This window comes from Myceligenerans salitolerans (assembly GCF_017349295.1).
GTDB classification, from domain to species: Bacteria; Actinomycetota; Actinomycetes; order Actinomycetales; family Cellulomonadaceae; genus Myceligenerans; species Myceligenerans salitolerans.
In genome coordinates this window covers 57,672-114,432 of the sequence record NZ_JAFMPK010000044.1, presented here as the reverse complement: position 1 = coordinate 114,432, position 56,761 = coordinate 57,672, and the positions used below count along the sequence as shown (strand labels likewise).

General features: G+C 71.4%; 52 protein-coding genes, 4 tRNA genes and 1 riboswitch (2 of these 57 only partly in view). Of the genes, 31 read left to right on the top strand and 25 right to left on the bottom strand.

What is annotated here, in order from left to right:
- The 4 genes from J0911_RS11615 to purM all read left to right on the top strand — a co-directional run.
- Window positions 1-1,552 carry the 3' portion of an ExeM/NucH family extracellular endonuclease gene (locus tag J0911_RS11615; protein ID WP_307865047.1) on the top strand. It extends 2,486 nt beyond the left edge of the window, so the window shows 1,552 of its 4,038 coding nt (coding positions 2,487-4,038); its start codon lies off the left edge, out of view; it ends in the stop codon at window positions 1,550-1,552.
- A gap of 105 nt (window positions 1,553-1,657) precedes the next feature.
- Window positions 1,658-2,017 carry a hypothetical protein gene (locus tag J0911_RS11610; protein ID WP_207275601.1) on the top strand — a complete coding sequence of 120 codons (360 nt, stop codon included), beginning with the start codon at window positions 1,658-1,660 and terminating at the stop codon, window positions 2,015-2,017.
- 104 nt (window positions 2,018-2,121) lie between these two features.
- Window positions 2,122-3,669 (top strand): amidophosphoribosyltransferase, encoded by a 1,548-nt coding sequence (purF, locus tag J0911_RS11605; protein ID WP_207275600.1) that lies wholly within the window; start codon window positions 2,122-2,124, stop codon window positions 3,667-3,669.
- A gap of 81 nt (window positions 3,670-3,750) precedes the next feature.
- Complete coding sequence (gene purM / locus J0911_RS11600) at window positions 3,751-4,860, top strand: phosphoribosylformylglycinamidine cyclo-ligase (RefSeq protein ID WP_207275599.1); 1,110 nt, start codon at window positions 3,751-3,753, stop codon at window positions 4,858-4,860.
- 290 nt (window positions 4,861-5,150) lie between these two features.
- Here the strand turns inward: purM and J0911_RS11595 are convergent, their stop codons facing one another.
- Complete coding sequence (locus tag J0911_RS11595) at window positions 5,151-5,381, bottom strand: DUF3073 domain-containing protein (protein ID WP_207275598.1); 231 nt, start codon at window positions 5,379-5,381, stop codon at window positions 5,151-5,153.
- Window positions 5,382-5,915: 534 nt separating this feature from the next.
- On the opposite strand from J0911_RS11595, the gene J0911_RS11590 reads away from it, so the two are divergent.
- Window positions 5,916-6,125, top strand: a complete 210-nt coding sequence (locus J0911_RS11590; protein WP_123816003.1) for a BldC family transcriptional regulator — start codon at window positions 5,916-5,918, stop codon at window positions 6,123-6,125.
- A 50-nt stretch (window positions 6,126-6,175) separates the two neighbouring features.
- On the opposite strand, the gene J0911_RS11585 is transcribed toward J0911_RS11590, so the two are convergent.
- The 5 genes from J0911_RS11585 to J0911_RS11565 all read right to left on the bottom strand — a co-directional run bounded on the left by J0911_RS11585 (window position 6,176) and on the right by J0911_RS11565 (window position 7,851).
- Window positions 6,176-6,511, bottom strand: coding sequence for a DUF3618 domain-containing protein (locus tag J0911_RS11585; protein WP_207275597.1), 336 nt, complete (start codon window positions 6,509-6,511; stop codon window positions 6,176-6,178).
- Window positions 6,508-6,936 carry a phage holin family protein gene (locus tag J0911_RS11580; RefSeq protein ID WP_207275596.1) on the bottom strand — a complete coding sequence of 143 codons (429 nt, stop codon included), beginning with the start codon at window positions 6,934-6,936 and terminating at the stop codon, window positions 6,508-6,510. Before J0911_RS11580 ends, J0911_RS11585 begins: the two co-directional genes overlap by 4 nt.
- A 475-nt stretch (window positions 6,937-7,411) precedes the next feature.
- A tRNA-Phe gene (locus J0911_RS11575) sits at window positions 7,412-7,484 on the bottom strand.
- Between the two features lie 64 nt (window positions 7,485-7,548).
- A tRNA-Asp gene (locus J0911_RS11570) sits at window positions 7,549-7,622 on the bottom strand.
- A 156-nt stretch (window positions 7,623-7,778) separates the two neighbouring features.
- Window positions 7,779-7,851: transfer RNA gene (locus J0911_RS11565), tRNA-Glu, on the bottom strand.
- Between the two features lie 196 nt (window positions 7,852-8,047).
- Here J0911_RS11565 and J0911_RS11560 point away from each other — a divergent pair.
- Window positions 8,048-8,392: a metallopeptidase family protein gene (locus tag J0911_RS11560; RefSeq protein WP_207275770.1), complete on the top strand. Its 345-nt coding sequence runs from the start codon at window positions 8,048-8,050 to the stop codon at window positions 8,390-8,392.
- A 100-nt stretch (window positions 8,393-8,492) separates the two neighbouring features.
- Here the strand turns inward: J0911_RS11560 and J0911_RS20795 are convergent, their stop codons facing one another.
- Window positions 8,493-9,671: a M15 family metallopeptidase gene (locus tag J0911_RS20795; protein ID WP_307865046.1), complete on the bottom strand. Its 1,179-nt coding sequence runs from the start codon at window positions 9,669-9,671 to the stop codon at window positions 8,493-8,495.
- Window positions 9,672-10,205: 534 nt separating this feature from the next.
- Between J0911_RS20795 and J0911_RS11550 the strand changes: the two genes are divergently transcribed.
- Genes J0911_RS11550 through J0911_RS11540 form a run of 3 tightly spaced genes read left to right on the top strand, consistent with a single transcriptional unit; the run spans window position 10,206 to window position 13,393 of the window.
- A complete protein-coding gene (locus tag J0911_RS11550; protein WP_207275595.1) occupies window positions 10,206-10,772 on the top strand; it encodes an antibiotic biosynthesis monooxygenase in 567 nt (188 codons plus the stop codon).
- Between the two features lie 48 nt (window positions 10,773-10,820).
- On the top strand, window positions 10,821-11,942 hold the full coding sequence (locus J0911_RS11545) for a mechanosensitive ion channel family protein (RefSeq protein ID WP_207275594.1): 1,122 nt from the start codon (window positions 10,821-10,823) through the stop codon (window positions 11,940-11,942).
- Window positions 11,943-11,989: 47 nt separating this feature from the next.
- Window positions 11,990-13,393 carry a protealysin inhibitor emfourin gene (locus tag J0911_RS11540; protein WP_307865045.1) on the top strand — a complete coding sequence of 468 codons (1,404 nt, stop codon included), beginning with the start codon at window positions 11,990-11,992 and terminating at the stop codon, window positions 13,391-13,393.
- Between the two features lie 93 nt (window positions 13,394-13,486).
- Here J0911_RS11540 and J0911_RS11535 read toward each other — a convergent pair whose 3' ends face one another.
- Window positions 13,487-14,620 carry a glycerophosphodiester phosphodiesterase gene (locus tag J0911_RS11535; RefSeq protein WP_242636618.1) on the bottom strand — a complete coding sequence of 378 codons (1,134 nt, stop codon included), beginning with the start codon at window positions 14,618-14,620 and terminating at the stop codon, window positions 13,487-13,489.
- Window positions 14,621-14,857: 237 nt separating this feature from the next.
- Here J0911_RS11535 and J0911_RS11530 point away from each other — a divergent pair, with 237 nt between their 5' ends.
- Entirely contained in the window at window positions 14,858-15,427 is a 570-nt protein-coding gene (locus J0911_RS11530) for a hypothetical protein (RefSeq protein ID WP_242636617.1), read from the top strand.
- On the opposite strand, the gene J0911_RS11525 is transcribed toward J0911_RS11530, so the two are convergent.
- A complete protein-coding gene (locus tag J0911_RS11525; RefSeq protein WP_207275592.1) occupies window positions 15,428-16,600 on the bottom strand; it encodes a MarP family serine protease in 1,173 nt (390 codons plus the stop codon).
- A gap of 114 nt (window positions 16,601-16,714) precedes the next feature.
- Window positions 16,715-16,790 (bottom strand) — tRNA-Lys (locus J0911_RS11520).
- Window positions 16,791-17,077: 287 nt separating this feature from the next.
- On the opposite strand from J0911_RS11520, the gene J0911_RS11515 reads away from it, so the two are divergent.
- Complete coding sequence (locus J0911_RS11515) at window positions 17,078-17,359, top strand: iron-sulfur cluster biosynthesis family protein (protein WP_207275591.1); 282 nt, start codon at window positions 17,078-17,080, stop codon at window positions 17,357-17,359.
- Between the two features lie 111 nt (window positions 17,360-17,470).
- Here the strand turns inward: J0911_RS11515 and J0911_RS11510 are convergent, their stop codons facing one another.
- Window positions 17,471-18,217 (bottom strand): M50 family metallopeptidase, encoded by a 747-nt coding sequence (locus J0911_RS11510; protein ID WP_207275590.1) that lies wholly within the window; start codon window positions 18,215-18,217, stop codon window positions 17,471-17,473.
- A gap of 129 nt (window positions 18,218-18,346) precedes the next feature.
- Here J0911_RS11510 and J0911_RS11505 point away from each other — a divergent pair, with 129 nt between their 5' ends.
- Window positions 18,347-19,933 carry a DEAD/DEAH box helicase gene (locus tag J0911_RS11505; RefSeq protein WP_207275589.1) on the top strand — a complete coding sequence of 529 codons (1,587 nt, stop codon included), beginning with the start codon at window positions 18,347-18,349 and terminating at the stop codon, window positions 19,931-19,933.
- Window positions 19,934-19,989: 56 nt separating this feature from the next.
- A complete protein-coding gene (gene msrB / locus J0911_RS11500; protein WP_207275588.1) occupies window positions 19,990-20,394 on the top strand; it encodes a peptide-methionine (R)-S-oxide reductase MsrB in 405 nt (134 codons plus the stop codon).
- Between the two features lie 102 nt (window positions 20,395-20,496).
- Here the strand turns inward: msrB and J0911_RS11495 are convergent, their stop codons facing one another.
- The 3 genes from J0911_RS11495 to J0911_RS11485 form a co-directional block, all read right to left on the bottom strand.
- Entirely contained in the window at window positions 20,497-20,991 is a 495-nt protein-coding gene (locus J0911_RS11495) for a MarR family winged helix-turn-helix transcriptional regulator (RefSeq protein ID WP_207275587.1), read from the bottom strand.
- Window positions 20,992-21,054: 63 nt separating this feature from the next.
- A complete protein-coding gene (locus J0911_RS11490) occupies window positions 21,055-22,671 on the bottom strand; it encodes an MDR family MFS transporter (RefSeq protein WP_207275586.1) in 1,617 nt (538 codons plus the stop codon).
- Between the two features lie 4 nt (window positions 22,672-22,675).
- Complete coding sequence (locus J0911_RS11485; protein WP_207275585.1) at window positions 22,676-23,173, bottom strand: MarR family winged helix-turn-helix transcriptional regulator; 498 nt, start codon at window positions 23,171-23,173, stop codon at window positions 22,676-22,678.
- Between the two features lie 220 nt (window positions 23,174-23,393).
- Here J0911_RS11485 and J0911_RS11480 point away from each other — a divergent pair, with 220 nt between their 5' ends.
- Complete coding sequence (locus J0911_RS11480; protein WP_242636615.1) at window positions 23,394-24,026, top strand: hypothetical protein; 633 nt, start codon at window positions 23,394-23,396, stop codon at window positions 24,024-24,026.
- On the opposite strand, the gene J0911_RS11475 is transcribed toward J0911_RS11480, so the two are convergent.
- Entirely contained in the window at window positions 24,008-25,489 is a 1,482-nt protein-coding gene (locus J0911_RS11475; RefSeq protein ID WP_207275584.1) for a sugar porter family MFS transporter, read from the bottom strand. The genes J0911_RS11480 and J0911_RS11475 overlap by 19 nt on opposite strands.
- Window positions 25,490-25,890: 401 nt before the next feature.
- Here J0911_RS11475 and J0911_RS11470 point away from each other — a divergent pair, with 401 nt between their 5' ends.
- Together J0911_RS11470 and J0911_RS11465 are read left to right on the top strand one after the other, a co-directional pair.
- Complete coding sequence (locus J0911_RS11470) at window positions 25,891-26,511, top strand: DUF47 domain-containing protein (RefSeq protein ID WP_207275583.1); 621 nt, start codon at window positions 25,891-25,893, stop codon at window positions 26,509-26,511.
- Window positions 26,512-27,516, top strand: a complete 1,005-nt coding sequence (locus tag J0911_RS11465; RefSeq protein WP_207275582.1) for an inorganic phosphate transporter — start codon at window positions 26,512-26,514, stop codon at window positions 27,514-27,516.
- Window positions 27,517-27,525: 9 nt separating this feature from the next.
- On the opposite strand, the gene J0911_RS11460 is transcribed toward J0911_RS11465, so the two are convergent.
- The 6 genes from J0911_RS11460 to acs all read right to left on the bottom strand — a co-directional run bounded on the left by J0911_RS11460 (window position 27,526) and on the right by acs (window position 38,085).
- Window positions 27,526-28,485: an NUDIX domain-containing protein gene (locus J0911_RS11460; protein ID WP_307865043.1), complete on the bottom strand. Its 960-nt coding sequence runs from the start codon at window positions 28,483-28,485 to the stop codon at window positions 27,526-27,528.
- A gap of 35 nt (window positions 28,486-28,520) precedes the next feature.
- Window positions 28,521-30,968, bottom strand: a complete 2,448-nt coding sequence (locus J0911_RS11455) for an RNA degradosome polyphosphate kinase (protein WP_242636614.1) — start codon at window positions 30,966-30,968, stop codon at window positions 28,521-28,523.
- Between the two features lie 12 nt (window positions 30,969-30,980).
- A complete protein-coding gene (mshD, locus tag J0911_RS11450; protein ID WP_207275580.1) occupies window positions 30,981-31,991 on the bottom strand; it encodes a mycothiol synthase in 1,011 nt (336 codons plus the stop codon).
- A gap of 32 nt (window positions 31,992-32,023) precedes the next feature.
- The gene (locus J0911_RS11445; RefSeq protein ID WP_207275579.1) at window positions 32,024-33,751 is read right to left on the bottom strand and encodes a glycoside hydrolase family 27 protein; all 1,728 of its coding nucleotides are present in this window, start codon (window positions 33,749-33,751) and stop codon (window positions 32,024-32,026) included.
- Between the two features lie 89 nt (window positions 33,752-33,840).
- Complete coding sequence (locus tag J0911_RS11440) at window positions 33,841-35,334, bottom strand: non-reducing end alpha-L-arabinofuranosidase family hydrolase (RefSeq protein ID WP_207275578.1); 1,494 nt, start codon at window positions 35,332-35,334, stop codon at window positions 33,841-33,843.
- 717 nt (window positions 35,335-36,051) lie between these two features.
- Window positions 36,052-38,085, bottom strand: a complete 2,034-nt coding sequence (acs, locus tag J0911_RS11435; RefSeq protein ID WP_207275577.1) for an acetate--CoA ligase — start codon at window positions 38,083-38,085, stop codon at window positions 36,052-36,054.
- Between the two features lie 941 nt (window positions 38,086-39,026).
- On the opposite strand from acs, the gene J0911_RS11430 reads away from it, so the two are divergent.
- A complete protein-coding gene (locus J0911_RS11430) occupies window positions 39,027-39,701 on the top strand; it encodes a GntR family transcriptional regulator (RefSeq protein ID WP_307865042.1) in 675 nt (224 codons plus the stop codon).
- A 69-nt stretch (window positions 39,702-39,770) separates the two neighbouring features.
- On the top strand, window positions 39,771-41,408 hold the full coding sequence (locus tag J0911_RS11425) for a thiamine pyrophosphate-binding protein (protein ID WP_207275575.1): 1,638 nt from the start codon (window positions 39,771-39,773) through the stop codon (window positions 41,406-41,408).
- Between the two features lie 19 nt (window positions 41,409-41,427).
- Here J0911_RS11425 and J0911_RS11420 read toward each other — a convergent pair whose 3' ends face one another.
- Window positions 41,428-42,543: a DNA glycosylase AlkZ-like family protein gene (locus J0911_RS11420; RefSeq protein WP_207275574.1), complete on the bottom strand. Its 1,116-nt coding sequence runs from the start codon at window positions 42,541-42,543 to the stop codon at window positions 41,428-41,430.
- 130 nt (window positions 42,544-42,673) lie between these two features.
- Here J0911_RS11420 and J0911_RS11415 point away from each other — a divergent pair, with 130 nt between their 5' ends.
- Together J0911_RS11415 and paaZ are read left to right on the top strand one after the other, a co-directional pair.
- The gene (locus tag J0911_RS11415) at window positions 42,674-43,453 is read left to right on the top strand and encodes an enoyl-CoA hydratase/isomerase family protein (RefSeq protein ID WP_207275573.1); all 780 of its coding nucleotides are present in this window, start codon (window positions 42,674-42,676) and stop codon (window positions 43,451-43,453) included.
- Window positions 43,450-45,654 (top strand): phenylacetic acid degradation bifunctional protein PaaZ, encoded by a 2,205-nt coding sequence (gene paaZ, locus J0911_RS11410; RefSeq protein ID WP_207275572.1) that lies wholly within the window; start codon window positions 43,450-43,452, stop codon window positions 45,652-45,654. Before J0911_RS11415 ends, paaZ begins: the two co-directional genes overlap by 4 nt.
- Window positions 45,655-45,694: 40 nt before the next feature.
- Here paaZ and J0911_RS11405 read toward each other — a convergent pair whose 3' ends face one another.
- On the bottom strand, window positions 45,695-46,300 hold the full coding sequence (locus J0911_RS11405; RefSeq protein WP_207275571.1) for a TetR/AcrR family transcriptional regulator: 606 nt from the start codon (window positions 46,298-46,300) through the stop codon (window positions 45,695-45,697).
- A 75-nt stretch (window positions 46,301-46,375) separates the two neighbouring features.
- On the opposite strand from J0911_RS11405, the gene J0911_RS11400 reads away from it, so the two are divergent.
- Entirely contained in the window at window positions 46,376-47,146 is a 771-nt protein-coding gene (locus J0911_RS11400; protein WP_207275764.1) for an enoyl-CoA hydratase/isomerase family protein, read from the top strand.
- Window positions 47,147-47,192: 46 nt separating this feature from the next.
- Here the strand turns inward: J0911_RS11400 and J0911_RS11395 are convergent, their stop codons facing one another.
- Complete coding sequence (locus tag J0911_RS11395; protein ID WP_207275570.1) at window positions 47,193-48,020, bottom strand: HAD family hydrolase; 828 nt, start codon at window positions 48,018-48,020, stop codon at window positions 47,193-47,195.
- A 288-nt stretch (window positions 48,021-48,308) separates the two neighbouring features.
- Between J0911_RS11395 and J0911_RS11390 the strand changes: the two genes are divergently transcribed.
- The 9 genes from J0911_RS11390 (at window position 48,309) to J0911_RS11350 (ending at window position 55,136) form a co-directional block, all read left to right on the top strand.
- Window positions 48,309-49,019, top strand: a complete 711-nt coding sequence (locus J0911_RS11390; protein WP_207275569.1) for a CpaE-like family protein — start codon at window positions 48,309-48,311, stop codon at window positions 49,017-49,019.
- Between the two features lie 8 nt (window positions 49,020-49,027).
- The gene (locus J0911_RS11385; RefSeq protein ID WP_307865041.1) at window positions 49,028-50,176 is read left to right on the top strand and encodes a TadA family conjugal transfer-associated ATPase; all 1,149 of its coding nucleotides are present in this window, start codon (window positions 49,028-49,030) and stop codon (window positions 50,174-50,176) included.
- 5 nt (window positions 50,177-50,181) lie between these two features.
- A complete protein-coding gene (locus J0911_RS21115) occupies window positions 50,182-51,297 on the top strand; it encodes a type II secretion system F family protein (RefSeq protein ID WP_307865040.1) in 1,116 nt (371 codons plus the stop codon).
- 74 nt (window positions 51,298-51,371) lie between these two features.
- Window positions 51,372-51,704, top strand: a complete 333-nt coding sequence (locus J0911_RS11375; RefSeq protein ID WP_207275567.1) for a DUF4244 domain-containing protein — start codon at window positions 51,372-51,374, stop codon at window positions 51,702-51,704.
- A gap of 2 nt (window positions 51,705-51,706) precedes the next feature.
- Window positions 51,707-52,057: a TadE family type IV pilus minor pilin gene (locus tag J0911_RS11370; RefSeq protein ID WP_207275566.1), complete on the top strand. Its 351-nt coding sequence runs from the start codon at window positions 51,707-51,709 to the stop codon at window positions 52,055-52,057.
- Window positions 52,054-52,890 (top strand): Rv3654c family TadE-like protein, encoded by an 837-nt coding sequence (locus J0911_RS11365; RefSeq protein ID WP_207275565.1) that lies wholly within the window; start codon window positions 52,054-52,056, stop codon window positions 52,888-52,890. Before J0911_RS11370 ends, J0911_RS11365 begins: the two co-directional genes overlap by 4 nt.
- Window positions 52,891-52,965: 75 nt before the next feature.
- On the top strand, window positions 52,966-54,039 hold the full coding sequence (locus J0911_RS11360) for an ABC transporter ATP-binding protein (RefSeq protein ID WP_307865039.1): 1,074 nt from the start codon (window positions 52,966-52,968) through the stop codon (window positions 54,037-54,039).
- Window positions 54,036-54,899, top strand: coding sequence for an ABC transporter permease (locus J0911_RS11355; RefSeq protein ID WP_207275564.1), 864 nt, complete (start codon window positions 54,036-54,038; stop codon window positions 54,897-54,899). Before J0911_RS11360 ends, J0911_RS11355 begins: the two co-directional genes overlap by 4 nt.
- A 3-nt stretch (window positions 54,900-54,902) precedes the next feature.
- Window positions 54,903-55,136 (top strand): helix-turn-helix transcriptional regulator, encoded by a 234-nt coding sequence (locus J0911_RS11350; RefSeq protein ID WP_307865038.1) that lies wholly within the window; start codon window positions 54,903-54,905, stop codon window positions 55,134-55,136.
- A 74-nt stretch (window positions 55,137-55,210) separates the two neighbouring features.
- On the opposite strand, the gene J0911_RS11345 is transcribed toward J0911_RS11350, so the two are convergent.
- On the bottom strand, window positions 55,211-55,426 hold the full coding sequence (locus tag J0911_RS11345; RefSeq protein ID WP_207275563.1) for a hypothetical protein: 216 nt from the start codon (window positions 55,424-55,426) through the stop codon (window positions 55,211-55,213).
- Between the two features lie 110 nt (window positions 55,427-55,536).
- Window positions 55,537-55,641: riboswitch (TPP riboswitch) on the top strand.
- Between J0911_RS11345 and thiC the strand changes: the two genes are divergently transcribed.
- Window positions 55,636-56,761: the 5' portion of a phosphomethylpyrimidine synthase ThiC gene (gene thiC, locus J0911_RS11340; RefSeq protein WP_207275562.1), read on the top strand. The gene runs 698 nt beyond the window's last position; the window shows 1,126 of its 1,824 coding nt (coding positions 1-1,126); its start codon is at window positions 55,636-55,638; its stop codon lies off the right edge, out of view. (Overlaps the previous riboswitch by 6 nt.)

Below are 56,761 nucleotides of genomic sequence, written 5' to 3'. Positions count from 1 at the left end.
GGCCGACCTCGTCGTGGCGATGACCCACGACGGCGCGAGCATGGGCACGCCGGAAGGAGCCACGCTCGAGGAGGAGGTCGCCGCCGGCGGCCCGTTCGCGGACATGGTGCGGAACACGGACCCGCGTGTCGCCGCGATCTTCACCGGCCACACGCACAAGGAGTACGCGTGGGACGCCCCGGTGCCCGGCACCGACGGCGCCACGCGGCCCATCATCCAGACCGGCGACTACGGCGCCAACCTGGGCCACGTGACGCTCACGGTGGACACCGAGACCTTCGAGGTCACCGACTACGCCGTGGAGAACATCGCCCGTACGGAGACGCCCGACGCCGAGCTGATCGCGACGTACCCGCGCGTCGCGGAGGTTGACACGATCGTCCGGGCCGCGCTCGCGGAGGCCGAGGAGATCGGCGCGCAGCCGGTCGGTGAGGTCACTGCGGACATCACCACGGCGTACGCCGGCGGCCAGTACACGGACGGCGGCTGGACCGGTGGCGACCGTGACGACCGCGCGTCGGAGTCGGCGCTCGGCAACCTCGTCGCCAACGCCCTGCGGGACTCGCTCGCGAGCGAGGAGCGCGGCGGTGCCGACCTCGGGGTCGTGAACCCCGGCGGGTTGCGCAACGAGCTCTTCTACGCGGCCTCGGGCGCGGAGGGGGACGGCGTGGTCACGTACGCCGAGGCCAACGCCGTACTGCCGTTCGTCAACAACCTGCACACCATCACGCTGACCGGTGCGCAGCTCGAGACGCTGCTGGAGCAGCAGTGGCAGACGGACGCGAACGGCGACCGCCCGTCCCGCCCGTACCTGGCCCTCGGGCTCTCGGACAACGTCTCGTACACGGCGTCCACCGACGACCCGAACGCCACGCCGGGTGACAACGTCTCGTCCGTCACCATCGACGGCGTCCCGGTCGACCCGGCGGCGGAGTACCGCGTCGCCACGTTCTCGTTCCTGACGTCCGGCGGCGACAACTTCCGGGTCTTCACGGAAGGGACCGACCTGCGGGACTCGGGTCTGGTGGACCGGGACGCCTGGATCGAGTACATCGAGTCGAACTCGCCGCTGTCGCCGTCGTTCGCGCGGACGCACGCCGTCGTCGACGCCCTGCCGGACACCGTGGCTGCCGGGGGCGAGGTGGCCGTCGAGCTCTCAGGTCTCGACCTCACCTCCCTCGGCGCCCCGCGCAACACCGCCGCGGAGGCGGTGCTGACCCCGGTCGGTCAGGACGTCTCCGACGGCACGTCACTCGGGACGTTCCCGGTGTCCGGCGGCAGCACCTCGGTCACCGCGACCGTTCCCGCCGCCACCGCCGCAGGCGACTACCTCCTGCACGTCGTCACGGAGCCGTCCGGTACCGACGTCGCGGTGCCCGTCACCGTCGAGGACGCCGCCCCGTCCGCGCCGCAGTGGCAGCCGTGGCGGCTCTACTGGTGGGGCGACCAGGTGATGTACCGAGGCCAGCTCTACGAGGCCAAGCGTCCGAACATCCACTGGGCGCCAGGCCTGCGCTGGTGGGCCAACCCCTGGGTGCCCGTCACCGGCTGAGCCCGACGCCAGGCCGCCGGCCGGCCGTGCGATGCGCGGCCGGCCGGCGACGTCGTCACCGGCTTCTCGCACGCCGCCCGTTCCCGGACCTCTTAGGCTGTGACCGTGAGCGAGAAACCCCCGACCGCACCGCCCACCGGGCCGGAGTCCGACGACCAGGCCGGTGAGTCGTCGCACGCCGACGTGCCCCTGCATGACGTGGTCCATCCGTCGGAGGTGCGCCGCGCGCCACGCTACGGACGGTTCCTGCTGGCAGGGGCCGTCCTGGGGACCGTGATCGGCCTAGGGCTCGGTTACTACGTCGTCGGCACCCCGGAGGCGCAGGGAATGCTCAAGCCCGGCGTGTACATCGGGGTGACGATCGCCTTCACCGCCACGCTCACGACACTCGCGGCCGGTCTGATCGCCGTCCTGGCGGATCGCCGGAGCCTGCGCAAATACGAACGGGCCCGCACTCGTCGCTGAGCGGCGGCCCCGTACCGGTGGCCGTGACCGGGGTCGCGTATGTCACACGGCCGCGGGAGAAGGCCGACGGCCACTGCCCACCCCGGTCGTGGGATACTCGTGCCATGCCTCTGCGCCCGGACGGCCGACTGAACCACGATCTGATGCCCGGGGAGAAGGGTCCCCAGGACGCCTGTGGCGTCTTCGGAGTATGGGCCCCCGGCGAGGAAGTCGCCAAGCTCACGTACTTCGGCCTGTACGCCCTCCAGCACCGCGGCCAGGAGTCTGCCGGCATCGCGACCAGCAACGGGGACCAGATCCTCGTCTACAAGGACATGGGACTGGTGTCCCAGGTCTTCGACGAGACCGCGCTCAACGCGCTCAACGGCCACATCGCGCTCGGCCACTGCCGCTACTCCACGACCGGCGGAGTGACGTGGGAGAACGCGCAGCCCACCCTCGGTCCGACGGCGTCCGGCACCGTGGCTCTCGGCCACAACGGCAACTTGATCAACTCGGCGGAACTCGTCGATCTCGTCGCGGAGCGGTACGGCGCCCAGCGCCGGGGTGAACTGGCCCGCGGCAACACGACGGACACGGCACTCATCACGGCGCTGCTCGCCGGCGATGCCGACCACACGCTCGAGACGACCGCCCTGGAGGTGCTCCCCCGGCTGCGGGGCGCGTTCTCGCTGGTGTTCATGGACGAGTCGACGCTCTACGCCGCCCGGGACCCGCAGGGCGTGCGTCCGCTCGTGCTCGGCCGTCTGGAGCGGGGGTGGGTCGTCGCGTCCGAGACGCCCGCCCTGGACATCGTCGGAGCCTCCTACGTACGCGACGTCGAGCCCGGCGAACTCATCCGGATCGATGCCGAAGGACTCCGTTCGACCCGGTTCGCCTCGGCGGAACGCGCGAGCTGTGTCTTCGAGTACGTCTACCTGGCCCGCCCGGACCACACCCTGAACGGGCGGTCCGTGCACGCGGCCCGGGTCGAGATGGGGCGGGCCCTCGCGCGCGAACATCCGGTCGAGGCGGATCTGGTCATCGCCACGCCCGAGTCGGGCACACCGGCCGCCATCGGCTACGCGACCGAATCCGGCATCCCGTTCGGACAGGGGCTCACCAAGAACGCGTACGTCGGGCGGACTTTCATCCAGCCGTCCGACACGCTGCGGCAGCTCGGTATCCGGCTGAAGCTCAACCCGCTGCGCGACAACGTGCGCGGCAAGCGGCTCGTGGTGGTCGACGACTCGATCGTGCGCGGCAACACGCAGCGCGCGCTCATCCGCATGCTGCGCGAGGCCGGCGCCGCCGAGGTGCATGTACGCATCTCCTCGCCACCCGTGAAGTGGCCGTGCTTCTACGGCATCGACTTCGCATCCCGTGCCGAGCTGATCGCCAACGGACTCGGGGTGGAGGAGATCGGGCAGTCGCTCGGGGCCGACAGCCTCGGATACATCTCGACCGAGGGCATGATCGCCGCGACCGAGCAGCCCGCCTCCCAGCTGTGTGCCGCGTGTTTCACCGGCAAGTACCCGATCGAGCTGCCGTCGGACGAGCAGCTCGGCAAGCACCTGCTCGAACAGGCCGAGCTTCCGCTCGGAGCACCTGAGGACGGCCTGTCCAGCCTTGCCGTCTCGGCGGGCGGGGCGGGAGCCCTCGACCACCCCTGAGGCGACCGTGACGTGGCGCGGGGTCGTGCCACGACCCGCCGCCGTACCGGGACCACCGACCTGACCAGTGATGGAGTACCAGTGACATCCGAAGGGCTCACCTACGCGGCCGCAGGGGTCGACACCGAAGCCGGCGACAAGGCCGTCGAGCTGATGAAGGACGCCGTGCGTCGCACCCAGGGGCCGGCCGTGCTCGGTGGCGTGGGCGGGTTCGCCGGACTCTACGACGTGTCGGCGTTCCGGGACTACCGGAAGCCGCTGCTCGCCACGTCCACCGACGGCGTCGGCACGAAGGTGGCCATCGCACAGGCGCTCGACAAGCACGACACCATCGGGTTCGACCTGGTCGGGATGGTCGTGGACGACATCGTGGTCGTGGGGGCGAAGCCGCTGTTCATGACCGACTACATCGCCACGGGCAAGGTGGTCCCGGAACGTGTCGCGGACATCGTGCGCGGGATCGCCCAGGCGTGCGAGGTGGCCGGCACCGCTCTCGTCGGTGGCGAGACGGCCGAACACCCCGGCCTCCTGGCGCCCGACGAGTACGACGTCGCCGGTGCCGCCACCGGGATCGTGGAGGCCGACGAGGTCCTGGGGCCCGACCGGGTACGCGAGGGCGATGTCCTGATCGCGATGGGCTCCTCCGGTCTGCACTCGAACGGCTACTCCCTCGTCCGAGCCGTCATCCGGCACGCAGGGTGGGAACTGGACCGACACGTCGAGGAACTCGGGCGCACCCTCGGTGAGGAACTGCTGGAACCCACACGGGTGTACGCGAACGACGTCCTGGCGCTCGCGGGTGACGGCGAGGTGCGCGTGCACGCTTTCACGCATGTGACCGGCGGTGGCCTCGCGGCGAACTTGGCGCGCGTGCTGCCGGCCGGCACGGTGGCCACCGTGGACCGGGCGTCGTGGGAAGTACCGGCAGTCTTCCGGATGGTGCGGGAGCTGGGCGGCGTGCCCCGTCGCGATCTCGAGAACACGCTCAACCTCGGTGTCGGCATGGTCGCCGTGGTCGACGCGGCGGGGGCGGACGCCGCTCTGCGACGGCTCGAGGAGCTTGGTGTCCCGGCGTGGGAGCTCGGGCGGATCGAAGCCGCCGACGCCGCCGCGGAATCGGCAGGGGACCTGGTGGGCGGCACGAAGGGTGTGCGGGGCGGCGCGGTGCGCCTGGTGAACGACTACCGGTGAGCGGCGGTGCGTGCCCCGGGTGCGACACCGAGGGCCCGGTGGCCTGACCGGGGCCGCTCGGGTGCGCCTGCGCCGCGGCCTCGGGGCCCGGTTCGCAGGACACGACAAGGCGGGACGGTCCACGAGGACACATCCCGCCTGCTCCCGTCAGGGAGAGAACCCACTTGTGTACCCACTCGGGGCATCATGGGGGAGGAAGCCGCAACCAGGGCGGCGCTCCAGCCCGCTCACCGTTGTGGCTGGGCTGTCCGATACTGGGGTGGCCGACGATCAGGCGCGCGAACTCTGAGTCAGTGTTCTCGGCGCTCGTTCGAATCGTCGAAGTCAGCCCAGTCGGCGTAGCGATTGTCGTAGTCCTCGCCCTCGGCGGCGTCCCAGCGGGAGTCGTCCGTCACCACATCCGTGTGGGACTTCCCGCCTCGGAGCTCCTGCTCGAGGGCGTGGTAGTTGGTCTCAGGGCTGTAGTACTTCAGCGCTCGAGCAACCTTGGTCTGCTTTGCCTTCTGACGGCCGCGGCCCATGGCTCCGACCCCCTCAACGTAGGAGCGGGGCGGCTACGTGCAACAGACGTGCGGCCCCGGAGTGTGCTTGATCTGTCCAGGCTCTAACGGTACATGGTTGTACGCGGTTTCCTCCAGTCTGCACGTGTGATTCGTCCGATGCGCCGGTGATCTTCGGCACCATTCACAGCGGGACGGCGCGGAAGACGCCGGACGTGCCGACCTGACGCAGCGTCGTCGTGTGTCGTGACCGACATGACGCGGGGGTGTTCGCGCGTCGCGAACTGTGCCCCGTCGGCGCGTCGTGGGCAGGTGATGCTTGATGGTGGTGGAAGATGGCGACAAATGATGACGAATCGCTAACTCACCGGGTCCTCGCGCTATGGTTGCGTCGTTGGGCGCTCCGTTGCGGAGAGACGCGTCGGAGAATGTGAGCGAAATGAGTCCGCGCTCAAGTCGCCTAAATCCTGTTTGCTGCTAACAATGGTGAGAGAGCGGGAGCCGTCAAGAACCTGGTGCCGCCAGGGCCGGCGCCGTTCCGGAGGAGGTGCAGGGATGTCCATCCACGGAGAATCCGAGGTCCTGCTCACGCCTGCCGAGGTAGCGAGCTTGTTCCGTGTAGACCCCAAGACGGTTACGCGTTGGGCAAAGGCGGGAAAGCTTTCTTCGATCCGCACGCTCGGTGGACACCGCCGGTACAAGGAGTCCGAGGTTCGGGCGCTGCTGGGTGCAGCGGCCGAGAGTCCCGACGACTCCGACGCATAGCCGACGCGTTCGGCAGGCGGTGGTGACGGCGCGCCGGGTGCTGCCCCAGTTCAGCCCCGCGCGCGCCGCAGGACCACCACAGCGATCGTGACCGCACCCAGGGCCGCGAGGCCCAGCGTGGTGCCCACGAGAAGCTTGGTGTTTCGAGCCCGGTGTCCCTCAGACACCGGGCTCCTCTTGTCCCGGTGCAGGGCTCCTGCCGCTCGGTTCCCCGCCCCGGCAGCGGCCTGCCTCGCGCTTCGGGCCAGCCGCTGCGCCTGATGCGCGGGATTGATCCTGAGCGTCAGCTCGTCGATCGTCGCGGCGAGCTCGGCACGCGTGCGCAGCACCTCCGCCTCGAGCTCTTCCTTGGAAAGCGTGCGCTCAGTCCTGTCCTCGGTGCTCATCGCTGCAGCCCTTCCTGGATGCCCGTGCGGATCGTCGAGACGTCGTCCTTGATGCGCTGCACGCTGTCCGGCTTGCGCGTGCCCTTCTTCAGAAGGGCTTGGCCGACCAGAGCCAGGATCAGGGTGACGAGCACCAGGAAGCCGCCCACGGCGAGGGCCGCCAGCCAGAGCGGCCATACGGTGCCCAGGCCGTACACGGCCGCGAGAAGTAGTACGCCGATCCCGTACAGCAGCACCACGAGCGCGCCGACGAACAGTCCGATCCCGATCCCGGACTTCATGGCCTTGTCGGTGAGTTCGGCCTTCGCGAGCGCGATCTCGGCGCGCACGAGGCGCGACGCCTGCTCGCTGATGTGCTCGACAAGGCCGCCGAGCGACGTCGGCCGCTCGTGTGGTGGCGTGCCACCCATGGTGTCCTGGCTCATGTGCCCCTCCCCGGACGCGGTGCTGCCGCGGGTCTGCGGTCACCTGCCGCGCATCTGCTGAGGTCAACTCAACCCGCAGGGGAGGCGCAGGGCAATTCCAGAAGGCGGCGCGGCGCGGATTGCGTCGCCGGGACCACGTGTGACACGCGCAATGTGGAGGCAATGTGGCGGTATGGTCGTGAAGTTGTTGGACGACCGACCAACTCTTGAGGCAGCCTGATCGGGCCCGCTCGCCCTTGTTCTGACACTCTCAGGAAGTTTCGTCCGCATCGACGAGGTAATGGCCGGTGACGGAAGCGCGCCGTGCGTCCATGGTTGCCGAATCGCCAATGGACCACTCGAATGAGGTTCCCTGAGGTCGCCGGTCGCGCGGCTGCGAGGGTTTCACTTCCGCGCCATGCCTTCGGCCGCCCACGCGGCACGTCCGCAACGCGTCGCGGGCCAGGGACTGAGTCCCTGGCCCGCGAGGTGACGGTGGCTCCGACCGGCGTCGATCCGGTGACCTTTCGATTTTCAGTCGAACGCTCTACCAACTGAGCTACAGAGCCGTGGCGCTGGCGCCGTGCGCGAAAGCCCGGTGCGTCGTGACCGACGATACCGGGCGATCAAGCGCGACCCTGACGGGACTTGAACCCGCGACCTCCGCCGTGACAGGGCGGCGCGCTAACCAACTGCGCTACAGGGCCATGGTCGCGTACTGCGACCGAGGTGGTCCGCCGTGCGAACCGAGAGAAGCCTAACCCACGCGGTGTCCGATCCGGAAATTGAATCCCGACCCGGTGACGATGGCGTGGCTCACACCGAGCAAGACTCGGGCTGACCAGGAGTTTTGCCTCTCCTCGTACCCCCAACGGGATTCGAACCCGTGCTACCGCCGTGAAAGGGCGGGGTCCTAGGCCGCTAGACGATGGGGGCTGGACGCGGAAAGTCTACAGGCGTCACGGCGTGCGTCCACGTCATGTCCGTCACGTCACGGCCGACGGTCCGGAGCCCGACGTCGGATACTCACCGTCCGCGCGCGGCGGACCCGCGGGGCCTGGTCGACCGGCCCGGGCCTGCCGCGAGCGGCGCACCTGGTGCCCGCGTCGGTCATGATGGGCCCGTGGTGGAGATGACACGCGATGAGTTCGAGGACGCCGTCAGCGAGGGCCTCGACCTGGTTCCGCAGGACCTGGCGGCCCAGATGGACAACGTCGTCGTGCTCGTCGAGGACGACGCACCGGCCGAGGACCCCGGACTGCTGGGGCTCTACGAGGGCGTGCCGCTCACGGAGCGCGACCACCACTGGGCCGCGGGATCGTTGCCGGACCGCATCACGATCTTCCGGAATCCCACGCTGGCCGTCTGCGAGACGCGGGAAGAGGTGGCGGAGGAGGTGGCGGTGACCGTGGTGCACGAGATCGCGCATCACTTCGGGATCGACGACGAACGCCTCCACGAGCTCGGCTGGGCGTGAGACGCCGCGCGGCGCCCCGGACGGCCGGCAGGCGCCCCGGACGGCCGGCAGGAACCCCGCAGGACCGGCAGGAACGGGACGCCGGGCGCCGGCCCGGAGCTCAGGCCCCGGTGCCGTACTCCCAGTGCCAGGCCTCGGGCTTGGAGCCACCGGGCTCCGCCCACGCCGGATGGATCCAGCCGAACTTCCCGGCGTTCGCGGCCATCCACCGATACTCGGCCGATCCGAAGGTCGAGATGCCACCGCCCAGGTCGATCGCCTGCCCCAGCCCGTGGTTCGACGTTCCCGGCGGGGCTGCCAGTGCGCCCATCGTCGCCGCGACCGCCACCTGGTCGGCGTACGACCGGTAGGAGTCGTTGACCGTCAGGTTGCGCCCGAAGGCGGCCCGGAACGCGGCGTTGAGCTTCTCGATCGCCATCGCGGCATCGCACCGCAGCTCCTCACCGGGGGCGAATGACAGGTCGCAGAGCAGGTTCGACGGGATCCGGCCGTTCCCGTGCTTCGTCGCCCGGGCCGCGAGGGCCGCAGCCTGTTTCCGGTCGGCCTGCGCCCGCGCCCGGGCCTTCGCCTCGGCCTTCGCGGCAGCCTTCGCCGCCTTCGCGGCGGCTTTCGCCTCGGCCTTGGCGCGCGCTGCGGCCTTCTGTGCGGCGATCTCCTTCTTGCTCGGGCCGGGAACGACCTTGGAGACGGTGTGGCCGGCCGGCGCCCTCAGGAGACCTGACAGCGTCTCGGTCGCCTCGGTGAGGTGCGCCGCGGAGACCTCCGTGTTCGCCGGATCGGCGTCGTCAGCCCGTCGGGCGTCGCCGGGGACGGGCGAGCGCTCCTGGGTGCGCGAGGCCCGTTCGGTGCGGTCCGCGAGCGCGGCCGCCGCCGAGGCGGCGAGTGTGCCCTCGGCTGAGACCGCGGTGGCGGTGACCACGAGTTCACGCACCTCCGCGGCGGCGGTCTCGATGCGCCGGGCCCTCTTGGCTCCCATGTCGGTCGCCTCGGTGAGGTGCTGTGCCTGGACGAGCGCACTGGTGGCGTCGGCGAGGGCTCGTTCGGTTCTGGCGTCCAGGGCCCCGGGCCCGTCGGCGAGCGTCGCCGAAGGTATGTCCGTGGTCCCGGGACCGGTTCGTGTGGTCGGCGCGGCGACGCCGTCCGGCGTCGTCGCCACCGGGGAAGCGGCGGCCGGTGCGCTCATGCTCAGAGCGCCGATCGCGACGACCGCGGCGAACGCGGTGCACCGGGCGACGGGGTGTGTGACCGGGTGTGCGGTGGCGGAGTGGGGGTGCTTCACGCGGCATTCCGTTCGTGCGGCGGCGTGCTGCTGGGGAGCGGGTCCGTGAGGGGGAGTTCCCCGCGGGGGCGGACTCGTGCGCACGCCGATGCTCTTGTCTGGGTGCCCTGGCGTGCGCTCGTCGTCGGACAAGGCCCACGGCACGTCGCCCGGTGGACTCACGCGGCCCTGGGGGTCGGGCGGAGTCTCGTGTCCACACCGGTTCTCGTGCGGCCGGGGTGGCTCGCACGGCGGGTCTCGGGCCCGCGCCGGTATCGGCGACCCATCAATGGTGAGGGAAGGCCGGGCGCGGGCAACCACGTTCGGCCGCGATATTGGTCACAAAGTCAGTAGGCATCCGGTGGAACCGCCGTGAAGGTCGGGGCACAAGTGATGCCTCGGCCGGACGGGTGTGGCGTGCGTCCCAGGCGTGCCGCGCTGTCCGCGCCGAACGCGTGGTGACCCCCGCCACAGGCGTCCGCATGGCGAGACAGGGTTTCCCGGCGTGCCGCCGCCGACGGGCCGACGGCCCGCCGTCGTCGTTCACTGCTGGGCATGGACCACACCCCGACCGTCCCGGTGACCGTCTCGATCCACCGTGTCGTGAGCCCCGAGAACGTGCCCGAGGTGACGCGCTGGGTGCAGGACGGCGTCAACCTCGCCAACCGCTGGGACGGGTTCCTGGGCTCCGGATGGGTCCGGGCTGCGGAGGGGTCGAGCGACTGGTTCATGCTCTACCGGTTCGCGGACGAGGCGCGCCTGGACGCGTGGGAACGGTCCGAGGAACGTGGCAGGTGGCTGGCGCGCGGTGCCGGGATCGTGGAGGAGCGCCGCGTCGAGCGCCGGACCGGGATCGAAGGCTGGTTCGACGACCCGGTACGGGCCGACGACGCCGTCCCGGCGCCGCCGCGCTGGAAGCAGGCCACGAGCATCTGGCTCGGGTTCTTCCCGGTGAACCTGCTCTTCACCTGGCTGTCCTCGCAGTTCGTCCCCGGGTGGGCCGGCGTCCCGCTCGTGCTCCGTGTACTGGTCTCCACGCTTGTCCTGACGCCGGTCATGGCGTACTGGGTGCTTCCCTGGGTGACACGCCGTCTGCACGGCTGGCTGCACGCCCCTAGGTGACGCGGCAGAGCTTTGCGCGGAATGCGCATTGCGCGTCACAGTAGGGGCATGGCAGTGGACGAGGTCGTGGACGATGCGGCAGGGCTGCTCGAGACCGTTGCGTGGATGGCGGGGGCAGCCGTCGCCGCCTACCTGTTGACGGGTGTCTTCGCCTGGCTGGTGCGCCGCATCGGCAGGCGCAGCGAGATCGCGCGGGAGATCGCTCAGCGGCTTCGCAACCCCGTACGCGCCACCCTGCTCGTGGTGGCCGCGTGGATCGCGCTGAACATGTCGGGCTACGCCGGGGAGGAATGGTTCCCCGTCGTCCAGCACCTCGTGGTCCCGGCGGTCATCGTGACCGGTGCGTGGCTGATCGGGAACTGCGCGTTCGTCCTGGAGGAGCGTGCCTATGCGCGCATCCGCAAGGGCGTGCACGACTGGCGGGAGGTGCGCAAGCTTCGCACGCAGGTGATGATGCTGCGGCGCATCACGGTGGGTGTCATCAGCGTTCTCGCCGTCGCCGGCATCCTGATGACCTTCGACGGCGCGCGCACCGTGGGCGCGAGCCTGCTGGCGTCCGCCGGACTGGTGTCGATCGTGGCCGCCCTCGCCGCCCAGAGCGCGCTCGGGAACGTGTTCGCCGGTATCCAGGTGGCGTTCACCAACCGCATCCACGTCGGGGACGTGGTGGTGGTCGAGGGGGAGTGGGGCCGGATCGAGGACATCACCCTCGCCTACGTGGTGGTGCACGTCTGGGACGATCGACGGCTGATCCTGCCGTGCACCTACTTCACGGAGCAGCCGTACGAGAACTGGACGCGTACGTCGTCGGAACTGCTCGGCACGGTGGAGTTCGACCTCGACTTCCGCACGCCGCTCGAGCCTCTGCGGTCGGAACTGGGCAGGATCGTCTCCGCGACATCGTTGTGGGACGGCCGCGCGCAGAGCTTGCAGGTCACCGACGCGACGGGCGGGACGATCCGGGTCCGGGCATGTGTCAGCGCGCGCGACGGCGATGATCTGTGGAACCTGCGGTGCCTGGTGCGCGAGGAGATCGTGGCCTGGGTCCAGCGGGAGTCGCTCGGGTCGCTGCCCAGGACGCGTTTCGAGGCGGACGGCACCGGGGCTGCGCCTGCGCAGCTGGTGGCGGGTGTTACCTCTGGCGCGCCGGAGCCCGGCATGGTTGATTGAGACTTATGAGTCGTTCCGGATTTGTGCCGCCCTATCTCCTCCGGCAGGTGGCCGAAGCCGCCGCGTCCGGGACGCTGCCCGACGCCGGCCTCCCGGAAGTCTGTCGCCACACGCTGGACCTGGACGCCCGGTTCCGTGACGACCGCAGCGCGCACCGGGTGCGGACCCAGGCCGCCGAGCCCGAGCCCGCCACACCGGCCGAACCCGCCGGCCCCGCGGCGTGGACGATCCACAGCGCCGGCAACACCCAGAGCCTGCCCGGAGAACCCGTGCGGGACGAGACCGCGGGGTCGCCGTCGGGCGACGTGCCCGTCGACGAGGCATGGGACGGCGTCCGGGCCACGCTCGACCTGTTCCGGCAGGCGTTCGGCCGCGCGTCGTACGACGACGCCGGGGCCCGGGTCAGCGCGACCGTGCACTACGGGCGGAACTACCAGAACGCGTTCTGGGACGGTACCCAGCTCGTGTTCGGCGACGGGGACGGCCGGATCTTCAACCGCTTCACCGTCGCCGTGGACATCCTGGCGCACGAGTTCGGGCACGCCGTCACCGAGTACACCGCGGGTCTCGTCTACCGGGACCAGCCCGGCGCGCTGAACGAGTCGATGTCCGACGTCTTCGGTTCCTGCCTCAAGCAGCGGGTCCTCGGACAGGAGGCGGCGGAGGCGGACTGGCTCATCGGCGAGGGCCTCTTCACCGACCTCGTGCGGGGTGACGCGCTCCGGTCCATGGCCGCACCGGGTACGGCCTATGACGACCCGGTGCTGGGCAAGGACCCGCAGCCGGGCCACATGGACGACTACGTCGACACGAGGGACGACAACGGTGGCGTCCACATCAACTCCGGTATCCCGAACAGGGCGTTCTACCTCGCGGCAACGGCCATCGGCGGCCCGGCCGACGTCGGCGCCGGGAGGATCTGGTACGAGGCGCTGCTGACCGTGGGACCGACCACCGACTTCGCCGGGTTCGCGGCCGCGACGGTGGCCGTCGCCGGCGAACATGCGGACGCCGTCCGCGAGGCCTGGACCAGCGTCGGCGTCGTACGGGACGACGACGGCGACGGGGCGCGGGAGTCGTCGTCGGACCGCGCCGGCGACCAGGCGGACGCCGACGCTCCACAGGCCCCGGCGCCGCCGTCGGACCAGGGTGGGCCGATCGGCGTCGTCGAGATCCGCAGGAGCGGAGGCTTCGCGGGGATCACCGTGACCAGCTCCCTGGACCTGGACGGTGACGACCCGCGCGTCGGCGAGGCGCGGACGCTGGTGCACCGCGTGGACATCGCGCTGCTCGAGCACGAGGCCGCCGCCTGGTCCGGGGAGCAGCGCCGGCCGGACACCTTCACGTACGTGATCGTCTGCGGCGGCCACGAGATCGAGGTCCCGGAGGACCACGCCACACCCGACCTCCTTCGGCTCGCGGAGCTGATCCTCGCACCGCGGGACCGGTAGCGGACCGCCGGCCGGGCAGCGCGACGTCCGGCAGCGGGCACACGGCAGCCCGGTCCCCCGCCGCCGCGGCCACGGTCGGCGGGCAGCCGACGATCAGCGGGAGAACCAGCCCAGGAGGCGGTCCGGGCGATCGGTGATGATCGCGTCCACGCCGGCGCCGTCGTCGACGTCGCACAGGTGCGACCAGCCCGACGGGTCGTTCTCCGTCCACACCATGACCCGCAGGCCCGCACGGTGGAGCCGCGTGACGATCCCCGGGTCGCGGCGCACCATCTCGGCGGACGGGTTGCACGCCACCACGTCGAGGCCCGCGCACACGTCGAGCACGTCCGGCGGCTCGTACGCCAGCAGCAGCCCTCGCTCCAGATGCGCGGCGACATCACGGGCGGCGGCGACGGTGTCGGGCCAGAACGACTGGACGAGCACGCGCTCGCCGAGCCCGGCGTCGTCGATCGCCGCCGTGACGCCCCGGACCTCGGCCGGACCCCAGACGCCTTTCAGCTCGAGCAGCAGACGCGTGCTCGGGTAGCGCACCAGGATCTCGAGCACCTCGGCGAGCAGCGGTACCCGCTGCCCCGCATAGGCCGGTCCGAACCAGCGGCCGGCATCGAGTGCGCGGAGCTGGACCAGGCTGAGGTGGGCCACGGCACCGTGGCCGTCGGTCGTCGCGTCGACCACGTCGTCGTGGATGACGACGGCGGCGCCGTCGGCCGTGCGTTGCAGGTCGATCTCGACCGCGTCGGCCCCGGCCCGACACGCGGCCTCGATCGCGGCCAGCGTGTTCTGCGGTGCGACCGACGAGTTCCCTCGGTGCGCGACGACGGCGGGGCGGGTCATCCGGCCGAGCGGACCGGGACGCCCTGCCCGGTCGGTAGCGACACCGCTCGCACCGGGTCCGGCGTCGGCCCGGCCCTGGACCCCGTCCGGCGATCGCCCTGCCGGCGCGCCGGTCGCGACCGCCGAGCGGGCGGCGAGCCGTGCGTGCCGGCGGTGGTCGGCGAGCAGGGCGAGCCAGACCAGCGGTGTCCAGCGCGGCACGCGCTTCCGCGTCGCCGGACGAAGGACCGGGACGAGGGTCGTCGTACGACGAGCGAGCGCCCGGCCCGAGCTCACGACGTGCGTGGCCGGGGAACGCGACGTCGTACCGTGCGTCGTGCCGTGGGTCACGGAGGTGCTGCCGACGGCGAAGGGCCGCACCGGGGTGTCCGGGCGCTCCAGGAGGGCCATGTCGTGCTCCGATCTGCGGACGTCTTCTCACGATAGGTCGGCGCCGGCCCCGGCCGGCACGGTCCCCCGGGGAGTTCCGGGAAACTTCCGCGCGCGTTCAACTGCCCCGCCGGATCGTTCTCCGGCGGGCTACGCGGCGGCCACCGGAGAACGGGCCGGTGACGGCACCGGGGTGCCACCCACGTCACAACCCTGGGACGACGACAGGCCGCACACCCTCCCGGGATCGTGATCGGCATGGTCGACACACAGGCAGCGAAGAAACCGGTGCGGCACGGTCCCCTGCTCCCCCCGCGGGCGCGTCAGCTCGTCCTCACGGTGCACGTCATCGCGGCGGGGGCGTGGATCGGCGTCGACGTGATGGTGGCCGTGCTCGTCGTCGTGGGCATGACGGCCGCCGACCCCGCCGCGGCGGGACTCGCCTACCAGGCACTCGGCACGTACGTCCTCGGCCCGATGCTCGTCTCGGCGCTGCTGTGCCTCGCGACCGGCGTGGCGCTCGGGATGTTCACCCGCTGGGGACTGGTCCGGTACTGGTGGGTCGCGGTCAAGCTGGCCATGAACCTGGCCCTGTGTGCGGCGATCCTGTTCGCGCTGCGGCCCGGGATGCCGGAGGTCGCGGCGTACGGGCAGGCGCTCGCGGGTGGTGCGCCGCCCGCGCCCGAGGTCGTCGCCCAGCTGGTCTACCCGCCCGCCGTGTCGCTCACGGCGCTCGCGCTGGCGACGTGGATCGCGGTGGCGAAGCCGTGGGGAAGGCTCGGGAGGCGCCGCCGGCCGGACGCCGCCGGCCTCCGGAACCCCGGGTGATCAGGCCGTGCAGCGCCCGGAGGAGACCGCCGCGTCGAGCTCGGTGACCCGGGCCGCGACCGGCCGGAGCTCGGCGTTCGTCATGGCGTACCCGACGTCGGCGGCGGAGTCGCCACGGGCGAAGACGACACCCGCGACCTCTCCGTCGGTCGTGAGGAGCGGCCCGCCCGAGTTGCCCGGACGCACCGCGGCGGCCAAGGAGTACACCTCCCGGCCGGCCGCGCCGGAGCCGTACACGTCCGGCACCCGGGCGGTGTCCACGCCGAGGATCCCGGCGCTCGTCGAGGTGAACGGGCCGCCGTACGGATAGCCCTGGACGACGGCGCTGTCTCCCACCGACAGGGCCGGCGCGAGGTCGAGGGCGTCGACGGACAACCCGTCGACGGCGACGACGGCGAGATCGTCGGCCGGGTCGAAGTAGACCACGCGCCCCTCCCGGGCCGGGCTGTCGGGGAGTTCGACGACGGGCCGGTCCACGCCCGCCACCACGTGCGCGTTGGTGACGATCCGGTCAGGAGCGACGACGAACCCGGAACCGGTAGAGCTCTTGCCGCACGCGTACGCGATGCCCGAGATCCGCGCCACCGACCGTGCCGCGGCCTCCAGATCGGCGTCGTCCAGGTCGACGGCGGGTGCCACCGGTGCCTGTCGCGGCACGACCAGGAGGTTCAGCCGGGGCAGGCCGTCGTCGAGCACCAGGGCCCGCATCTCGGCGAGGGGGCGGCCGACCGCCGGCGGGGTCAGGTCGTCGACGGTGCGCAGGACGCTCGACGACGAGAGCGCGGCGGCGACCCCCGGCGTGCCGGTGGCGGTGATCGCGTTGCCGACGAACGAGAGCGCGAGGGCCGCGACCACGACGTTCGCCACGCCACCGAGGAGGCGTTCGAGCGGGCGCAGGGCGGTGCGATCCACGCCTCGCCGCAGGTCGTGGCCCAGCCCCGACCCGAGCGAGGCGCCGAGCACCGGGAGCGCGATCGCCACCGCGACCGCCACCGGGCCGCGCCACTGGGAGGTGGGTAGCAGGTCGTTGACGGCGGGGACGGCCCAGAAGGCCGCGAGGCCGCCGGCCACCAGTCCGAGGAGGCCGCCGAGCGTGGCGAGCAGGCCCCGGCTCAGCCCGGTGCTCAGGGCGACGAGCAGGATCAGCAGGAGCACGATGTCGACGGGTGTCACGGTGGCTCCTTCGAGGTGGCGGACGTGAGGTGGCGGCGGGTGTGAGGCGGCGGGCGCCGCAGGGGCACCGAGTCGCCCGACGACGAGAAGGCCGACCGGCACCGTGACCTCTGATGGTGGGCCCCCTGGGATTCGAACCCAGAACCTACGGATTAAAAGTCCGCAGCTCTGCCAGTTGAGCTAGAGGCCCGTGCGCCGGAGTGGCCGGCGTGCCGCGCACCGACCGGCACGCGACGCCCCAGCCTACCCAGATCAGCGGATCCGGCCGCACAATTCACCCTACGTGGCGCGGCGGCTCACCCTCCGTGGCGCGGCGACGTGGCTCGCAGGCCGGGTGAACGCGACCGAGGTGGCGACGTGAGGTGCGGGCCGCCGCCGGTCCGGCCGGATGTCATGCGATGGGCGTTTCGCGCTTGCGGTATGGCCCAGACCTTGATTCGGTGGAAGAGTCACGAGAACCGACGAGAGGAGCTCTCCGTGCTCACCGTGACCGACAACGCCCGTACAGCGGTCGAGGGCCTCGTTCAGGAGAACCAGGTACCGGCCGAGGGCGGCCTCCGCATCGCGGAGGCAGCGGGCCAGCCGGGCAACTTCGAGCTCGCGCTCGTCCAGGCTCCTGAGGCCGAGGACCAGGTGGTTGCCCAGTCCGACACCACGCATGTCTTCGTCGACAGGGCGGCCTCGGTCGCCCTCGACGAGCTCACGCTGGACATCCAGCCCGACGCCGAAGGCCCGGGCTTCGTGCTTGTCCAGGCGTAGGACCACGGAGACCGCACGGTAGGACCATCACCGGCCGTGCGGCCCTCCATCCGAAGAATGTCGCGGGCCGCGACCTCACCTCGCGTGAGGCCGCGGCCCGACTCTGCGTCGTCACGCGGCCGCGGCGAGGATCCACCCACCGCCCAGCACCACGGACCCTCCGGTCACGAGCAGGAAGACTCCGACCCACAGCAGGCCCGGGACACCGGTGAGCCCGGCGAGCTGGTCGGCGTCCGACGACGGCGCCCGGCCGCGGGCTCGCTGCATCTGCAGCTCGAACACCGGGCGCACCGCGCCGAACAGGAGGAACCAGGTCACCGCGTACGCAGTGCCCATCTGCGCCTCCGGCGGCAGCCACCACGAGACGAAGACGAGCACGGCCCCGCTGGCCAGGACCGACCACAGCCCGAACAGATTCCTGATCTGGACGAGCAGCAGTGCCAGCAGGAGCACGATCAGCCACAGCAGTCCGACGGCGTAACCCTCTCGCAGGAGCCAGGCGGCACCGAGCCCGATCACGCCGGGACCCACGTACCCGGCGAACGCGGTGATCACCATCCCGAAGCCCCGTGCCCTGCCCCGCGACACCGTCACGCCGGAGGTGTCCGAGTGCAGCCGGATGCCCTCGAGCTTCCGCCCGGTCAGCAGGGCGGCGAACCCGTGCGCCGCCTCGTGGGCGATGGTGATGACGTGCCGGGTCAGACGCCACGTCGGCCGGAACAGGACGACCGCCAGCGCGAGCCCGCACATGCTCAGGACCAGGACGGACGACGGTGCGTCCACCGGCGTGACCGCGGCGGTCCAGATGGTGCCGAACACGTCGCCCACCCGCGCGAGAAAGTCCGTCATGCGGGCCATAGAACCATAAGAACGTGAGACACTTTCCCATTGAGGGCGGCGCGAACCCGCGCGCCCGGCGTCGTGAGGTTCCCTCCGGGTTGCTGCGCGGCGGAAGCCCAGCAACGAGCCCTGAGAGGCCACGCCCCCGTGACTACCTTCGCCGAACTCGGCCTGCCCGACCCCGTGGTGCGCTCGCTCGCCGACCGCGGCATCACCGTTCCTTTTCCCATCCAGGCGGCCTCGGTGCCGGACGCTCTCGCGGGTCGCGACGTCCTCGGGCGTGGTCGTACCGGCTCCGGTAAGACGCTCGCGTTCGCACTGCCTGTCGTGACTCGCCTCGCCGGGCGCGCGGGAGGCGCCGACGACGCCCGGCGCCCGGCGGCGAGGACCGTCGCGAAGCGGCCCCGGGGACTGATCCTGTGCCCCACACGCGAGCTCGCGAACCAGATCGACGCGACCCTGGCGCCCGTGGCGCGGACGATGGGGCTGCGGACGACGACGATCTTCGGCGGCGTCTCGCAGAACAAGCAGGTTCAGGCACTGGCCGCCGGGGTGGACGTCGTCGTGGCCTGCCCCGGACGCCTCGAGGACCTGCTGGGGCAGGGCGTGCTGACGCTCGACGCCGTCGAGGTCACCGTGCTGGACGAGGCCGACCACATGGCCGACCTCGGCTTCCTGCCCGGTGTGAAGCGCATCCTCGACCGCACCCCGCAGGGCGGCCAGCGGCTGCTGTTCTCGGCGACGCTGGACAACGGCGTCGACGTCCTGGTGAAGCGCTACCTGAAGCAGCCGGTGACGCATTCGGTGGACGACGCTGCCGCACCGCCGCCGCAGATGACGCACCACATTCTCGCCGTCGCCGACCGCGACGCCAAGCGGCTGGTGGTGCACCAGCTCGCGCGAGGTACCGGCCGCCGCGTCCTGTTCACGCGGACCAAGCACCAGGCCAAGAAACTCGCGCGGCAGCTCACGACGGCGGGTGTGCCCGCCGTCGACCTGCACGGCAACCTCGGGCAGGGGGCGCGGGAGCGGAATCTGGCCGCGTTCACGTCAGGGGACGTGAAGGTGCTGGTCGCGACGGACATCGCGGCGCGCGGCATCCACGTGGACGACGTCGAGCTCGTGGTGCACGTCGATCCGCCCGCCGAGCACAAGGCGTATCTGCACCGTTCGGGCCGCACGGCGCGTGCCGGTTCGGTCGGGGACGTCGTGACCGTCATGCTCCCGGAGCAACGTGGGGACATGCGGGTGCTCACGCGGAAGGCCAAGATCACCGCGCAGCCACGGGACGTGGCACCCGGCGACGCGACGGTGACCGCGCTCGTCGGCGACATGGCGCCGCTCGTGGAGCGGGCAGCGACAGGCGAGGGCTCCTCGGTGACCGCGGCGGCGCGGTCGGGCGCCGCCCAGGGCAGCGCCGCCGGGACACGCGGTGACGGGCGGTCCCGCGGGCGTCGTCGTGCGCGTGGAGGCGGTGCCGGCGGGCCGGCCCGCGACCGGCAGGCGGAGCATGGCGCCTCGGGCGGCACGCGGACGAACGGCGCGGTCGTGGACGGCGGCGGCTCCGGGAACGGCCGGCGCGTCCACAGCGGATCCGGCGCCGGTGCGCGGACGAACGGCGCTCCGGCGGGCAGTGCGTCCGGCCAGGGCGCGGCGGGTACGCCGGGCGGCGGACGGCGCCGGCGGCGCGGTGGGCGTGGTGGCCGCGGACGGAACACACCCGTCGCCGAATAGGTTGGCCTGAGAGGCCGCACCGGGCGGACCCGCATGGAACCGAGCGGAGACGAGCGATGACGTACGAGGTGTCCAAGTCCGAGGAGCAGTGGCGCGACGAGCTGTCGCCCGAGGAGTACGCGGTGCTCCGGCGAGCGGGGACCGAGCGGGCGTGGACCGGCGAGCTGCTCGACGAGAAGCGCGTGGGTGTCTACCGGTGCCGGGCGTGCGGGAACGAGCTGTTCCGGTCCGAGACGAAGTTCGACTCGCACTGCGGCTGGCCGTCGTTCTACAGCCCGCTCGCAGGGGACCGCGTCGAGCTGCTGGAGGACCGTTCGCTCGGGATGGTCCGCACCGAGGTGCGGTGCGCCCGCTGCGGCTCCCATCTCGGCCACGTGTTCGACGACGCGCCGCAGACCCCGACGGGCGACCGCTTCTGCATGAACTCGATCAGCCTCACCTTCGAGGCCGGTGACGCCTGACCCGGTCAGCAGGGCCGCCGTGCTCCGTGACGGGCGCGCCGGCCGGTCGTTCGGGCACGGAGCCGGCCGGTCGGCGGCCGGCCACGCCGCGACCGGACGGGTTCAGCGGTGTTGCGCCTGCCAGGAAACGAGATCCTGCGAATAGCGGTGCAGGAGGTCTGCCAGGAGCTGGACGTCCTGACGGTCCCAGTGAGCCAGCGCGCCGGCGAACATCTCGATCCGGTTGGACCGCGCCTGCTCGAACCTGGCGGCGCCGTCCGTGGTGAGGGTGATCCGCTGCCCGCGGCTGTCCTCGGGGTCGGTGTCGCGCTCCACGAGGCCCAGGTCGGCGAGGCGGCTGAGCTGACGTGACACCGTCGCCCGTCCGACGCCGAAGTGGGCGGCGAGGTCCGAACCGCGTGTCCCCGGGTTCTGCGCGATGTGTGCGAGGAGCGGATAGGCGCTCGCCTCCAGTTCGGGATGCACCCGCCGTGCGATCTTCGCGCCCGCGGACTGGGCGCGGCGGATGATCAGCCGGAGCTCGTGCTCCAGTGCGGTGAACGGCGCGCGGTCGTCCGTGGCGGCGTCGTCGCCGGGAGTGGTCGATGTCTCGGACATGCGCCTATCATCCCGTCTCCCGCATCCCGGGCACAGCGGCGACCGGATATCGGTGCCGAGGGCCTATCCGACACGGTCCAGCTCGTCCAGCTGCTCCAGTCCCGACTTGTTCCCCAGCGGGATCTCCTTCATCAGGAGCACGCAGACCAGCGCGATGGCGGCCAGTGGCGTGGCGAACAGGAAGATCTCCGCGATGCCGTCGCCGTAGGCACGCTCGACGACCTCGCGCACCGCGGGCGGCATGGCCGCGAGGTCGGGCAGGCTGCCGTCCGATCCACCGATCCGGGACACGTCGACACCGGCGGCGGCGAGCTGGCCGGCGATCGCGTGCAGTCCGTCGGCGATCCCGTCCTCGACGCGCGCCGCGAAGGCGGCGCCGAGCGCAGAGACTCCCATCGCGCCACCCAGCGAGCGGAAGAACGCGACCGTCGACGTCCCGGAGCCGGAGTCCTTGATGTGCAGGGTGTTCTGGGTGGCCAGCACCATGTTCTGCATCAGCATGCCGACGCCGGCCCCGAGGAGGAACAGGTAGACGCTCACCAGGACGAGACTCGTGCGGTAGTCGATGGTGGACAACAGGGCCAGGCCGCCCGTGAGCAGCACGCCGCCGGTCACCATGAACGGCTTGTAGCGGCCGGTGCGTGTGATGATCTGCCCGACGACCGTCGAGGTGAGGAACATCCCCGCCACCATCGGGATGGTCAGCAGGCCCGACTCGGTCGGTGTCTTGCCGCGCGCGAGCTGCATGTACTGACTCAGGAACACCGAGGTCCCGAACATCGCCACGCCCACGGCGACGGAGCCGACCACGGCGAGCACCAGGGTGCGATTGCGAAACAGGTGCATCGGGATGAGCGGTTCGTCCACCCGCAGCTCGACGACGACGGCGACGGCGAGGGCGACGAGCGCGCCGCCGGTCATGGCGACGGTCTGCCAGGACGCCCAGTCGAACTTGTCGCCCGCGAAGGTGACCCACAACAGCAGCGAGGCGATACCGGCCGAGATCAGCGTGGCACCGGCGACGTCGATCCTCGCCCTGCGGCGCGGCCGCTTCGGCAGCTTGAGGGTGGCCTGCAGGGTGATGATCGACGCGATCGCGAACGGCAGGCCGACGAAGAAGTTCCAGCGCCAGCTGAACGTGTCGGTGAGCCAGCCACCGAGGATCGGGCCGCCGACCATGCCGACACCCATGAACGCACCCACGAGGCCCATGTACTTCCCGCGTTCGCGCGGGCTGACGATGTCCGCGATGAGAACGACGGACAGAGCCTGCAGGCCACCTGCGCCGATGCCCTGGAAGGCGCGTGCCGTGATGAGCTGCCCGACGTCCTGCGAGAAACCGGCGAAGGCGGCCGAGAGGACCGAGATCGCCAGCGCCACCTGCACCAGCGTCTTGCGGTTGTGCAGGTCGGCGAGCTTGCCCCAGATGGGGACGGTGATCGTCGAGGTCAGCAGGGTTGCGACGACCACCCACGTGTACGACGACTGTGAACCCGACAGGTCGGTCACGATCTTCGGCAGCGAGCTCGAGACCACCGACATGGCGATGACCGAGACGAACATGCCGAGCAGGATCCCGGAGAGCGACTCCAGGATCTGCCGGCGGGACATCGGGGGCCGCTCGCCGGTAACGGTCGACGGCGGCGTCTCCGCCGCTCGCGTGTCGGTGCTGCTGCTCATGTGCTCAATTCCTCGTGACGTGCTGGTGCGTGGTGGTGTCGACCGCGGAGCCGATGGCCTCACCGAGGCGTCTCAGCTGTGTGACGGCGGACGCGAGGTCGTCGTCGGACCACGTGCTGAAGGCCCGGGCTGCGGTCCGCGCGAACTGTTCCTTCGCGCGGACGGCGAGTGCGCGGCCGGAGTCGGTGATCTCGATGGTGCGGATCCGGCGATCGGTGGCATCGACGCTGCGTGCGACGTAGCCCGCGTCGGCGAGGGCACCGACCTGGCGACTCGCGACGGAGGCGTCTACCTCGAGCGCCGCGGCGACGTCGGACAGCGACGCTGGGCCGGAGCTGAGGACCCTCAGGACCCCGAGCCCGGCGCGGGGCCAGCCGAGTTCGCGTGCCACACGCTCGGAGACGACGCGCTGCTTACGGCTGAGCTGGGTCAGCGCATCGATCAGTTGATCGGTGCCGGTGTCTGTCGTGAGATCTCCGGGGGATCGCAGGGCGTGCCTCATCCGAACTCCTTGGTTGCTGCAAGCAACAATACTCGGATTGGTTGCATGAGGCAACCTTCTCGGTGGCGTGCCCTTCTGGGTGGTGGACGGCGCGCCACGAGGCCGGACTTTCCCGGTCACAACGTCGTCACGCTCGGTCACCGTGTGACGACCTTCGGTTGCGCTCCACGCGAACAGCAGGGGTCTCGCCGTCCGCCCGGTCAAAAGAGACACTGAGGGCATGGACGACCATCGTGTTCCGCGCCGCCCCGCCATGCTCGACCCTCGTGATGCCGAAGCGCTCACCGGCGAGCTGGACCCCGCGATGCGTGACGAGGTCGCCCACGTCACCGCGCGGATCCTCGTCGACCGCGCCCGGACCACCGAGGACCCGGCGGTGGTGGACCGCCTCGTGCGCCTGGTGGAGCACGAGGGGCTCGACACCGTCGCGGAACTCTGGGCCGACGCCGCCCCGTCGTCACTGCCGGGGGCGCTCTGGCGGATCTACGTCCTGCGCGAATGGGTGCGTCGCGACCTGCAGACGATCGCGCTGCGGTACCGCCTCGGCGTCGCGGCCGCGCCCGTGAGCGAGGCCGTCGCCGGGGTGCCGAGTCCCCCCGAGCCGGCCGACCTGCGGCAGCTGGCCGACGCGGTGCTCTCGGGCGTCTTCACCGGCGATCTCGCCGTCGCACTCGAGCGGGCGGGAGCGTTCTGCCGCATCCTCTCCACCGGTGCGGCGTTCGACGCCGACGCACGGGAGAGTGCCGATCCCCGCGGGGCGTCCCACATGACGCACGGCGCGAGCTCCCTGCTCCGGACCGCCGAGGAACTGGAGCACGCGGCCGACCTCTGGCGTCAGGGGCTGCTGGAGTAACCAGGTCGCGCGTCGGGCCGGGCGGGCCGGCGCCCGGCGGCCTCGGGCATGTCCTCCAGTTCGACCCCCTTCGTCTCCCGCACGCGGGTGAGCACGAAGACGAACGAGCACGCGGCGAAGAACGCGTACATCAGGTAAGGGATCGACGCACCGAAGGCCGAGAGCAGCGGCGGGAACGTCAGCGTGATGGCGAAGTTCGCGAGCCACTGGGCGGCGGCCGCGACGCCGAGCGCGGCGGCGCGGATGCGGTTGGGGAACATCTCTCCGAGCAGGACCCAGACCACCGGGCCCCAGGTGGCGCCGAAGAAGACCACGTAGAGGTTCGCCGCGGCCAGCGCCAGGGTGCCCCACAGGCCGTCCAGGTGGATGTCCTGACCGGACCCGGACGCCTGGGTGAACGCCAGGGCCATGACGGCCAGCATCACCGTCATGCCCGCCGAACCGGTCAGGAGCAGCGCCTTGCGGCCGACGCGGTCGACGAGTGCGATCGCGATGAACGTCACGGCCACGTTCGTCACCGCCGTGATCGTGGAGACGGCGAACGCCTGGGACTCCTCGAACCCGACCGCCTGCCACAACGTGGTCGAGTAGTAGAAGATCACGTTGATCCCCACGAACTGCTGGAAGACCGAGAGCAGGATGCCGACCCAGACGATCGGCTTCAGCCCGAGCGCGGTTCCCCGTAGCGTCCCGTGCCGGGCGTTCGCCTCGTCCGCCTCGATGGAACTGCGGATCCGGGCGAGCCGGTCGTCCACGTCCTCGTCCGGACCCAGCACGCTCGCGAGGACGGCGCGTGCCTCACCGAGTTTTCCCTGGGAGACCAGGTAGCGCGGTGACTCGGGGATGCGGAGTGCCAGCCCGGTGTAGACGGCCGCGGGGACGACGGCGACCAGGAACATCCAGCGCCACGCCTCCCAGCCGAGCCAGAGGTCTTCCGCCGCGCCCCCGGCGCCCGTCGCGAGCAGTTGGTCGGACAGCAGCGCCGCGAAGATGCCCACGGTGATCGCGAGCTGTTGCAGCGAGCCGAGCCTGCCGCGCATCGCCGCCGGTGCGATCTCGGCGATGTAGGCCGGCGCGATGACCGAGGCGATGCCGATCCCCACACCGGCCATGAAGCGCCACAGGGCCAGGTCGGCCGCCGACCAGGCGACCGCGGAGAGGATCGACGAGACGAAGAAGAGCACGCCGCCCAGCAGCATCACCCGGGTGCGGCCCCAGCGGTCGGCCAGACGTCCGCCTGCCCAGGCGCCGAGCGCGCAGCCCAGCAGGGCGACCGCGACGACGAGCCCGGTGACCGTCGAACTGAGTGCGAACTGCCCCTCGATCGCGTCGACGGCTCCGTTGATCACCGACGAGTCGAAGCCGAAGAGGAAGCCGCCGACGGCCGCGGCGACCGCCAGGACGAGTGCTCGCCGGTGCGCGGACCGGCGGGAGCTGGGAGCGGACTGCGGGATGGTGGACATATCGCCTCCTTTGCCCTAGGGGGCGGATGTCCGACGTCGCCCCCGGCTTTCGATGCTAGGTCCGGCCGGACGGTTCGGCCCGGCGGGTACCGGCAAGGCGAGATTCCTCACGTTCGCAGGCCCTTGGAATTCCGCGCCAGGCCGTTAGGATGGTCTGCGGCGACGCCGGGCTGCGGTAGCCCCGGGCTCCATCTTCAGCCGCTACGAGCGGCCACGCGCCGAGAGGCGCTCCCGGTCCGGTGTCGCCGATCTCTTTTCCCGCGTCTTCCCTGCTCCGTGCGCCGTCGGCCCGTCGTGCCGCCGTGTCACGAACACGTCAAGAAGCGCTATCTGGTTGGCGATCGTCGCCTCAGCGGATCTACGCTGCACCCGTAATACTCGCCTCTTGTCGGGAGCCCTCTGTGCGTCTGCGCCTCACTCCGCGGGACACCACGTTCTTCGATCTGCTGGGTGCCCTGGCACGACACCTGGTCACAGGGGCGTCGCTCCTGGCAGAGCTGCTGGGAGCGGACAGGGAGGGCCGGGAGACGTTGGCGGGCCGGCTCCGTGAGGAGGAACACCTCGCCGACGAGCTGGCGCACGAGATCATGCGGCGCCTCAACCAGACCTTCGTCACGCCTTTCGACCGGGACGACATCTACGCCCTGACCTCCGCCCTCGACGACTGCATGGACTCCATGGAGGAGGCCGCCGACCTCATCGTCCTGTACCGGGTGGACGAGCTTCCGCGGCGGGTCTCGGACCAGGTCCAGGTACTGCAGCGCTGTGCCGAGCTGACGGCCGACGCGATGCCCCGGCTGCGCGGCATGGGGAAGCTCGTGGAGTACTGGGTGGAGGTGAACCGGCTCGAGAACGAGGCCGACAAGCTGCACCGCAAGCTCATCGCGTTCCTCTTCGACGATGTCACCGACCCGATCCTGCTCATGAAGCTCAAGGAGATCGTGGACGTCCTCGAGGACGCCGCCGACCACTTCGAGAAGGTGGCGAACCTGGTCGAGACGATCGCGCTCAAGGAGTCCTGAGTGGAGGCCGCCCTCGTCGTCGTGGTCGTGGCGCTCGCCCTCGCGTTCGACTACACCAACGGCTTTCACGATGCCGCCAACGCCATCGCCACCTCGGTCTCGACCCGCGCACTGACCCCTGGCGTCGCGCTGGTCCTGGCGGCCGGGATGAACTTCGCCGGCGCGCTGCTCGGCACGGAGGTCGCCGAGACGATCGCGACGGCGATCGTGAACCTGGAGGGCGCCTCGACCCGCTCCGAGCTCTCCGTCGTGCTGGCCGCGCTCGTGGGCGCGATCGCGTGGAACCTCATCACGTGGTGGTTCGGCCTGCCGTCGTCGTCCACGCATGCCCTCATCGGCGGTCTCGTGGGTGCGGGCCTGGCCGGCGGGATGGCGGTGTACTGGTCCGCCATCATGGACAAGGTCGTGCTGCCCATGGTGCTGTCGCCGCTCGTGGGCTTCATGGCCGCGTTCGCGGTGATGATCGGCGTGCTGTGGATCTTCCGCAACGCCTCACCCGGGCGGACGTCGCGCCGGTTCCGCCTCGCGCAGACGGTGTCGGCCGCCGCGATGGCCCTGGGCCACGGGCTGCAGGACGCGCAGAAGACCATGGGCGTGATCTTCCTGGCCCTGCTCGCCGCCGGCTGGGCCGATCCGGACGCGGGCATCCCGCTCTGGGTCAAGCTGTCCGCCGCGGCGGCGATCTCCGCCGGGACGTACGCCGGTGGCTGGCGGATCATGCGCACGCTCGGCCGCCGGATCATCGAGCTGGACCCGGCGCGCGGGTTCGTCGCCGAGTCCGTCTCCGCGATCGTGCTGTACGCCAACGCGTTCGTGCTGCACGCACCCGTGTCGACGACGCACACGATCACCAGCGCGATCATGGGTGTCGGCGCGACGCGCCGGCTGTCCGCGGTGCGCTGGGGCGTGGCGGGCAACATCGCGATCGCCTGGATCCTGACGATCCCGGCCGCGGCCCTGATCGCGGCCCTCATCACCTGGCTCCTTCACCCGCTGCTCGGGTGATCGCCCGGCTCAGTGCAGCGGGGGCGTGACGTGCTCCACCGCGACGACCCGAGGCTCGTCGTCGATCGAGGCGACATGTGCCACGAGGATCTCGCCCGGCTCCAGGAACGGGTCGCGTGCGGGGAGCGCGTCCGCGACCTCGCGCGGTGCGCACCTGGCGATCGCGTCCAGGACGGTCGGCATGACGGGCCGGTGCGTGCACAGCACGGCGGACTCGCCGGGCTCCGCGAGCAGGTCGTGCATCGTGGCGGCGACGCGTGAAGGCGATCGCTCGTGCTGCGCCTCGGTGAGGTACTCGCTGAACGACGGACGGAGGCCCGCCGCCCGCACGTACGGGTCGATCGTCGTCGCGCAGCGCTCCCAGCGGGAGCTCACCGCCTGCTCGACGCCGTAGGCGGCGAGGACCGGCACGAGTGCTGCGGCATGCGCGTGACCGACGGGTGTGAGCGGCCGGTCGCGCTCGGACCCGTGCCACACCGTGCGCGGGTAGGCCAGGCCGTGCCGGGCGATGACCACGGCCCGTGTGTCCAGCAGCCCCTGCTCGTGCAGGGCGACCAGGGCGTCCAGCGGCCCGCGGTCGGCGCTGCGGGTCAGCCGGTCCGTGGCCTCGTCCGGCGTGAGCCACTCGGTGCGGTCGACCTCCCGGCGGTTCACGGGCGCCACGGGAGCCCGCGCGGCGAGAGCGTACGAGTCCTTCCCCTTGCGGGCCCTGCGGGCCGCCCAGTAGCGCACCCGCTTCACCCGGCCTTCCGGCGTGAGGTACTGCAGGCCGGGTAGCGGAGGCCCGAGCACGATCGGCTTGCCGGTCTCCTCGGCGACCTCCCGGATCGCGGCCGTCTGGGAGGCCTCGCCGTCGTCCAGCCTGCCCTTGGGCCAGGACCAGTCGTCGTACTTGGGCCGGTGGACGAGCTGTACCTGGAGCGTGCCGCCACGCCTGCGCCACACCAGCCCGCCTGCGGTGTCGATCACGGGAGCGTGCGTGTCGCCCGGCCGGAGCGCCGTCGTCACCGGACCGGCTCGAGGCGGCGGCGCTGGCGCTGGATCAGGACCGACTGCATGTCGCGCAGCGGCCGGCCGTCCGGACCGGTCGAGTGGCGTTCCCACGTGGCGTCGGGCTGCAGGTGCCACGACGCCGTGGAGTCCGACATCGACGTGTCCAACAGCTCGGTGAGCTCGATGACGTGCAGCGGATCCGTGACCCGGATCATGGTTTCCACGCGCCGGTCCAGGTTGCGGTGCATGAGGTCGGCGGAGCCGATGAACACCTCGGGGCCGGCTTCCGGTCCCTCCCCGATCTGCGGTCCGGCCGAGTTGGCGAACGCGAAGATCCGGGAATGCTCCAGGAAGCGGCCCAGGATGGAGCGCACGCGGATGTTCTCGCTCAACCCGGGCACGCCGGGCCGCAGCGCGCAGATGCCGCGCACCAGCAGGTCCACCTTCACCCCTGCCTGCGAGGCGCGGTACAGGGCGTCGATCACCGTTTCGTCCACGCACGAGTTGACCTTGATCTTCACCCACGCCTCGTGCCCGTCGCGGGCTGCGGCGGTCTCTCGCTCGATACGTTCCACCAGGCCCGCCCGCACCGCGCGCGGAGCGACCAGCAGCCGGTGGAACTTCGACAGCGGGGCGTACCCGGAGAGCTGGTTGAACAGACGTGAGAGGTCCTGGGCGACGTCCTGCGCACAGGTCAGCAGCCCGTGGTCCGTGTAGAGCCGCGCCGTCTTCGGGTGGTAGTTCCCCGTGCCGACGTGGCAGTACCGCAACAGCGAGCCGTCCGGTTCCTGGCGCACCACGAGGGACAGCTTGCAGTGCGTCTTCAGGCCCACGATCCCGTACACCACGTGCACGCCCGACTCCTCGAGCTTGCGCGCCCAGGAGATGTTCGCCTCCTCGTCGAACCGTGCCTTGATCTCGACGAGCGCGAGCACCTGCTTGCCGGCCTCTGCGGCGTCGATCAGGGCGTCGACGATCGGCGAGTCGCCCGACGTGCGGTAAAGGGTCTGCTTGATCGCGAGCACGTTCGGGTCGGCCGCGGCCTGCTCCAGGAAGGTCTGGACCGACGTGGAGAAGGAGTCGTACGGGTGGTGCAGCAGGATGTCCCGCCGCCGGATCGCCGCGAACACGTCGGTCGGCTTGGCGCTCTCCACCTCGGCCAGGTGCCGGTGGGTCCCGCCCACGAACGGGGGATAGTGGAGCGCCGGCAGGTCGAGGTCCGCGAGCAGGTTGAGGCCGGTCAGGTCGAGCGGTGCGGGAAGCTCGTACACCTCGGACTCCCGGACGCCCAGTTCGCGCACGATGAGGTCACGGATCCGCGGGCTGATGCCCTCGGCGATCTCGAGGCGAACCGGCGGGCCGAACCGACGGCGCAGCAGTTCCTTCTCCATCGCCTGCAGGAGGTTCTCGGCATCGTCCTCCTCGACGTCGACGTCCTCGTTGCGCGTGACGCGGAACGTGTGGCTCTCCCGGACCTCCATGCCCGGGAAGAGCTGGTCGAGGTGCTGGGCGATGATCTCCTCGAGCGGCACGAAGGAGATCGGGCCGCGGTGCGGGTCGGCCTTCTTCGTGCCGGGCCTTCGTGGCTTGCCCTGCTTGTCGACGGTGATGAAGCGGGGCAGCAGCGGCGGGACCTTGACGCGGGCGAAATGCTCCTTGCCGGTCGCGGGATTGGTGACCACGACGGCCAGGTTCAGCGACAGGCCGCTGATGTACGGGAAGGGGTGCGCCGGGTCGACGGCGAGCGGCGTCAGGACCGGGAAGATCTGCTTGCGGAAGAACTTGTGCAGGCGTTCCTGCTCCTTGTCGTCGAGATCCTCCCAGTGCGACAGCGTGATGCCCTCGGCCGCGAGGGCGGGCTGGACCTTCTCGGAGAACACCCGCGCGTGCCGTGCGGTGAGCTCGTGCGCGCGCTCCGAGATCGCGGTGAGCACTTCACGGGGGCTGAGGCCGGACGCGCTGGTCACCGCGAGGCCGGCGGCGATGCGGCGCTTCAGCCCGGCCACCCGGACCATGAAGAACTCGTCCAGGTTGGACGCGAAGATCGCCAGGAAGCGGACACGTTCCAGGAGGGGGAGGCGTGAGTCCTCGGCGAGCTCCAGCACCCGCTCGTTGAACGCCAGCCACGACGTCTCGCGCTCCAGGAAGCGGTCCTCGGGAAGAGCGGCCACGTCGTTGGCGGCCGCGGTCAGGGCGACCGCCGCCTGCTCGTCGGGCTCCTCGGCGATGTGCTCGGCGATGTGCGCGGCGAGCTCCGGTGCGAGCGGCCGCGAGGAGGTGGAGGCCGGCGTGGCCTCGGTCGGGGACTCGTTCGCGGCCGCGGGATCGTGGTGGACGACGTCGTTCGGGCGTGCGGTCTGTGCCGTCACCGCAGATGTCGCTGACGCGGCCGGGACGGTCGACCCTCCGGCCCGTTTGGCGAACCTGCCTCGCTCGTCACGGGAACGCGTGGAACTCATGACGCCATGGTGTCACGCCCGGAAGTACTGAACATGAAGGGCGTCTTGCCGGAACCCTGCGCGCTTGTAGGTGGCGAGTGCCGGCGCGTTGTCGCCCTCGACGTACAGCACGGCCCGATCGACTCCCGCGCGGGCCAGGTGCGCCAGGCCGACGTCGGTCATCAGCCGGCCGAGGCCCATCCCCTGCGCCTCGGGTGCCACGCCGACGACGTAGATCTCGCCGTCGCGCGAGCCCGTCGGCTGCCCGGCCTCGATCTTGGTCCAGATGAAGGCGACCGGCGCCGCGCCGGGTGCCGGTCCGAACCCGGAGTCGTGCGGCCCTGGCTCCGTACCTGCACCGGCTGCGGGGAACAGGAGGAAGAATCCTTCCGGGTCGAACCAGGGTTCCGCCTGGCGTGCGCGGAGGTCCTCGTGCGTGAGGCGGCCTTGTTCGGGGTGCGACGCGAAGGCTCGGGCGTTGAGGTCGAGCCAGGTGCCGTCGTCGGTGCCGGGACGGAACGTCCGGAGTGCGTAGCCCTCGGGGACGGCGATGTCGTCGGGGGCGGGCACGTGCGGACCGTCGTTGATGGGCCGTGCCAGGAACCGCAGTTCGCGGACTGGGCTGTAACCGAGGGCCGCCGCGAGCCCCCGGGCGGGCGGCAGGTCGCCGTGCGCCCAGACCCGTAGCTGTTGGCCGCCGGGCTCCCCGGACCGCATGGGGAAGGTGACGTCCAGCTCCGCGGTACGCAGCAGGCGTCGCGCGACTCCCCGGCGGCGGTGGTGCGGGTGGACGACGACTTCGGCCGACGCGACCGGACCGGAGCGGTCGACCTGCAGATAGCCCGCGACGCCGAGGGAGCCGTTGCCGTCCTCGGCGTCGCGGGCGACCACATGGGTGAGCCACGGCTCGTCCCGTGAGAGACCCAGCAACGGCTGCTCGGAGAGAGGCACGACGCCGTCCGCTCCGGCTGCCGCTGCCGCGATGTTCCGCACCTCATGCCGCGTCTCGGAACTCAGTGGTCCGATCTCGATATGGAGAGACACGCCCCTATCATCCCTGATGCCCTCCGACCTCCCTACACGCGTGTCCAGAGCTGGTTCGCCGCGCCCGTGCACGTCCAGAGCAGCACCGCGGTGTTGTTCTCGGTGCGATTGCGGTCGACGTCCAGGCACAGGCCGGACCGCACGCCGCGGATCGTGCCGTCGCCCTGGAACGTCCACCGCTGGTTGTCGCCGCCGTGGCAGTCCCAGAGCTGGACCCGGGTACCCGGGGTGGCCTCGGGTGGCGCGTCGAGGCACTTGCCCAGCGACCGCAGCGTGCCGTCCGCCTGGGCGGTCCACGTCTGGTTCGGCGCCGAGTGGCAGTCCCAGATCACCAGGCCGGTGCCGTTCTCCGTGGAGCTCTCGGGCACGTCGAGGCAGCGGTCCGACGCGGAGCTGACGAGCGCCACGTCCGTCGGCGGTTCGGACGTGTCGCCCGGACTCACCTTGAACAGCGCGACGCCGTGCCCGGCCACCTGTGCGGTGAGCTGCCCGGTGGTCGTGCCCGTGGCGCCGGTCCACAGCTCGCGGTAGGTGTGCGTGCCGGAGCCGAGTCCGACCTCGCCGAGCGTGGTCGAGATCTGCCGGCTGCCGGAGCCGCGGTTGAGCAGGGCGACCGCCACGGAACCGTCGGCGAGCGGTTTGGCCCAGACCTCGGCGTCACCGTCGTCGCGCACCCGGTCGGCCTGGCGCACCAGCGGGTCCTGGTCGATCGCGAGGACGTCGCGGTTGGTGAGGACCGCACGCACGTCGGCGCTCATGTTCCTCAGGTCGTTGCCGGCGATGAGCGGAGCGCTGAGCATCGCCCACATGCTCATGTGCGCCCGGTTCTCCGTGGGCGTCAGCGAGTTCCGCACGCCGACCATGAGCATGTCGGGGTCGTTGTACCGCCCCGGCTGGGTCCACTCGCGCATCGGCTCGATGATGTCGAGGGCCTCCGTGATCCCGACGAAGCAGTCGGCCGAGGGCGAGCAGCCCGTGGACCAGGCGTCGTCCAGGTCCTCGGAGGTGCGCCACATGTCCGCGAACTCGCCCCAGCCGGAGTAGGTCGGGGCGCTGTTCCAATGCGCGCTGTTCGGGTTGATCGAGTAGACGATGGGGCGGCCGGTGGCCTTGAGCGCGTCGCCGAACTTCTCGAACAGCGCGGCCTGCTCCTGGGCGGTGCCGCGCGGGTCGCACCAGTCGTGCTTGACGTAGTCGACTCCCCACGAGGCGAACAGGTTCGCGTCCTGGGTCTCGTACCCGTACGACGACGTCCCGGGGCGGCCCTCGAAGTACTGGTTGCAGGTCTTCTCCCGCGGCGCGTGGTAGATCCCGAACTTGAGCCCACGGGCGTGGATGTAGTCGCCCAGCGCCTTCATCCCCGAGGGGAACCGGTCCGTCCGGGCCTGCAGGTTGCCGTTGCCGTCGCGGTGGTCCTGCATCCAGCAGTCGTCGACGACGACGTACTCGTACCCGGCGTCGGCCATACCGGAGTTCACCATGGCATCCGCGGTCTCCCGCACCATCTGTTCGTTGATGTTGCAGTAGAACGTGTTCCAGCTGTTCCAGCCGAGAGGTGGCAGCGGTGCCGGCTCCTCGACGGTGGGCTCGGCCGTGGCCGCGGTGGGGGCCGTCGCCGCGACGGAGGCCGCGGGCAGGACGCCGGCCGGCGCGGTGTCGGACGGGACGGCAACAGCGGTCGGTCCGACAGCGAGAGCAGATGTGGTCAGTACGGTCGCGGCCAGCAGCGAGAGCTGGCGGCGACCTCGCAGGTCTCTCATGAACACTCCTGGTGTCGATGGCTCAGGCGGGATGGCGCGCGGCCGGCGTGCCCGGCTGTGCCGGGCCCACCGGCCGCGGCCGCTGTGCGTCAGTTCTGCAAGGTGAGCAGGCCCGGGCGGTACGGGAGGGAGTTGTAGTCGCCGCCGGAGTTCGGGTCACGGCCCTGGTACAGCAACTGCAGGTTGCATGCGTCGACCGTCATCGTCTGGTCGGCGCTGGTACGCAGCAGTTCACCGTGGGAGATGTCGTTCGTCCAGGTTGCGCCGCTGTTCGCCCGGCCCGCGAACGGGTTGGACTCGGAGGCGGCCTGCGGGGTCCACTGACCGTCCAGCCGGTCAGCCGTGAAGGACCGGAAGTACCGGCCGTTCGCGCCGATCGCCTCGACGATCATCAGGTACTTCTGCCGGCCCTCGAGCTTGTACACCTGGACGGCCTCGAACAGGTTGGCCTGCGTGTCCTGCATGATGATCTCGTACTGCGTGCCGAAGCTGCTCGGGAAGTTCCCGATCGGCATGCTGGACCGGTAGATCCGGCCGTTGTCCCCGGCGAAGAACAGGTACATGTTCTGGTCGTCACCGATGAGGGCCTGGTCGATCGGGCCGGTGCCCGAATCGGAGATGCTGCCCTCGAACAGCGGCTGCGGGCTCGACCAGCCGTTCGGGTTGGTCGGGTCGTTCGACGTACGGTAGAGGAACGGCCACTGTCCCCACTGGTACGCCAGCACCCAGGTGTTGCGCGGCGCGAAGTAGAACAGCGACGGCGCCACCGTTCCGGAGTTCATCCGGTTCTGCGACACCGAACCCATCTGCGACCAGTCCGAGAACAGGCCGAAGTTCATCGAGCCGTAGTTCTGCCCGTCGAAGATCGTCGCGTACACGAGGTGTTGCCCGTTGTACGGCGCCGTCGTGAAGTCCTTGAGGTTGCGCCAGCCGTTGGCCGGCTGCGCGAGCGGCCCGGTCGAGCTCCACCGGTACGACGACGGCAGGTCGCACGTCCCGCCCGGCGGGTCGGTGGGCGTCGTCCCGCCGTCGACCTTGATGAGCTGCCACTGCTGGTTGGAGCCGTTCCAGTCGGAGTACTGGACGACGTTGGCGCCGTCGGCGCCGGAGCCGCCCTGGACCTCGACGGCCTTGCCGCTGTGGCGGGCGATGAGCTGGATGTAGCCGCCCGAGTCCTGGATGCTGAACTGCTGGTTGGTGGAGTTGTTGTCGGTCCACTGCATGACGTCGGCGCCGTCGGCGGTGGAGCGTCCTTCGATGTCCAGCACCTTGCCGGACAGGCGGGACTTGAGGCGGTAGTGGCCGTCGCCGGAGTCGACGAACTGCCACTGCTGCTGGTCGCCGTCGTTGCGCGACCACTGGACGATCGTGGCGCCGTTGCTGGTGTTGAGGTTGTACACGTCCAGGGCCTTGCCGCTGTTGCGGTTGACCAGGACGTACCACGCCGTCGTGTCGATGGTTGCCGCGGCCGCCCGCGGTGCTGTCGCCACGAGTCCTGCGACGGCTACCAAGCAGGTCGCCAGTGTGGCCACCAGAGTGGCCACCAGTCCCGGCCGCAGCCGGGTGGCTGGTGTCGAGTTCACGTCTCGCTCCTTTCGAGGGTCATGGATCAGTGGCCGGTGACCCGGCCGTGAGTCGCCGTGTCCGGACGCTTCGGTGCGAACGGAACCGGCCGGCGCCGCGGGGGAGGGCGGGTCCGCGGCGCCGAGACTGGTGTGTCACGGGGTGGTCAGGTCGAAGTTCCGCACCGTGACCGCGCCGCCCAGGGAGTTCGTCGCGTAGTTGAAGGTCCCGAAGCGGTAGCCCATGACGTACTGCCACGAGTTGCCGAGCGTGAAGCCAGGGCCGAGCCGGTGAAGGTCACGCCGTGGGTGCTGTAGGAGAAGGTGGCCTGCCGGCCGATGCCGGGCCGGATGTCGGCGGTGGCGCGCAGCGAGATCCGGCCGCCGCCGACGGCCGCGACGAGTGCGACGGGGCGACGGCCGAGCCGGGCTGCACTTCGGGAAGGCATCGTTGGCTCCCTCTCATCGGTGGACAGACGCTTGTGCAGGGCGCTGGACACGGGACTCGGGGAGTCAGTGCCGGGCGCGAAGCCGCGTCAGGTCCGATCCGGGAGAGCCGTGTGAGCGCTAACATCGATCGATGCTGGCAGGCGCTTTCCCTGGGTGCAACGATCCGGCCGGAGGTTTAACGATTAACCTCTGGGTGCTTCAAGCAAGCCGGCGCTCGGACGGCAAGAGGCGGGCGGGACAACCGGCACCAGCCGGTTGTCCCGCCCCTTGTCGAGCGACACCTACACGTCAGTCCTCCTGGGCGGCCGGCGCCTTGAGTCCTGCCGCGATCTTGTCCATGACCGTCGAGTCCGCGAGCGTCGTCGCGTCGCCGACCTGGCGGTCCTCGGCGATGTCGCGCAGCAGACGGCGCATGATCTTGCCGGAGCGCGTCTTGGGCAGCTCCGGGACCACGAGGATGCGCTTCGGCTTCGCGATGGGGCCGATCTCCTTCGCCACGTGGTTGCGCAGCTCGGTCTGGACCTCGGCGGCGCCGTCGTCGGTCGCCGCCCGGTCGGCGTGCTCGCCGCGCAGGATGACGAACGCGACGACGGCCTGGCCCGTGGTCTCGTCGGCGGCGCCCACGACGGCGGCCTCCGCCACGATGTCGTTCGACACCAGGGCGGACTCGATCTCCGTGGTGGACAGGCGGTGGCCGGACACGTTCATGACGTCGTCCACGCGCCCGAGCAGCCAGATGTCGCCGTCGTCGTCCTTCTTCGCCCCGTCACCCGCGAAGTACAGGCCCTCGTAGCGGGACCAGTACGTCTCCTTGTAGCGCTCGAGGTCGCCCCAGATCCCGCGGAGCATCGACGGCCACGGCTCGGAGAGCACGAGGTAGCCGCCGGAGCCGTTCGGCACGACGTTGGCCTCGTCGTCGACGACGTCCGCGGCGATGCCGGGCAGCGGCACCTGCGCCGAGCCCGGCTTGGTCGCGGTGACGCCGGGCAGCGGGCTGATCATGATGGCGCCGGTCTCGGTCTGCCACCAGGTGTCCACGATCGGTGCCTGCCCGCCGCCGATGTGCTCGCGGTACCACATCCACGCCTCGGGGTTGATGGGCTCGCCCACGGAGCCGAGCAGACGCAGCGACGACAGGTCGAACCCGGCGGGGATGTCGTCGCCCCACTTCATGCAGGCGCGGATCGCGGTCGGTGCCGTGTAGAAGATCGACACCTTGTACTTCTCGACGAGCTCCCACCAGCGGCCCTTGTGCGGGGTGTCCGGCGTGCCCTCGTACAGCACCTGCGTGGCGCCGTTGGTGAGCGGGCCGTAGACGATGTAGGAGTGCCCGGTGACCCAGCCGATGTCGGCGGAGCACCAGTACACGTCCGACTCGGGCTTGAGGTCGAACACGTTCTTGTGCGTGTACGCCGTCTGCGTGAGGTAGCCGCCGGTGGTGTGCAGGATGCCCTTCGGCTTCCCGGTGGTGCCCGACGTGTACAGGATGAACAGCGGGTGCTCCGCCTCGACCCAGACGGGCTCGTGCTGGTCGGAGGCGCCGTCGACCGCGTCGTGCCACCACACGTCACGGCCGTCGGTCCAGTCGACGTCCTGCTCGGTGCGCCGGACGACGAGCACCTTCTCCACGGTCCCGGCGCCCTCACCCGCGAGGGCCGCGTCGACCGCAGGCTTGAGTGCGGACGGGGCCCCCTTGCGGTAGCCGCCGTCGGCGGTGATGACCAGCTTGGCCTCGGCGTCGGCGATGCGGCTGCGCAGCGCGTCGGCGGAGAAGCCGCCGAAGACGACGGAGTGCGGCGCGCCGATCCGCGCGCACGCGAGCATCGCGACGACCGACTCGATGAGCATCGGCATGTAGACGACGACCCGATCGCCGGTCCGCACACCCAGCTCCGTGAGGGCGTTGGCCGCCTTGCTCACCTCGCGCTGCAGGTCTGCGTAGGTGACGGTGCGGGTGTCCCCCGGTTCGCCCTCGAAGTGGAAGGCGACACGGTCCCCGTGGCCCGCCTCGACGTGCCGGTCGACGGCGTTGTAGGCGGCGTTCAAGGTGCCGTCCGCGAACCAGCGGGCGACGGGTGCGCCGGACCAGTCGAGCGTCTCGGTGAACGGCGTCTTCCACGTGAGCAGGGTGTTCGCCTGCTCGGCCCAGAAGCCCAGGCGGTCCTCGCGTGCCGCGGTGTAGAGATCGGCCGTGGCGTTCGCCTGCGCCGCGAACTCCTCGCTCGGCGGGAAGGCGCGGGTCTCGTGCAGCAGATTCTCGAGGCTCGGGCTGGGGCCGCCTCCCGACTGGGACGCCGGGCTTGCGGGGTGGGTGTCTGTCACGGTCGGGACCTCCGGTGCGCGTCGTTGCGGGCGTGCTCAGTCATGAAGGGCTCGGAGGTCGCGCGACCTCCAATTTGTTCAGACTCCTGACAGGAGTCTAGTCCCACAGGTGATAGGTATCACAGACGGGGCGCCAGGTGTGAGGCGTCGTTCGCATTCGGGAGCGCGAGGACCCCGAGCGGTCAGAATCGGGCGGTGAACGGCTGACGCGCGGGCCGTGGCGGGTGCCGAGGGCAGGCGGCGCTCGCGGTGCGGAGCGGGAATGTGTCGCGAGTGCGACGGTGTGCGGCACGCGTTCGCCTGCTGCGGGCTCGCGGTCCGTCGTGTCGGTCCGCCGTGCGGGTCTGTCGTGCGGGTCCGTTCGTGCCGGTCCGCCGTGCGGGTCTGTCGTGTTGGTCCGCCGTGTCGGTCAGCCGGCATGGTGCCGGTCCGCAGGCACGGTGTCGGTCCGCAGGCACGGTGTCGATCAGCTGGGTTCCCGTCGCCGTATCGATTCGGCCGGATGGTCGGGCGCGTCGCGAAGCGGTTCGCGATCCCGGCCCTGCGACGGGCCCGACCAGCGCGGTGGCGAGTTCTCGTCCCCCACGAGCACGACATCTGGGAGGTTCCTCAGGCCGGATGTCGCTCTCGCCACGGAGCGGGGGTGATCGAGCGCTACGTACTCCGCCTGACCGTTGACACGGCCGGTGTGCCCTGGATGCGGACCTCCGACGCGTGTTCTCCCCGCCGCCCCTGTGGTAGTGCTGTGTGGTCCATGACACACCGTTAGGGGAGTGAGTGCAAGCGGGACGTGCCGATCTTCACCATTGAATTTTCTCGCCAACCGATAGCGTTTGCCGAAAATGCTTTGCCCTGCTTGACGCTGCCCCTTCCGGGGCGCGATCCTGGGCCGGAGATCATATAGGAGATCGAACACGATGGTTGCGAAGGAGGAACCGATCGTGACGCAAGCTCCGACCAGCGTCTCCAAGTCCGAACGCGTCTACCGCACGCTCCGCGAACGCATCCTCCAGGGGCAGTACACGAGCGGTTACCGGCTGGTGCTGGACCAGATCGCCCGGGAGCTCACCGTCAGCCCGGTGCCGGTGCGGGAGGCGGTACGGCGCCTGGAGGCGGAGGGTCTGGTGACCTTCACGCGCAACGTGGGTGCCGAGGTGCGCGGGGTCGACGTCACGCGGTACGCGGACGCCATGCAGACCTTGGCGTGGCTGGAAGGGGCGGCAACCGGGCTGGCCGCACCGCATCTGCGGGCGGAACGGCTGGAACTCGCCCGCTCGCTCAACGAGGACATGCGGGACCTCGTGGGCGACGAGTTCGACCCGGTGCGTTTCACCGATCTCAACGAGCAGTTCCACCGGGTGCTCTGCGACGCCTGCCCCAACGAGCATCTGCTGGGACTGCTGCGGCGCGAGTGGCTCCACATGTCCTTGGTGCGGCGCTCGAGCTTTGCCGCCATGCCCGGCCGGCCGGCGGTGTCGGTCCGGGAGCACGACCGGATCCTGGCGCTCGTGTCCGCGGGCGCACCGCTCCCCGACGTCGAACGGGCGGTCCGGGATCACAAGCTGCGCACGATGAACGAATACCTCGCGGCCCGGGGGAGAACCCCTCGGACGTGAGCCGTACAGCCAGTCTCGGTGCCGGCGGTGATCCCGCCTGCCCGCGGAGCGAGAGGAACGACGACGTTCATGACCACAGTCTCCGAAGCTGTCGCCCACGCCGTCGCGGCTTGCGCCGACGACGTCTTCGCCCTGACGGGCAACGGAAACGCCCACTTGCTGGACGCCCTCAGCCGGACCGGGGCCCGGGTCACCGCGGTGCGCCACGAAGCCGCCACCGTGGCGTCGGCGGACGCCTACCACCGGATCACCGGGCGCCTCGCGGTCGCCACCACCACCTACGGCCCCGGTTTCACCAACACGGTGACGCCGCTCGCCGAGGCGGCGCTCGCGCGGACGCCGATGCTTCTGGTCACGGGCGACGCCCCCGCCGGTGGCTTGCGCCACACGGACGTCGACCAGGCGGCGATCGCACGTGCGACGGGAGCCCTGGTGCGGCACGTGAACCCGGCTGCTCCCGGAAGGCAGACCGTCGCGGCGGTCCAGGAGTCGTTGGTCCGTCGCCGGCCGGTCGTGCTCGCCATGCCGTGCGACGAGGCGACCGCGGAGGCGCGTGACGACGTCGTACCGGTCCTCGAGCCGCGGCGGGAGCTGCCGGAGCCGCGCGAGGAACAGGTCGAGGCGGTCGCCGCGCTGGTGGCGGACGCCAAACGCCCCCTCGTGCTGGCCGGGCGCGGCGCGGTCGACGCCGCGGCCGAGGTACGCCTGCTGGCGGACCGGATCGGCGCACTCACCACGACCTCCGCGCCCGCTCGTGGCCTGTTCGGCGGGCGCCGGTACGACGTCGGGGTGTGTGGTGGTTTCGCCTCCCCGCCGGCGGCCGAACTGATCCGTCAGGCCGACGTCGTGCTGGTGCTGGGTGCGGGTCTCGACGACTTCCAGACGGCGTTCGGCACGGCCTTCGCGCCGGGTGCGAAGGTGGTGCAGGTCGACGTCTCCGCTCGGCCGACGCACGCGAGCGTCGGCCTCCACCTGCGCGCCGACGTCGGCCGGACGGTCGTCGCGTTGCTGGGCGTCCTCGAGGCCGGCGAGACCCCGCCCGAGCCGTGGTGCGGGGTGGCCCACGAAGCCGGGGAACGCGACCTCCATCAGGTCCGGGACAACGGTGAGGGCGTCGCCCGGGACGGCCGCATGGACCCGCGTTCCCTGTTCACCTACCTGGACCGCATGCTGCCGAAGAACCGGCAGATCGTGTCCGACGGCGGTCACTTCATCGGCTGGGCGCCCAGCTACCTGTCGGTCCCGCGGGCCGACGCGACGGTTCTGGTCGGGACCGCCTTCCAGTCGATCGGACTCGGGTTTCCGTCCGCCCCCGGGGCCCTCGTGGCCCGGCCGGACGTGCTCACGGTCATCGTCACGGGCGACGGCGGCGGGGTCATGGGCATCGCCGACCTGGAGACCGTCGTGCGGCTCGGCAGGTCGACCCTCGTGGTCGTCGTGAACGACGCCGTCTACGGCGCGGAGGTGCATCAGTACGGGTCACAGGGACTGGACCAGGACGCGATGCGGGTGAGCGAGATGAACTTCGCCGCGATCGCCCGGGGGTTCGGCGCGCAGGCGGTGACGCTGACGCGGCCGAGCGACCTGGACTGGGTGGTGCAGTGGGTGCGACACGGCGCACGTGGCACGCTCGTGCTGGACGCCAAGGTGTCGCCCGAGGTGGTCGCGCCGTACATGCAGGAGATGGCGGCGCAGGCGAAACGGTGAGCGGTCGCGTGCCGAGTACCTAGTCGTCGCCGCGGGCGTAGCGGACCTCGCCCAGACGCAGCCACGAGGCCAGGCCCTCGATCTCGGCGTGGACCACGTCCATGAGATGGCCGTCGAACGGCAGGTCCTCGTGCACCTCGAAGACGTTCAGGACGCCGGCCTTGCGGTCGGCCTTGGCGTCGAGCTTTCCGACAAAACGCTCCCCGTGCAGGATGGGCAGGGCGAAGTAGCCCCAGCGTCGCTGGGACTTCGGCTTGTACATCTCCAGGACGTACTCGTAGTCGAAGAGGTCGAGCAGGCGTTTGCGGTCGGCGATGAGCGCGTCGAACGGGGACAGAAGCGCTGTGCGGGGCTCGAAGTCGTCGACGCGCTCCAGGAGCTCCGGGTCCACCCGCCACTCGCCGTCGACCCCCTCGACCCGGGCGGGCTCGCCCGGCAGTTCGGTCCACCAGCCGTCGCCGTCGCCGGACCTGCTCTGCACGCGTGGCCGAGCGATGCCCTCGGCGGCGAGACGCCGGGCGATCCGTTCCCGCCGGGCGTCCTCCAGCGGCACGGGATCGACGCGGGGGTAGGCACGCTCGGCGAGATCCCAAAGGCGTTGCCTGCCCTTGCGGCCGACCATGGCCAGTTTGCCCTGCATGTTCAGCGCCTCCAGCATCTCGGCAACGCTGCGGCGACTGCTCCAGCCCTCGGCGCCCCACCGGTAGGGCGTCACCGCGGTGTCCGGGATGTCCTTGGCCAGCATCGGTCCCTCGGCCTCGATCAGACGCAGGATGTCCCGTTCGAAGCTCGCGTTCTCCTGCAGCCAGCCGCGCAGGCCCTCGTGCTGCGGCCAGCGCTGCATCTGCTCCAGGAAGAGCGGCAGGTCGCCCATGGACCGCACGGTGCCGCGCAACTGGAAGAGCATGCCGTCCGCGATGGCGTCGTCGACGGCGCCCGGCCAGTAGCCGTTGCCGAGCCGGGACCAGGCGATCAGGTCGGTCGCGGGTGCGACGGCCGACGTCGGGTCGACCGCCAGAAAGGTCAGGTCCTCCACGGTGTGCACGAGGTCGACCGGACGCCGGGCATCGAGCAGCTGGGCGCGGAGCGCGATACGCCGTGCCTGGGCGATGGTGAGCTGGTGCTGGCGAGGCATGGACCGAGACTACGGCCGGTGACTGACACGGAGTGGTGCTCCTTCTCAACCCTGAGGGCCGTGTGGCAGGATGAGTTCCTGAACGATCGGTCACTAATTCAGGCCTGGACGATGTCGTCGAGGAGTGCACATGCCCCAGCGCGAGGAGATCGGCCCGCTCCGGGTGGAGCGTGCGGCCGATCGCGTGGTCGCTACGCTGGACCGGCCGAGCGCCCGGAACGCCGTCGACCGCGCGACCGTCGACGCGTTGCACGTGCTGTGCGCCGGGCTCGAGGTCGAGCCGCGCACGCTGATCCTCACCGGCGCGAACGGCGACCTCGCGGCCGGCGCCGACATCGCGGAGCTCCTCGACCGTGACGCCGACGACGCGCGCGCCGGGATCAACACCCACGCCTTCGACCGGATCGCAGCTCTCCCGATGCCCGTCATCGCAGCGATCGACGGTTATGCCCTGGGTGGGGGTGCCGAGCTCGCCTACGCGGCCGACCTGCGCATCGGTACACCCCGCATGCGGATCGGCAGTCTCGAACCGACCCTCGGCATCATGCCCGCCGCGGGCGCCACCTGGCGCCTGCCCGCGATGGTCGGCGTGACCCGCGCGCACGAGATGCTGCTCACCGCGCGCGTCCTGACCGGGGACGAGGCCCTGGCCTGGGGCGTCGTCACCGCCCTGCACGCCCCCGAAGACCTTCTCCCGGCGGCCCACGAGCTCGCCGACAGGATCGCCCGGCTGGCTCCCGGAGCCGTCCGGCACACCAAGACCGCTCTGCGGGCCCGGCCCGACCAGCACCCCCGGCTGGAGCTGGACCTCCAGGCAGAGCTGTTCGAGAGCGACGAGAAGCGCCGGCGCATGTCGGCCTTCCTGCACCGGAAGCGCCGCGACCCGGCGCCGACGAAGGAGAAGCGATGACGAACACCGTGCCCGTGCTGCCGTCGTACGTCCGAGACGGCTGGTGGACTCCCACGGACACCAGCACACGCGGCGGTACCGCCACGGACACGTCCGGGCCCTCCGGGGCAGGCGTCGTCGTGCGCGATGCCTCGACCGGGGAGCCGGTCACCCGCGTCTCCACGGACGGCCTCGACCTGGTCGCCGTGCTCGACCACGCACGCGACGTCGGGCAGAAGGCGCTCGGTGACCTGACGATCCACGAGCGGGCGGTCCTGCTCAAGCGGATGGCGCTCGAGCTCACCGCGCACAAGGACGCGCTCTACGAGGTCTCCGCGCGCACGGGTGCGACCGCGCGCGACTCCGCGTTCGATGTGGACGGCGGCATCGGCGTGCTCTTCACCTACTCGTCCAAGGGGCGACGCGAGCTGCCGAACGCGAACCTGATCCTGGACGGCCCGCCGGAGGCGCTGTCGAAGGACGGCTCGTTCCTCGGGCGGCACGTGTACACGCGGCTGTCGGGCGTGGCGGTGCAGATCAACGCGTTCAACTTCCCCGTGTGGGGGCCGCTGGAGAAGTTCGCCCCCGCCTTCCTGGCCGGTGTGCCGACGGTGATCAAGCCCGCCACGCCGACCGCCTACCTGACCGAGGCGTGGGTGCGCATCCTGGTCGACTCGGGTCTGCTGCCCGACGGCGCCCTGCAGCTGGTCTCGGGCGGCGCACGAGAGCTCCTCGGGCAGCTCCGGCTCGGTGACACCGTCGCCTTCACCGGCAGTGCCGACACCGCGCGCCGGCTGCGCGGATCGGTCGTCGAGGGGGTCCGGTTCACGGCGGAGACCGACTCGATCAACGCGAGCGTGCTCGGGCCCGACGGTGTTCCGGGATCCGCCGAGTTCGAGGCGTACGTGCGGCAGCTCGTCACCGAGATGACGGTGAAGGCCGGGCAGAAGTGCACGGCGATCCGGCGCGCGATCGTGCCGGAAGCCCTCGTGGACGACGTCGTGGCCGCGGTGGACGCGCGCCTCGAGCGGAAGGTCGTCGTCGGAGACCCGCGTGCCGCGGGGGTCACCATGGGGCCGCTCGCCTCCACGGGCCAGCGGGACGAACTGCACCGGCAGGTGGAGAAGCTCATCGGAGCCGGTGCGCGGGTCGCCGCCGGGCCGGCCGACTTCGCGGCGCCACCGGAGGTCGTCCGTGCCGACGGGACCGTCGGGCTGTCGCCGGACGGCGCGTTCGCCGCCCCCCTCCTGCTCCGGTTCGACGACGCCGACGCGGCCGCGCTGCACGACGTCGAGGCGTTCGGGCCCGTGGCCAGCGTGGTGGGCTACCGGGACGTCGACCACGCCGCGGAGCTCGTCGTGCGAGGAGGGGGTTCGCTCGTCACGTCGGTGGCGACGAGTGATCCCACGGCCGCCGCCGCGCTGTTCGGACGTCTCTGTGCGGCCAACGGCCGGGTGCTGTTCCTCGACCGGGACGACGAGCGGACCTCGACCGGCCACGGGGCCCCCGTGCCGCACCTGGTCCACGGTGGTCCGGGCCGCGCGGGCGGTGGTGAGGAACTCGGTGGCATCCGTGCGGTGCACCACTACATGCAGCGCACCGCGATCCAGGGGTCGCCGCGAATGCTGACCGAGCTCACCGGGGTGTGGCACACCGGGGCGCCCGTGCGGAGAGCCGCGGGCGGCGGCGGGCCGGCCGCGACCGGCGTGGGGCCCCGTGACGGGGTCGCCGCACCGGCAGAGCCCCCGGGGGCCATGGGGCACGCGCATCCGTTCCGCAGGTCTCTCGCGGAGCTGCGGGCCGGTGACCAGGTCGTGGCGGGGCCGCGTGTGGTGACGTCGGAGGACATCGAGCACTTCGCGGACTTCACCGGCGACACCTTCTACGCGCACATGGACGAGGTGGCCGCCGCGGCCAACCCGTTCTTCCCCGGGCGCGTGGCGCACGGCTATCTGCTCGTGTCGCTCGCCGCGGGGCTGTTCGTCGACCCTGACCCGGGGCCGGTGCTGGCGAACTACGGGCTGGAGAACCTGCGGTTCCTCACGCCGGTCTCGCCCGGCGACGCGGTCACCGTCACCCTGACGGCCAAGCAGATCACCCCGCGCGAGACGGACGACCACGGAGAGGTCCGCTGGGACGCGGTGCTGCGCAACCAGGCCGACGAGATCGTGGCGACGTACGACGTGCTGACGCTCGTCGCGAAGGAGTGGCCGCGAGGCTAGCCGCCGGACGGTATGCGACCGTGTCGCGGCCCGTCGCCCGTCATCCCGCGCGGAGCCCGGTCAGCGCCAGGCCGACGACGTCGTCGGCGAGGGTGTCGGCCGATTCGCGGCCATCGGGGCGGTACCACTCGACGATGGAGTTGATCATGCCGAAGATCAGGCGTTCCGCGACGCGGGGGTCGATGTCCGTCCGGAGCTCCCCGGACTGCTGCGCGGCCTCGATGAGGGCCGTGACCCGCCTGTCGAAAGCACGGCGGCGGGTCAGCGCCGCCCGCTCGGTGTCGGTGTTGCCGCGTACCCGCAGCAGAAGGGTGACGTAGGGAAGGCGCGCCACGAGGACATGGACCGCCTCGCGCAGCACGTGCTCCAGCCGGCGGCTGCTTCCGCCGGGCGCGGTGGGCGGGAGCGCGGCCTCGAGTGCGTCCAGTGCCTCGTCGAGAGCCGCGGCGAGGATCTGCTCCTTGGAGGAGAAGTGATGGTAGATCGCCGACTTGGACAGCCCCAGTCGTGCGGCCAGCGTCGCGATGGACGTGGCGTCGTAGCCACGGTCGATGAACGTCTCGACGGCGACGTGCAGCAGCCCTTGCCGGTCGTAGCCCGGCCGGCCCCGACGAGCCGGTGCGGCCGGGAGGGTCTGGTCCGTCATGCCCGTCACTATATGACCGAACGATCGGTTGGTAACGTGGCGGGCGCAGGCCCGCCCGAGGCGAGGAGGTCGATGATGATCCGCGTGTCCATGGACGACGACGTCGCCGAGGTGGTGCTGGACGCCCCTGGCCGGCTCAACGCGCTCGACGAGGCCGGGCTCGAGGAGCTCGCCGACGCTCTTGCCGGCGCCGAGGCCGAGGGGGTGCGTGCGCTGGTGCTCCGAGGCACGGGCAAGGCCTTCTGCGCGGGCAGGGACATCTCCGAGGTGGACCCGGCGACCGACGACGTGCTCGGGTTCCTGGCCGGGAGGGTCGAGCCCGTGCTCCGCCGGCTCGCGCGGTTCCCGGCGCCGACGTTCGCCGTCGGACACGGGGCCTGCCTGGGTGTGGGCCTCGGGCTGCTCATCGCGACGGACGTGGTCTATCTGGCCGACGACGCCAAGGTCGGCTCGCCGTTCGGGCGCCTCGGTGCGGTGCTCGACTCGGGCGGTCACGCGCTGTTCGTGGAGCGGCTGGGGGCACACCGCACCCTGGACCTGATCTACACGGGTGACCTGCTCAGCGGCGCGGAGGCGGTGCGGGCCGGACTGTTCTCACGCAGTTTCCCGCCCGGCGAGGTGCTCGCCGCGACGCGGTCGGCGGCGCGGCGAGCGGCTTCCGGCCCGACGGCGGCGTTCACCGCGAGCAAGGAGATCGTCGCGGCGATCCGGGACGATCGGCTGGGGTTGTGGGCGGCCGTCGAGCGGGAGAACCAGGGTCAGGCGGCGTTGCGGGACACCGCCGACTACACCGAGGGTTTCGCCGCGTTCCGGGAGAAGCGCGAGCCGGCGTTCCGCGGGACGTGAGCGCCGGGCGGCGTGATTCGCCGCAGCGGGCCCGTACGCGCCGCCGTCAGTGGTTCTCGCGGCGACGGCGCAGGTGGCGTGCCACGAAGTAGGCGGCGACGCCGATCGCCACCGCGCCGACGACCGCTGCCACGGGGATCGGCTCGACCCGCGGACGCAGTGCGACCGGCCTCGTGAACCGCAGCAGGCCCCAGCCCGACTCGGCGGCGAGGCGGCGCAGGTTGCGGTCCGGGTTCACGACGAAGGCGTGACCGACGGCGCCGAGCATCGGCGCGTCGGTGATGGAGTCGGAGTACGCGTAGCACTGGGTGAGGTCGTATCCCTGGCGGGCGGCGAGCTCGCGGATGCTCGACGCCTTGTTCTCGCCGTAGTTGTAGAAGTCGATCTCGCCGGTGTAGTGGTCGTCGACCACTTCCATGTGGGTGGCCAGCACGTGGTCGGCGCCGAGGACGGCCGCGATCGGCTCGACCAGCTCGGACCCGGACGCGGAGACGATGACGACGTCGTGCCCCAGGTCGTGGTGGTCCTGGATCAGCTGGATCGCTTCCGCGTAGACGTACGGGTCGATGTGCTCGTGGACCGTCTCGGCGACGATCTCGCGCACCTTGCGCACGTCCCAGCCCGTCGCGAGCGCGCTCAGGTGGGCGCGCATCCGCTCGGTCTGGTCCTCGTCCGCGTTCCCGACGAGGAACAAGAAGTGGGCGTACGCGCTGCGCAGCACATCGGCACGGCTGATGAGCCCGCCGGCGATGAACGGCTTCGAGAACGCCTGGGACGAGCTCGTGGCGATGATCGTCTTGTCCAGGTCGAAGAACGCCGCCGTGTCCCTCGCGGGGAAGCCTGGCGGGACGGTCCGGAACGCCTCGTCGGTCACTGTTCGAGCCTAGCGGGGCTTGTCCGATCTGACCGATGTCCGCGCGGGGGCGGGGTGCGAATTTCACCCGCTCCGGACGGTCGTCACCGACACATCGCCTCTTCGGGAGGACCGCCGCGAGGCCCTCACCACGGAACGACGCCGACCACAAGGGCGTGGAACGGGGGCTTGTCGACAGCCCGCAGCACGGAGCGGCCCGGGGCGGCCGCGCACGGTGAAGGCTGTTGCCACGCGCCGGACGACGGCGGGGTCAACGGCCGGCGGCGCTCGGCGGACAGGGGGATCGACATGGGGCGGGACGGGCGGGTGATCGCCGTGACCGGGGCGAGCGGAGGCGTGGGAGCCACCGTGGTGGCTGCCGCGGCGGCGCTCGGGATGGTCGGGAGGGATGAGCCGACCGTGCTGGTCGACCTCGACACCGGCGCACCGGGCGTCGAGATCCTGCTGGGGGTGGAGGAGGCCCGCGGTGTGCGATGGCCCGAGCTGGCCGCCGCACAGGGCGAGGTCGACGGTGAGGCCCTCGTGGCCGCCCTCCCGTCCTGGCGCGGGGTGGCGGTGGTGAGCGGCCGACGGCGGTCCGAGCCGCCGTCGGACGACGTCGTGCTCGACGTGTGCGCCGGCATCGTGCGATCGGGTCGCACCGTCGTGCTCGATCTGCCGCGGCCGAGCTCCTGGACCCGCGCGGCGCGAGCGCTGCTGCAGGCATGCGACGTGGCGGTGCTCGTGACGCCGCTCAGCTTCCCGGGGGCCGCCGGCGCCGAACTGGTGCGCGACCAGCTCGTCGCCGCCGGTGCCGGTGACGTGCGTGTGGTGGTACGCGGTCCCGCTCCGGGCCAGGTCGATCCGGATGCGCTCGGTGCGGCGCTCGGGCTGTCGGTGGACGGCATGCTCCAGCGGGACCGGTCCCTGCCCGCGGCGATCGAGCGTGGCGACGGGCCGCCCGCCGGGCGCCGCAATGCCGTGGCACGGCTCGCGGCAGACCTCGGTGCGGCGCTGTGACGGCCGGCGTGCTCGACCGAGAGCTGCTCGACGACGTGCGGGCGCGGATCACGCGGGGAGGCGTGGACTCCGCCGAGGCGGTCCGGCAGGCGGCGCGGGACAGCGGACGAGTACTGGGATCCACCGTCCTCAACGAACTGGAACGGTCGGCGCGCGCCGAACTGCACGGAGCGGGTCCGCTGCAGGATCTGCTCGAGGGTCCGGATGTCACCGATGTGCTGGTCAACGGACCGGACGACGTCTGGGTGGATCGTGGCCGGGGACTGGAGCGCGTCCCCCTCTCCCTGGGAACGGCCGCGGACGTGCGTGCTCTCGCCGTCCGGCTGGCGGCGATCGGTGGGCAGCGCCTGGACGACGCCCGGCCGAGCGTCGACGCGCGTCTGCCCGACGGCACCCGGCTGCACGCGGTCCTGGCACCCATCGCACCCACCGGTGCCGCGATCTCGCTCCGGGTGCTGCGCTCCCGGGCGTTCTCGCTGGAGGAGCTCGTGGCGAGCGGAGCCCTGCCCGGCGCCTGGGCGGGGCTGCTCCGGGCCCTGGTGCTGCGGCGCGCGAACGTCGTGATCAGCGGTGGTACGGGAACGGGAAAGACGACGCTGCTCGCTGCGCTGCTCTCGCTCGTCGGTACCGGGGAGCGGATCGTCACCGTCGAGGAGGCTCGTGAGCTCACTCCCGACCACCCGCACGTCATGCCCCTGGCCACACGGCGTGCCAACGTGGAGGGCGCCGGCGGCATCGGCCTCGCCGACCTGGTGCGGGACGCACTTCGGATGCGGCCCGACCGGATCGTGCTGGGCGAGTGCCGCGGGGCAGAGGTTCGTGAAGTGCTCATGGCCATGAACACCGGCCACGACGGCGGGTTCGCGACCCTGCACGCCAATGCCGTCGCCGTGGTTCCGGCGCGGTTGGAGGCGCTCGCAGCGCTGGCCGGGATGCCGCGCGACGCGGTGGCGGCACAAGCCGCCGGTGCGCTCGACGTGGTGCTCCACCTGCGTCGAGAGCGTGGCGTGCGGTTCCTCGCGGAGATCGGCGTCGTGCGCCGGGACGTGGGCGGCGAGCTCCTGGTGCGCCCCGCGGCACGGTGGTCCGGACAGGGGGCGTTCGAGACGGACACGGCCGCCTGGCCGGAGCTGGTCAGGCGGTTCGGGCCGTGGTGAACGGCGTGCCGGGCGAGAGCCTGTCGGTTCTCGCGGTCGGCGCACTGGTCGCGACGGCGGTCCACCTGGGCCTTGCGCCGACCGGTCGGCGCGTGAGCGAACTGGGGATCCGGATCACGTCGCGCGACACGGAGCCGGGCGAGCGTGTGCTCCGTGCGGCACGCGGTCCTCGCACCCGGGGAACCCGTCGCGGGCACGCCGCTCCGGTGCGGGTCACCGTGCTCCAGGTGGTCGCCCTGCTGCGGGCCGGAGCCTCACCCGGGACGGCATGGTCGCGGGGTGCCGGGGTGCCGGTGGACCTGGCGGGCGTGCCTGACGGTGATGCGCTCCGCCCCTCGCTCGGGGCCGCGAGCGCCCGGGCCGTCGTGGCGGCCACGCGACTCGCTCTCGCAGTCGGCGCTCCGCTGGGACAGGTGCTGGAGTCGGTCGCCGACTCGCTCGCCCGGGACGCGGAGGCGCGGGCCGAACGTGACGCGGCGTTCGCCGGGCCGCGCACGACCGCACGCGTCATCCTCTGGCTGCCCGTGGCCGGTGCGTGTCTGGGCGGGCTGCTCGGCGCCGACACGACCGCCGTGGCGACGGACGGGGGCATCGGCACCGTCACGTCGGTCCTCGGCGTGGTGCTCCTGGTCGCCGGATGGGCATGGTCCACGCGGCTCGTGACGCTGGCGCGCGGCGACCGGTCCGGCGCGGAGCTCGATGCGCAGGTGGTGCTCGATCTGCTGGCGTCGGCCCTCCGCGCCGGCGCCGGGGTACCACGGGCGCTCGGCGCCGTCGGGCATGCGGCGGGCGGGAGGTACGGGATCGCGCTGCGGGGCGCCGCGGATGCGCTGGTGCTCGGTGCGCGGTGGGAGCAGGCATGGGCCGGGGCGCCGGACGCGCTCGCGCCGGTCCGGCGTGCGTTGCGTGCCGCCTGGGTGGACGGCGTCGCGCCGGGTGAGGCGCTGCGCGCGGCGGGCCAGGAGATGCGCAGGGAGAGGAGCGCCGCGGCGAGGACGGCCGCGGCTCGGCTCGGTGTGCGGCTCGTGCTGCCCCTCGGCTGCTGCTACCTGCCGGCGTTCGTCCTGGTCGGCCTGGTTCCTGTGCTCCTGGCGCTGGGGATCGACCTGCTCGGGGCCTAGCCGAGGATGCGCGGCGCCGCACGGAAGAGGACTCCCGCCGCAGGGGCGGCGGGCCGACGAAGGAGGAGATCACGATGACGGACACGAAGACCACCACGAGGGCCGGGGCCGCCCGTTCGGTCGAGTGCGCGCCGAGAGCCGGATCCGGGCGGGCCGGGACGGAGGAGTCGCACGAGGAGAGAGCGTCTCCCGCGGCGGGCGAGGTGCCCGAGGCCGCGGGACCACGGGGTGCGGTCCCGCGGGAGGCCGCGCGAGACGGCTCCGAGGCGGGAATGGCCACCGCCGAGTACGCGATCGCCACGCTGGGAGCGGCGGGGTTCGCGGGGCTGCTCATGGTCGTCCTCAAGGGAGGTGACGTGAAGTCGTTGCTCACGTCCCTGATCACGACGGCACTCTCGGCGAGCTGAGCATGACCGCGAACCGGGAGGAGGAGCGAGGGACCGTGACGGCGGAGCTCGCCGTCGCGCTCCCTGCCGTGGTTCTGGTCCTGGTCGCGGTGCTCACGCTCGTGGCCGCGTCCATGGCGCAGATGCGCGCCGTGGACGCGGCCCGGGCGGGAGCCAGGGCGGCTGCGATCGGCGACGAGGACGCGGCGGTCGCCCGAGCCGTCGCACGGGTCGGCGGCGACGACGTGGACCTGGCGGTCGAGCGCGAGGGCGAATGGGTACACGTGACCGTGACGAAGCCTGTCGTGAACGGGTGGGCGTCGGCCGGCCCGCTGCGGGCGCGGGCGACGGCGACGGCCTGGATCGAGCCATGAGCCGGCGGGCGTCCGAGCGCGGTGCGGGGAGCGTCCTGGTCCTGGGGGTCATCGGCACGGTGCTGGTGCTCACGACCGGGCTCGCCGCGCTCGGGGCCGCGCAGAACAGCCGTGGTGTGGCGCAGACAGCCGCCGACCTCGGCGCCCTCGCCGGTGCCACGGCGTTCCAGGCCGGCCTCGATCCCTGTGCGAAGGCGTCGTCCGCCGTCGTCCGCAACGGAGCCAGGGCGGCGTCGTGCAGGGTGGAGGCGGCGGGTGCGGTGCGGGTCGAGGCCCGCCGGCCGGTGGCTCTGCCCGGCGGCTTGTCCGCGCTGGGCACGGCTCGCGCGGACGCGCGCGCGGGGCCGCGGACGGGGCCGGCCGGCGAGGAACGGGCCGAGGGGACGACGGCGGTACCGGGCCGGGCCGCCGCTCTGGCTGACGCGGCCGCGAGGCACGCGAACGGCCGGATCCCGCGCCACCTCCTGTGCGAGCTGTCGTTCGCCGCCGACCACCGGCTGAGGTGTGACGCCGCCGTGGCGATCGAGAGGCTCGACGTGGCGTTCCGTGCCGCGTTCGGACGCGGTCTGGCGGTGCGTGGTTCGTACCGGTCCTACGAGGCCCAGGTGGCGGTCGCGGCGAGCAAGGGCTCCCTCGCCGCGCCGCCCGGGACCTCGAACCACGGTTGGGGCCAGGCCGTCGACCTGGGTGGCGGCATCCAGTACTTCGGGACGGCGGAGTACGCGTGGATGGTGGCGAACGCCGGCGCGTACGGCTGGGTCCGACCGGGCTGGGCCGCGCCCGGCGGTTCCAAGCCGGAGCCGTGGCACTGGGAGTACGGCACGGGAGCGTGACCGGCAGAGAAAATCTCGTGACAGGGCACCGCTACGAAACGTAGTATCTCTACTACGAAAAGTATGGAGGGTGTGATGACGCAAAAGCAGCCGTCGCAGGAGTCGACGGACATGGCGATCGATGTCCGTGACCTGCGAATGCGCTACGGAACGAAGGACGTGCTCACGGGCGTCTCGTTCGCGGCGCGGCGCGGAGAGGTGCTGGCGCTGCTCGGGCCCAACGGAGCCGGCAAGAGCACCACCATCGAGATCCTGGAGGGGTTCCGCACCCGGTCCGCCGGTCAGGTCACCGTGCTGGGGCAGGACCCGGCGCACGGCGACGAGGCCTGGCGGGCCCGGCTCGGTGTCGTGCTGCAGTCGTGGCGGGACCACGGCCGGTGGAAGGTGCGCGAGCTGCTCGACTACCTCGCCAGGTTCTACGTGCCGTTCTCGGATCCCCGGATCGAACGGCCGTGGAACGTGGACGAACTGCTCGACGCCGTCGGCCTGACGGAGCACGCGGACCAGAAGGTCAAGGCCCTCTCCGGTGGCCAGCGGCGCCGACTGGACGTGGCGATCGGGATCGTCGGCAAACCGGAGCTGGTCTTCCTGGACGAGCCGACGGCGGGCTTCGATCCGCACGCCCGGCGCGAGTTCCACGATCTCGTGCACCGGCTGTCCGACTTCGAGAACACGACGATCCTGATCACCACGCACGATCTCGACGAGGCGGAGAAGCTGGCGGACAGGATCCTGATCCTGGACGAGGGCACGATCGTCGCGAACGGATCCGCCGACGAGCTCGCTCGCCAGATGGCGCAGGGCGCGGAGGTGCGCTGGACCGCGGACGGCCGGCGTCACGTGCACGCGGCCGAGCAGAGCGACCCCACCGGCTTCGTCCGCGACCTGTTGACCAAGGACCCCGGCGTGACCGAGCTCGAGGTGCGGCGGGCCAGCCTGGAGGACACCTACATGGCACTGGTGCACCGTGCGGAGACGGGGCAGAGCGGACCGGGGAACGACCAGGCCGGCACCGACGGGACCCGCGCCGAGGAGCCTCACGCCGGCCAGCCGCGTGCCGACGGGTCCGTTTCCGGCGCACAGGCCCCGGACGGGTCCGTCGACGACGGGACGAGCAAGAACGACCAGACCCAGGAGGTGCGCTCATGACGGTGGCAACGAACGACGCGCGGTGGGCCGCGGCTCGCGCCGGCCTGGTCCGCGGCTGGCTGGAGACCAAGCAGTCGCTCCGCGAGCCCGGGGACGTTCTCTGGTACTTCCTGATGCCGGTGATCTTCGCGGTCGTCCTGCTGTTCATGCGCGGCAACACGCTGCCGGGCACCGACTTCGAACTGGGCGCCATGGTCCTGCCGAGCATCGTCGGCATGTCGATCGCGTTCGGAGGGCTGACCGGCCCGGCCGGGACCATCGCGACGGATCGTGAGGACGGCACGCTGCTCCGGGCCAAGGCCACGCCCAACGGCATGATCGGCTACCTGGTCGGCAAGATCGTCATGTTCGGTGCGACCACGTTGATCAGCATCGTCCTGCTGATCATTCCCGGTCTCACCGTGGCGGGTGACCTGCGCCTCGATGCCCGGACGTGGCTGCTGCTGGCCGTCATCTTCGTGCTGGGCCTGGTGACCACCGTTCCGATCGGAGTGGCGCTCGGGTCGTTGTTCAAGAGCGCCTCGCAGGTCGGGCTGTTGTTCCTAGGATCGATGGTGCTGCTGGTGCCGTCCGGGATCTTCTACCCGATCACGGCCCTGCCGGCCTGGCTGCAGTGGGTGGGCCAGGTGTTCCCGTACTACTGGCTCGGTCTGGGCGCACGGTCCGCGATGCTGCCGGCGGAGATGGTCACGGCGGAGATCGGCGGCTCGTGGCGGACCCTGGAGATGTTCGGTGTGCTCGGTGCCTGGGCCGTCGTGGGCTTCGTCGTCGCGCCGATCGTGCTGCGGCGGATGGCCCGCCGGGCGTCCGGGGCCGCGGTGGCCGAGGCGCGTGATCGCGTCATGGCACAAGGCTGGTGAGCAGTGGGCGAGACCTCCGACGTCGTTCACAACCGCATCGCGATGCTTCGGGCCGAACGAGGCATCTCACGGCGCGAGCTCGCCGAGGCTCTCGGGGTGCACTACCAGACGGTCGGCTATCTGGAACGAGGGGAGTACAGCCCGTCGCTGTACCTGGCGCTCCGGATCGCCGAGTACTTCGACGTGGCGGTCGAGGTGGTGTTCTCCACGCGCCCGTTCAAGCGGCTCGGGGAATGAACGACGGCATGTGACGCCGTGCGGACCTGCTCCCGCTCCGTCCGCGGGGTGGGAGCAGGTCGTCGTGTGCCTGGTCAGCCCTGATCCTCCGGCTCCACCGGCCGGTTCAGCACGGCGACGGTCCCGTCGTCGTCGACCCGGAGCCGGCGGGGATCGCCGTCGGCGAGATCGAGTGCGGCCTCGAGGAGAACCGGGTGGACGGAGCCCCACCTGGCGGGCAGCCAGTGGTAGGTGCGCAAGGCGTCGAGAACCGGCCCTGGGGGTACGCGTTGCACTGTCATGTCGTCCACGGCGTCATATCATCCCAGGTCAGAGGCTATTTTGCGAACCAGGGGCCGTTCTCTGGCGGCGCGCGGCCAGCCTGTTGACGTGCGGCGGCTCCGATGTTGTAACGTGACCCTCGATCCCACGGGTGCCCTCGCAAGGGCTGAGATCGGGCTGGTGCGGCCCGGACCGTCGAACCTGTCCGGGTAATTCCGGCGTAGGAAGTTGGAGAGTGATGACTGCCATCCCTTCGCGCACGCTCACGTACGACGTCGACCACGAGAGCGGCCTGCAGATTCCCGTCACCGAGATCACGCTCGCGCCGTCGCCCGACGGCACCGAGAACACCCCCGTGCGCGTCTACCGGACCGACGGCCCGGCGTGCGATCCCAGCCGCGGACTCCCGGCCGCCCGGGCCGACTGGATCGCGGGCCGCGGCGACACCGAGGAGTACGAGGGCCGCGCGGTTCAGCCGACCGATGACGGCCGGGCGGCGGTTCGGCGCGCCGAGCGCTCGTCAGCCGCTGAGGACGCGGCGGACCACGACCGCCGTCGGGCGTCCGCCGACGAGTGGAAGGGCACCGCGCGCCCGCCACGCCGCGCGCTCCCCGGGCGCACCGTCACCCAGCTGCACTACGCGCGCCGGGGCGAGATCACCCCGGAGATGCGCTTCGTCGCCCTCCGGGAGGGGTGCGACGTCGAACTGGTCCGCTCGGAGGTCGCGGCCGGGCGCGCCATCATCCCCAGCAACGTCAACCACCCCGAGTCGGAACCGATGATCATCGGCCGGGCGTTCACCGTGAAGGTGAACGCGAACATCGGGAACTCCGCCGTGCACAGCTCGGTCTCCGAGGAGGTCGAGAAGCTCCAGTGGGCGACCCGCTGGGGCGCGGACACCGTGATGGACCTGTCCACCGGTGACGCCATCCACACCACCAGGGAGTGGATCCTGCGCAACTCTCCGGTCCCGATCGGCACCGTTCCGATCTACCAGGCGCTGGAGAAGGTGAACGGCGACGCGAACGCGCTGACCTGGGAGATCTACCGTGACACGGTGATCGAGCAGTGCGAGCAGGGCGTGGACTACATGACCGTGCACGCCGGCGTGCTCCTGCGGTACGTGCCGCTCACGGCGGACCGCGTCACGGGCATCGTCTCGCGCGGCGGGTCGATCATGGCCGGATGGTGTCTGGCGCACCACCGGGAGAACTTCCTCTACACCCACTACGACGAGCTCTGCGAGATCTTCGCCGCCTACGACGTCGCGTTCTCCCTCGGCGACGGTCTGCGCCCCGGTTCGATCGCGGACGCGAACGACGCCGCGCAGTTCGCCGAGCTCGACACCCTCGCGGAGCTGACGA

Coding starts and splice junctions, on each gene's coding strand:
- purF (WP_207275600.1), top strand. CDS start 2,122: ATGCCTCTGCGCCCGGACGGCCGACTGAACCACGATCTGATGCCCGGG.
- J0911_RS11595 (WP_207275598.1), bottom strand. CDS start 5,381: ATGGGCCGCGGCCGTCAGAAGGCAAAGCAGACCAAGGTTGCTCGAGCG.
- J0911_RS11590 (WP_123816003.1), top strand. CDS start 5,916: ATGTCCATCCACGGAGAATCCGAGGTCCTGCTCACGCCTGCCGAGGTA.
- J0911_RS11585 (WP_207275597.1), bottom strand. CDS start 6,511: ATGAGCACCGAGGACAGGACTGAGCGCACGCTTTCCAAGGAAGAGCTC.
- J0911_RS11580 (WP_207275596.1), bottom strand. CDS start 6,936: ATGAGCCAGGACACCATGGGTGGCACGCCACCACACGAGCGGCCGACG.
- J0911_RS11560 (WP_207275770.1), top strand. CDS start 8,048: ATGACACGCGATGAGTTCGAGGACGCCGTCAGCGAGGGCCTCGACCTG.
- J0911_RS11550 (WP_207275595.1), top strand. CDS start 10,206: ATGGACCACACCCCGACCGTCCCGGTGACCGTCTCGATCCACCGTGTC.
- J0911_RS11545 (WP_207275594.1), top strand. CDS start 10,821: ATGGCAGTGGACGAGGTCGTGGACGATGCGGCAGGGCTGCTCGAGACC.
- J0911_RS11535 (WP_242636618.1), bottom strand. CDS start 14,620: ATGGCCCTCCTGGAGCGCCCGGACACCCCGGTGCGGCCCTTCGCCGTC.
- J0911_RS11530 (WP_242636617.1), top strand. CDS start 14,858: ATGGTCGACACACAGGCAGCGAAGAAACCGGTGCGGCACGGTCCCCTG.
- J0911_RS11510 (WP_207275590.1), bottom strand. CDS start 18,217: ATGGCCCGCATGACGGACTTTCTCGCGCGGGTGGGCGACGTGTTCGGC.
- msrB (WP_207275588.1), top strand. CDS start 19,990: ATGACGTACGAGGTGTCCAAGTCCGAGGAGCAGTGGCGCGACGAGCTG.
- J0911_RS11495 (WP_207275587.1), bottom strand. CDS start 20,991: ATGTCCGAGACATCGACCACTCCCGGCGACGACGCCGCCACGGACGAC.
- J0911_RS11490 (WP_207275586.1), bottom strand. CDS start 22,671: ATGAGCAGCAGCACCGACACGCGAGCGGCGGAGACGCCGCCGTCGACC.
- J0911_RS11485 (WP_207275585.1), bottom strand. CDS start 23,173: ATGAGGCACGCCCTGCGATCCCCCGGAGATCTCACGACAGACACCGGC.
- J0911_RS11480 (WP_242636615.1), top strand. CDS start 23,394: ATGGACGACCATCGTGTTCCGCGCCGCCCCGCCATGCTCGACCCTCGT.
- J0911_RS11475 (WP_207275584.1), bottom strand. CDS start 25,489: ATGTCCACCATCCCGCAGTCCGCTCCCAGCTCCCGCCGGTCCGCGCAC.
- J0911_RS11455 (WP_242636614.1), bottom strand. CDS start 30,968: ATGAGTTCCACGCGTTCCCGTGACGAGCGAGGCAGGTTCGCCAAACGG.
- J0911_RS11445 (WP_207275579.1), bottom strand. CDS start 33,751: ATGAGAGACCTGCGAGGTCGCCGCCAGCTCTCGCTGCTGGCCGCGACC.
- J0911_RS11425 (WP_207275575.1), top strand. CDS start 39,771: ATGACCACAGTCTCCGAAGCTGTCGCCCACGCCGTCGCGGCTTGCGCC.
- J0911_RS11420 (WP_207275574.1), bottom strand. CDS start 42,543: ATGCCTCGCCAGCACCAGCTCACCATCGCCCAGGCACGGCGTATCGCG.
- J0911_RS11415 (WP_207275573.1), top strand. CDS start 42,674: ATGCCCCAGCGCGAGGAGATCGGCCCGCTCCGGGTGGAGCGTGCGGCC.
- paaZ (WP_207275572.1), top strand. CDS start 43,450: ATGACGAACACCGTGCCCGTGCTGCCGTCGTACGTCCGAGACGGCTGG.
- J0911_RS11405 (WP_207275571.1), bottom strand. CDS start 46,300: ATGACGGACCAGACCCTCCCGGCCGCACCGGCTCGTCGGGGCCGGCCG.
- J0911_RS11400 (WP_207275764.1), top strand. CDS start 46,376: ATGATCCGCGTGTCCATGGACGACGACGTCGCCGAGGTGGTGCTGGAC.
- J0911_RS11390 (WP_207275569.1), top strand. CDS start 48,309: ATGGGGCGGGACGGGCGGGTGATCGCCGTGACCGGGGCGAGCGGAGGC.
- J0911_RS11375 (WP_207275567.1), top strand. CDS start 51,372: ATGACGGACACGAAGACCACCACGAGGGCCGGGGCCGCCCGTTCGGTC.
- J0911_RS11370 (WP_207275566.1), top strand. CDS start 51,707: ATGACCGCGAACCGGGAGGAGGAGCGAGGGACCGTGACGGCGGAGCTC.
- J0911_RS11365 (WP_207275565.1), top strand. CDS start 52,054: ATGAGCCGGCGGGCGTCCGAGCGCGGTGCGGGGAGCGTCCTGGTCCTG.
- J0911_RS11360 (WP_307865039.1), top strand. CDS start 52,966: ATGACGCAAAAGCAGCCGTCGCAGGAGTCGACGGACATGGCGATCGAT.
- J0911_RS11355 (WP_207275564.1), top strand. CDS start 54,036: ATGACGGTGGCAACGAACGACGCGCGGTGGGCCGCGGCTCGCGCCGGC.